Raw genomic sequence first — 55,883 nt, forward strand, 5'->3', positions numbered from 1 at the left:
TGGAACTGGCGACCCGCCTGGGTAAAAGCCTGGGCAAGCGCAAGCAGGCCGAAATCACCCTGGTCGACGCCAACCTCACGCACATCTGGAAGCCGCTGTTGCACGAAGTGGCCGCCGGCTCGCTGAACTCCTCGGAAGACGAGCTGAACTACGTGGCCCAGGCCAAGTGGAACCACTTCAACTTCCAGCTGGGGCGCATGAGCGGTCTGGACCGTGAAGGCAAGCAGATCCAACTGGCCGCAACCCTCGATGAAGAGGGTCGCGAGCTGCTGCCTGCGCGCACCCTGGGCTACGACACCCTGGTCATCGCCGTGGGCAGCAACACCAACGACTTCGGTACCTTGGGTGCGGCGCAGCACTGCCTGTTCCTGGACACCCGCAAGCAGGCCGAGCGCTTCCACCAGCAGTTGCTCAACCACTACCTGCGTGCCCACGCTGGTGATGTGGCGAGCGAGAAAATCAGCGTGGCCATCGTCGGTGCCGGTGCCACCGGCGTGGAACTGGCCGCCGAGCTGCACCACGCTGCCCACGAACTGGCGGCCTACGGCCTGGACCGCATCCAGCCCAAGGACATGCACATCACCCTGATCGAGGCCGGCCCACGGGTGCTGCCGGCACTGCCTGAGCGCATCAGCGTGCCGGTACACAAGACCCTGGAAAAACTCGGGGTGAAGGTGATGACCAATGCTGCGGTCAGCGAAGTGACCGCCGAGGGCCTGAAGACCAAAGACGGTGAAGTGATCCAGGCCAGCTTGAAGGTGTGGGCTGCAGGTATCCGTGCGCCGGGCTTCCTCAAGGACATCGATGGCCTGGAAACCAACCGTATCAACCAGCTGGTGGTGCGCCCCACCCTGCAGACTACCCGTGACGACAACATCTTCGCCTTCGGCGATTGCGCCGCCTGCCCGCAACCGGGCAGCGACCGCAACGTGCCGCCACGGGCCCAGGCCGCGCACCAGCAGGCTTCGACGCTTGCCAAGAGCCTGAAGGCGCGCCTGGAGAACAAGCCGCTGCTGACTTATGCGTACAAGGATTACGGCTCGCTGGTGTCGCTGTCGCGGTTCTCGGCGGTGGGCAACCTGATGGGTAACCTGATGGGCAGCGTGAAACTGGAAGGCTGGCTGGCGCGGATGTTCTATGTGTCGCTGTACCGGATGCACCAGATGGCGCTGTATGGAGTCTTCCGCACGGCGATGTTGATGCTGGGCAGCAAGATTGGTCGCGGTACCGAGCCGCGGTTGAAGCTGCACTGACCGAATGAAAGGGCCGCATCAGCGGCCCTTTTTTTGCCTGTATGAATCTGGATGAAAGGCAAGTCACCACGTGGGAGCTGGCGCAGCCTGCGATCTAGGGCGTAGCCCTAGCATATTTCCTGAATAGGGCTGCTTTGCAGCCCATCGCAGGCTGCGCCAGCTCCCACGGGGTGATCTGGAAAAATCGAGGCAAAAGAAAAAGGGCATCTCATTTGAGATGCCCTTTTTACATGGTGGGTCGTGTAGGATTCGAACCTACGACCAATTGGTTAAAAGCCAACTGCTCTACCAACTGAGCTAACGACCCGGAAAATGGTCGGGGTGAGGGGATTCGAACTCCTGACATCCTGCTCCCAAAGCAGGCGCGCTACCGGACTGCGCTACACCCCGAGATTGGCTCCGCGACCTGGACTCGAACCAGGGACCCAATGATTAACAGTCATTTGCTCTACCGACTGAGCTATCGCGGAACTGAACTTCGGTACTACTCACTTCTTTGCTACTTCGAAGTCTGTGTTAGCTTCGAACTCTTTAGCTTCTTCGCTTTCGCTTTGTCGCTGCTGAGGCCGGCTATTCTACATTCTTCGTTTTGCTTGTCAACCCCTTTTTTTCATTCAACTTACTGATTTGTAAGTTGTTTTGCGATCACCGGTGTTGCTAGTGATTCGCTTAGTGGCTGACAACGCGGCGTATATTAGGGGCACTCGATTTAGGATGCAAGCAAAAATTTCAAAATTTTCAAAAACTTATTTGCAGGATAAAAAAGCCCCGCCGTAGCGGGGCTTTCGGGTCAGGCGAAGACGATCTCGTCGCCCTCCACCTTGGCGGTGATCGCCGTGCCAGGCAGGAACTTGCCAGCCAGAATCAGCTGCGCCAGCGGGTTCTCGATCCAGCGCTGGATTGCCCGCTTCAACGGCCGGGCACCATACACCGGGTCGTAACCGACCGCGATCAGCTTGTCCAACGCCTCAGGGCTCAGGCTCAGCGACAGCTCGCGTTCGAGCAGGCGGCTGCGCAGGCGGCCCAGCTGGATCTCGGTAATACCCGCAATCTGCTCGCGGCCCAGTGGCTCGAACACCACCACTTCGTCGATCCGGTTGATGAACTCCGGCCGGAAGTGCGAACCCACCGCATCCATTACCGCTGCACGCTGCGCCTCGCGGTCACCCACCAGTTCCTGGATCTGCGCAGAGCCCAGGTTGGAGGTCATCACGATCACCGTGTTGCGGAAGTCCACGGTGCGGCCATGGCTGTCGGTCAGGCGGCCATCTTCCAGCACCTGCAGCAGCACGTTGAACACATCCGGGTGCGCCTTCTCCACTTCATCCAGCAGCACCACCGAGTAAGGCTTGCGCCGTACGGCTTCGGTCAGGTAACCGCCCTCTTCGTAACCCACGTAGCCTGGTGGGGCGCCGATCAGGCGAGCCACGGAGTGTTTCTCCATGAACTCGGACATGTCGATGCGCACCATGGCCTCTTCGGTGTCGAACAGGAATTCGGCCAGGGCCTTGCACAGCTCGGTCTTGCCCACGCCGGTCGGGCCGAGGAACAGGAACGAGCCACTTGGCCGGTTCGGGTCGGACAGCCCGGCACGCGAGCGGCGCACGGCGTTGGCCACAGCAGTTACTGCCTCGCTCTGGCCGATCACACGCTGGTGCAACAGCGCTTCCATCTTCAGCAGCTTCTCACGCTCGCCTTCGAGCATCTTGGCCACCGGAATGCCGGTCCACTTGGACACCACTTCGGCAATCTCTTCCTCGGTAACTTTGTTACGCAGCAGCTGGTTCTCGGTCTTGCCGTGCTGGTCGACCATCTGCAGGCTGCGCTCCAGGTCCGGGATCACCCCGTACTGCAGCTCGGCCATGCGGCTCAGGTCGCCTTTACGACGGGCGGACTCAAGCTCCTGGCGGGCTTGCTCGATCTTTTGCTGAATCTGCGCCGAACCCTGCACTTCAGCCTTCTCGGAAGCCCAGATCTCTTCGAGGTCGGAATATTCGCGCTCCAGACGCTCGATTTCCTCGGTCAGCTTCTCAAGACGCTTTTTCGCCGCTTCGTCTTCTTCTTTCTTAAGGGCCTGCGATTCCACCTTCAGCTGGATCAACCGACGGTCGAGTCGGTCGAGCACTTCCGGCTTGGAGTCGATCTCCATGCGGATGCGGCTGGCCGCTTCGTCGATCAGGTCGATGGCCTTGTCGGGCAACTGACGATCGGTGATGTAGCGGTGGCTGAGCTTGGCCGCGGCAATGATGGCGCCGTCGGTGATGGCCACCTTGTGGTGCACCTCATAGCGTTCCTTCAGGCCACGCAGGATGGCGATGGTGTCTTCCTCGCTCGGCTCTTCGACCAGCACCTTCTGGAAGCGTCGCTCCAGCGCTGCGTCCTTTTCGATGAACTGGCGGTATTCATTGAGCGTGGTAGCACCTACGCAGTGCAACTCGCCACGGGCCAGGGCCGGCTTGAGCATGTTGCCCGCATCCATGGCGCCCTCGCCTTTACCGGCGCCGACCATGGTGTGCAGTTCGTCGATGAACAGGATGATCTGGCCTTCCTGCTTGGACAGCTCGTTAAGCAGGCCTTTGAGGCGCTCTTCGAACTCGCCGCGGTACTTGGCACCGGCAATCAGCGCGCCCATGTCCAGCGCCAGCAGACGCTTACCTTTCAGGCCATCGGGCACTTCGCCGTTGATGATGCGCTGGGCCAGGCCCTCGGCGATGGCGGTTTTACCGACACCAGGCTCACCGATCAGCACCGGGTTGTTCTTGGTCCGACGCTGCAGCACCTGCACGGTACGGCGAATTTCGTCGTCACGGCCGATCACTGGGTCCAGCTTGCCTTCTTCGGCACGCTTGGTGAGGTCGACGGTGTACTTGTCCAGCGCCTGGCGCGACTCTTCGGCATTGGCGTCATTCACCGCCGCGCCGCCGCGCAGGTTGTTGATGGCATTTTCCAACGCCTTCTTGGTCACGCCCTGGCCGAGCAGCAACTTGCCGACCTTGCTGTTCTCGTCCATGGCGGCGAGCAGCACCAGTTCGCTGGAGATGAACTGGTCGCCCTTCTGCTGGGCCAGGCGATCAGCCTGGTTGAGCAGGCGCGCCAGGTCCTGGGACATGTTCACGTCGCCGGTGGGGTTCTGGATTTTCGGCAGTTGGTCGAGTTCTTTCACCAGCGCCTGGCGCAGGCTGTTGATGTCGAAACCAACCTGCATCAGCAGCGGCTTGATGGAACCGCCCTGCTGGTCGATCAGCGCCTGCAGCAGGTGCAGGGGCTCGATGGCCGGGTGGTCCATGCCAACGGCCAGGGATTGGGAATCGGATAAAGCTAATTGCAGCTTGCTGGTCAAACGGTCTATTCGCATGGGATACCTTCCTTTAAAGGGCAGGTCGGAGCGATGGACAGCGCCTGTTTATGAAGAAACCTGCCTGAGATGACCTTATAGATAAGGCTGATTCTGGAAGATTCAAGCGTAGCGGGGTTGACGTGGGTCAGGGTTGAGATTGCAAGGGGGCCGCTTTGCGCCCCATCGCAGGCTTGCGCCAGCTCCCACAGGGAGTGTGCTCTGGCATTGTACCGGTGGGAGCTGGCGCAAGCCTGCGATGGGGTGCGAAGCAGCCCCGGCTATCTCATTTTTGCAACCAGACCAACGAAGCAAACCGCCCACCCTGCGGGGTACGGCGATAAGAGAAGAAGCGCGGGTCGCTTACGGTGCAGAAACCGCCGCCATAAACAGCAGTAACACCACGCGCCGCCAAGCGAATACGCGCCAGCGCATAGATGTCGGCCATCAGTTTGCCAGGGCGCTCACCCTCAACGAAGGCCTGGGCAGCCTCCGGATGCACGGCGGTGAAGGCATCGCGCACCTCCATGCCCACTTCGAAGGCTTGCGGCCCGATGGCAGGCCCAAGCCATACCAGCACCTCTTCGGGCGGCAACGCCAGGCGATCAAGGGTGGCTTCGAGCACGCCACCCGCCAGCCCGCGCCAGCCGGCATGGGCAGCCGCCACACGGGTGCCCGCACGGTCGCAGAACAGCGCGGGCAGACAATCGGCAGTCATCACAGTGCAGGCAATGCCTGGCTGGTCAGTCCAACTGGCATCGGCCTCAGCCACCACGGCCGGGTTGGCGTCGGCCACCACCAGCCCATGCACCTGTTTCAGCCAGGCAGGCTGAATGGCGAACTCGTCGCTCAGGCGGCGGCGGTTCTCGGTGACCGCCGCGGGGTCGTCGCCCACATGGTCGCCAAGGTTGAAATCTTCATAAGGCGGCAGGCTCACGCCGCCCTGACGGGTGGTGACGCAGGCGCGAACCGAGGCCGGGGCTGGCCAGTCGGGAATCAACAGCGACTGCATCAATCCACTCATCCGATAAAGCTCTCGCGGTCCTGATTGAGCAACGATAGCAGCCAGACGAAATCATCCGGCAGCGGCGATGCCCATTCCATGCGTTCGCCGGTGGTGGGGTGATCAAGCGCCAGGAAGCGCGCATGCAGGGCCTGACGAGGGAAGGTCTTGACCGCCTCGACCATGGTCGGGTTCGCCGCTGGCGGAATACGGAAACGGCCACCGTACGTCTGGTCGCCGACCAGCGGGAAGCCGACGTGGGCCATGTGCACGCGGATCTGGTGGGTACGGCCGGTTTCCAGCTTGACCCGCACGTGGGTATGCGAGCGGAAGCGCTTGAGCACACGGTAGTGGCTGACCGCCGGCTTGCCACCGTCGGTGACCGCCATGCGCTGGCGCATGCCGCCGTGACGGCCGATCGGGGCGTCGATCTTGCCGCCCGCAGTGACCACGCCCACCACGATGCACTCGTAGATACGGCTGACGCTGCGGCTTTGCAGCTGCTCGACCAGCTTGGTCTGCGCCTGCAGGGTCTTGGCCACCACCATCAGACCCGTGGTGTCCTTGTCCAGGCGGTGGACGATGCCTGCACGCGGCACATTGATAATGTCCGGCACATGATGCAGCAGGGCATTGAGCAGGGTGCCGTCGGCATGACCGGCGGCTGGGTGGACCACCAGCCCGGCAGGCTTGTTGATCACCAGGATCTGGTCATCTTCATAGACGATGTCCAGCTCGATGTCCTGGGCCACCCACTCGCCCTGGGCTTCTTGCTCGGCATCAAGGGCCAGGAGCGAGCCGCCGTACACGGTGTCGCGTGGGCGCAGGACCGCGCCATCGACCGTCAGGCGGCCCTCTTTGATCCACGAAGTCAGCCGCGAGCGCGAGTACTCGGCGAACAATTGGGCTGCGACCTGGTCGAGGCGTTGGCCGCCCAGTTCGGACGGTACCTCTGCGCTAAGTTGAATGATCTCGGACATGCTCGATTCGGCGGGCGCACAGCCTTTGGTTTCGGCTGCGAGCTTGTGGTTAAATACGACTTCTTTTGTCCCGGGGTTGGCCGGGGCGCTCATCATAACAGGACGGCACCGCCCAAGACAGCGGCCGTCAAAGGACGCAAGCCGCCATGCAAGTGAAACACCTGCTGCTGATCGCTATCCTCGGGCTTACCGCGGCCTGTTCCTCTAACAAGGAAGTGATTGACGAGAACCTCAGCGAAGCCGAACTGTACCAGCAGGCTCAGTCTGACCTGGACAACCACAGCTACACCAGCGCCGTGAACAAGCTCAAGGCCCTGGAGTCGCGTTACCCGTTCGGCCGCTACGCCGACCAGGCGCAGCTCGAGCTGATCTACGCCAACTACAAGAACTCCGAGCCTGAAGCTGCCAAGTCCGCAGCCGAGCGCTTCATCCGCCTGCACCCGCAGCACCCGAACGTCGACTACGCCTACTACCTCAAGGGCCTGACTTCGTTCGACCAGGACCGCGGCCTGCTGGCGCGCTTCCTGCCGCTGGACATGACCAAGCGTGACCCGGGCGCTGCGCGCGACTCGTACAACGAGTTCGCCCAGCTGACCAGCCGCTTCCCGAACAGCCGCTACTCTCCGGATGCCAAGCAGCGCATGATCTACCTGCGCAACCTGCTGGCCTCCTATGAAATCCACGTGGCCGACTACTACCTGAGCCGCCAGGCTTATGTCGCCGCCGCCAACCGTGGCCGTTACGTGGTGGAAAACTTCCAGGAAACCCCGTCGGTCGGTGACGGCCTGGCGATCATGGTCGAGTCGTACCAGAAGATGCACCTGGACGATCTGGCCGCCACCAGCCTGGAAACCCTCAAGCTCAACTACCCTGAGCACCCGAGCCTGGTCGATGGCCAGTTCCAGCCCAAGCAGGACGAGGCCGACGGCCGCTCGTGGCTGTCCAAGGCCACTTTGGGCATGATCGAGACCGAAACCCCGCTGCCGCCGGGTGAAACCCGCGCCAACCAGGACGTGGTCAAGCAGTTCCAGGACGCCCGCTCGGAAATGCCGGAAGATCTGCTGCCTAAGGATGAAGAAGGCAACCCGATTCTGCCGGAAGGTCCGAAGGAAGCCGAGAAAGACCGCTCGTGGTTCAGCTACATGACCTTCGGTCTGTTCGACTGACCCAACGTGCGACAAGAAAGGGAGGCCCAAGGCCTCCCTTTTTTATGGATGGCGCCCTAGACTGGTGGCTTCTTCACTGAACAAGCTGGACACCATGGTTCGCCTACTTTTCTGGATCGCCCTGATCGCCGCCGCGTTCTGGCTGTGGCGCAAATTCAAAGCCAGCCAGCAGTCTCATCCCGAGCCTAAACTCGACGACCCGCTGAAGATGGTGCGCTGCGCCCATTGCGGCGTGCACCTGCCCAACGACCGGGCGTTGCAGCAGGGCAACAACTGGTATTGCAGCCAAGCGCACCTGCAGCAAGGCCCTGGCCGCCAAGGCTGACACACCCCAAGGTCTAATCGCCGGCAAGCCGGCTCCAGGTACTGCAGTGATCTTGAGAGCGGCGAGGCCCATGTGGGAGCCGGCTTGCCGGCGATGCAGGCAACGCGGTGCATGGCCAGCGATCACCCACAGGGACCGCGCAGGGCGGCCACCTGCACAATCAGCCCAAACGCCCTGCTGGCGCATACGGCGCCGGGTCGATAATCGGCTTGCCCCCGGTCAGCAGGTCGGTAAACAGCTGACACGAAGCCGGCGCCAGCACCAGCCCGTTGCGGTAATGCCCGCAGTTGAGCCAAAGCCCATCGTGCCCTGGCACGCGCCCGATATAAGGAATGCCTTCCGGTGAGCCAGGCCGCAAACCAGCCCAGTGCCCAACCACCTGCGCATTGGCCAGCTCTGGCAACAACTCCACCGCCGAGGCCTTGAGGCTTTCAAGCGCCTCATCGGTTGGCGTCTTGTCGTAACCGGCATGCTCCAGCGTACTGCCCACCAGAATGTGCCCGTCACGCCGAGGAATCGCATAGCGCCCCTTGGCCAGCACCATGCTCGGCAGGAAATCGGCTGCGCACTTGAACAGGATCATCTGCCCTTTCACCGGCTCAACCGGCAAGGCCAGGCCCAGCGTGCCCAGCAGGTCGCCACTCCAGGCGCCAGCGCTCAACACAACGTCGTCAGCTTCCAGCACACCGTCCGCCGTCTGTACGCCGGTCACGCGTCCATCTTCCCGGCGGAACCCGGTGATCTGGCAATGCTCGCGCAGGGTCACGTTGGGCAGCGCCAGCAGCGCCGCCTTCAACGACTTCACCAGCCGCGGGTTTCGCACGTTGGCCACACCGGCCATGTAGATAGCCCGCTTGAACCCTGGGCCCATCACCGGAACCGCATCATATGCCGCTGAAATGTCCACCGAGCTGAGCGGGCGCTGCTCGCGTTGTGCCCAGGCAAGCGCTTCTGCTTCGTCGTCCAGATCGAGCCAGTACAGGCCAGTGGTGTGAACTTCCGGGTCTACACCCGTGCTGGCGAACAGGCGCTCGCCCAGCTGTGGATAAAAATCCTGGGACCAGTGCGCCAAGGCGGTGACCGCCGGGCTGTAGCGCCAGGGGTACAGCGGCGAGACAATGCCGCCACCCGCCCAGGAAGACTCACGGCCAACCTCGCCCTGATCACAGACCACCACCTGCCCGACTTTCGCCGCCAGGTTGAACGCCGTCAGCAGGCCGATCACACCGCCGCCAACAACCACTACTTGCTTGCTCATCTGTCGATCCAAACACCTGAAGTAAACCCGCGATGCCAACGGCATCATCTAATCTTCAGCTTCCCCAACAGCGTTCAGCGTCTTCAAACGCCCTTGGATTGGCGCGCACACCGGCCTGGTCCAACTGGAAATCGCCGCAGCGGTCATCGGCCATCAGGCCACTCGGCAGCCGACGGGCAAGCAACGTGAACGTGTCGCTGCCACGTTGGGCGTGCAGGCTGTAGTAACGATTCCCGTCAGGCAACAGTGGTTCGCCCTCGGCATACTGACCGGTGAGCGTGCGATGACGCTCCAGGCGCAGGGCGGCATCGTGCAGCAGGCCAACCACTTCGCTGCGTGCGGCTCGCCTGAGCTGGTCGCTGTAACTGGGGTAGGCAATGGCTGCCAGAATGCCGGTCACGGCCAGGACAATCAACAACTCGATCAGGCTCATACCTTGCTGCATGTCAGTCTCGCCTCAGTCTCTGCCGCCAGAGGATGCGCTGTGGTGCCTGCCCTTGAGCGTCTGGTATGGCATACACGGCTTCCAGCACCTGCCTGGCAACTTGCTGCCGACTGACGGCCGTTACTCTGTACAAGGTAACCTCCTGATCCTCTGGCATGTGTGCGGCGCGAGAGGTTTCGCCGAGGTTCTGTAGATGGAAGTAGCCGTTCTCGCTGCTTTGCCAGTGACCTTGCAGGTCATGTGGCCGTGAAGGCGGCAGGCAGCCATGACACACAACAGGCGGCGTCCGCTGCAGTTCGTTCAAGCCAGCCGAAAGCGTGGCCTCTGCCTGTTCGAATGCTTGCAGGCTGTCGCGCATCAAGCCGGTGACTCGCGTTTGCACCAATGCTTCTCGCAAGGCCGAAGCCGCCAACAAGCCCAGCATCAGGCTCAACACCAGCGCCAGCAGCAAGACCACACCACGCTGACGGCTCATGACTCGATTACCGGGTTGCGCAGCATCACACTCAACTCATGGTATTGCTCGAGCCTCAAGTCAGGTTCATACAGCGTGAGTTTCAGATCGAACCGTTCCCCTTCCGGCGTATCTACTCTCTCGATACGCAGCTCGCGCACATGGTTGACCAGAGGCTGGACACGGCCACCTCGCTTGAGCTTCAGCTCACTGCCCACAAGCACGTAGTCGTGACGACTGATGGGTACTGCCAGAAACCGTCCAGTGCTTTGAGCTCGCCCACCGTGCACTTGTGCCTGGTCGATGCAGTCCGTGAGCAAGGTCCAATCCGGTATGCCGGTGTACCCAGGCAGTTCGGCGACGATCAGGCTCAAGCTGGATGGGCCGACCTGCAACGGCCGAGCGAAGGCCTGGCGCGCGCCCGGAGCCTGGAAGTCGTCTGCCTGCAGACGCAGGCAACCGAACATCCCGGCCATGCGAATGTCCTGGGCCATGCGCAGCAGCGCCAGGCGGGCGTCATCCTGCAGCTGCGCAGCTGAACCTTGCAGGCGCCAAGCCTGATGGGCGGAAACGAAGACTTGGCTGACTGCTGCCAGACACATCAGCCCAATGGCAAGCGCCAACATGACTTCCAGCAGACCGAAGCCGTTTTGTCTATCGCTCATGGCTGCTTGCCTTTGGCTCTGTCCCGTTCTTGCTCGCTATGCGCGGCCAATGCCGCCTGCCCATCGAGGCGAGCGCTTTCGGTGGCTTGCATCGCACGCAGCTGCACTGCAGCCGCCGCAAACGCTCCCAGCGAAACCACCAGCACGGCCAACAACACTTCCAGCAGCGTCACTCCCTGTTCCATCGTGCGCATCCTTGCACCTCCTGCGACTTTTCCCCCGACAAGCTCAAACTTGGCGACTGGACCTTGCGCCCAACGACCTTGAAGCTAAAGCGAAGCACTTCCAGAGAGGAATGCACTGTGCGGCAACAAGGGGCAACACTGATACAAATGATGTGTGCGCTGGCGATCGCTGCGGTTCTGACGCAACTGGGTATGCCTGCCTACGTCAACATGACCGATGACCTACACAGGGCGGCAGCAGCCCGAGACCTCATGCAGGGGTTGCGCAGTGCGCGCAGCCACGCGCTACTGCAGAGCCGTGTCGTGGCCATTCAGCCATTGGACAATGACTGGGGAGCAGGCTGGCGTATCGTTCTGGATGAGAACCAGCAAGTGCTACAGGAACATCGCCTGGCGCGACCACTGCGGATCGCGGCGAGTACGGGAAGAGAGGTGAAATTCAGCGAAGTTGGCATTCCGCAAGGGCGCAATGCCAGCCTGCTGGGCATAACACTGGAGGTGTGCAAACGGGTTGCCCAAAGCACACCTTACCAGGTCATCGTGGCGACAAGCGGAAGGGTCAGGCTGGATACCAATGAACCCACGCAGCCCTCTTGCTGAGTCACCTGATCAGATCAGCGAACGAACCCGCAGCTCCTTGGGCATCGAGAAGGTGATGTTCTCTTCGCGCCCATCCAGCTCTTCGGCACCGGTCGCACCCCACGACTTGAGCTGCTCGATCACGCCACGTACCAGCACCTCGGGTGCCGAAGCACCTGCGGTAATGCCGATATGGGCTTTGCCGTCGAACCAGCCTCGTTGCAGGTCTTCGGCACCATCGATCAGGTAGGCCGGCGTACCCATGCGCTCCGCCAGCTCGCGCAGGCGGTTGGAGTTGGAGCTGTTGGGGCTGCCGACCACCAGCACCACGTCACACTCATCGGCCAGTTGCTTGACCGCATCCTGGCGATTCTGGGTGGCGTAGCAGATGTCATCCTTGCGCGGGCCGCCAATGTTCGGGAAGCGCGCTCGCAGGGCGTCGATCACTCGGCTGGTATCGTCCATCGACAGGGTCGTCTGGGTAACGAAGGCCAGGTGATCGGGGTTGCGCACCTCTAGCTTGGCCACATCGTTCTCGTCTTCGACGAGGTAGATGGAGCCACCATTGCTGGCGTCATATTGCCCCATGGTGCCTTCGACTTCCGGGTGCCCGGCGTGGCCGATGAGAATGCACTCACGGCCATCGCGGCTGTACTTGGCCACCTCGATATGGACTTTGGTCACCAGCGGGCAGGTGGCGTCGAACACCTTCAGGCCCCGTCCGGCAGCTTCCTGGCGCACGGCCTGGGAGACACCATGGGCACTGAAGATGACAATGACGTCGTCCGGCACCTGGTCCAACTCTTCGACGAAGATGGCACCACGGTTGCGCAAGTCTTCAACCACGAACTTGTTGTGCACCACTTCGTGACGCACGTAGATCGGTGGGCCGAAGACTTCCAGCGCACGGTTGACGATCTCGATCGCCCGGTCGACCCCTGCGCAGAAGCCACGTGGGTTGGCGAGTTTGATTTGCATGCTCGGCTCCAGGCTTAAAGCGCCTTGACCTCGAGGATTTCCACCTCGAAGTTCAGGGTCTTGCCAGCCAGTGGGTGATTGAAGTCGATGGTCACCTGGTCGTCATCGAACGCTTTGACCACACCCGGAAGCTCGGTGTTGGCGGCGTCGTTGAAGATAACCAGCAGCCCTTCGGACAACTCCATGCCCTCGAACTGAGACCGCGGCATAACCTGCACGTTCTGCGGGTTGGGCTGGCCGAAGGCGTTCTCCGGGGCCACCACGACCGTACGCTTGTCACCGGCCTTGAAGCCGAACAGCGCACTTTCAAAACCTGGAAGCAGGTTGCCATCACCGACCTTGAAGGTCGCTGGGGCCTTGTCGAAGGTGCTGTCGACGGTGTCGCCGTTTTCCAGGTGCAGCGCGAAGTGCAGGGTCACTTCGGTGTTCTGGCCGATACGGGTTTCAGTCATGGACAGCTTCCTCGGACTTCTTGCTCTTGAACATATCCAGCGCCAGCATCACCGCACCGACGGTAATGGCGCTGTCGGCCAGGTTGAAGGCCGGGAAATAGTAACGGTTCTGCCAGTGCACCAGGATGAAGTCGACCACATGGCCCAGCACGATCCGGTCATACAGGTTGCCCAGCGCACCGCCAAGCACCAGCGACAGGGCCACGGCCAGCCAGGTCTCGCTGCGCCCCAGGCGCTTGAGCCAGACCACCAGCACGGCACTGACCGCCACGGCGATCAGGGCGAACAGCCAGCGCTGCCAGCCCGAGCTCTCGGCCAGGAAGCTGAACGCGGCACCGGTGTTGTAGGCCAGGGTCCAGCTGAAGTAGTCAGGAATGACCACGATCTGCTGGTACAGGCTCAACTTGCCTTCGAAGTACACCTTGGTGACCTGGTCAAGGACCAGGACCACCAGGCTGAGCCAGAGCCAGGCAAGGCGCCCGAAGCGCCCCGCTGCAGGGTTAGGCATAGTGGCGCACCTCACCGGAACCGCTCAGGTTGTCGACGCAACGTTCGCAGATTTCCGGGTGTTCCGGGTGGCTGCCGACGTCAGCGCGGAAGTGCCAGCAACGGCCGCACTTGGCGTGGCCGGACTTGACCACTTTCAGTTTGAGGCCTTCCACTTCGGTAGCAACGGCATCTGCAGGCGCCTGGACGAACGGCACCACGCTGGCGGCCGAGGTGATCAGCACGAAACGCAGTTCGTCGCCCAGCTTGGCCAGGTCGGCGCTGAGGGCGTCTTCGGCGAACAGGGTGACTTCCGCCTGCAAGTTGCCGCCAATGACCTTGGCCGAACGCTGGTTCTCCAGCTCCTTGTTGACCGCAGCCTTGACCGCCATGACGCGATCCCAGTAGGCGCGATCCAGCTCGGTGCCTTCCGGCAGTTCGCTCAGGCCTTCGTACCAGCCGTTGAGCATCACCGACTCGTTACGCTCGCCTGGCAGGTACTGCCAGATCTCGTCGGCGGTGAACGCCAGGATCGGCGCGATCCAGCGCACCAGTGCCTCGCTGATGTGGTACAGCGCGGTCTGGCAGGAGCGACGGGCGACACTGTTGGCGCCGGTGGTGTACTGGCGGTCCTTGATGATATCGAGGTAGAAGCCACCCAGCTCCTGCACGCAGAAGTTGTGGACTTTGGAGTAGACGTTCCAGAAACGGTACTCGCTGTAGTTCTCTTCCAGCTCGCGCTGCAGCAGCAGGGTGCGGTCCACCGCCCAACGGTCCAGGGCGATCATGTCTTCCGGGGCCAGCAGGTCGCGGGCCGGGTCGAAGCCGGACAGGTTGGAGAGCAGGAAGCGCGCGGTGTTGCGGATGCGGCGGTAGGCATCGGCGCTGCGCTGCAGGATCTGCTCGGACACGGCCATCTCACCGGAGTAGTCGGTGGCGGCAACCCACAGGCGCAGGATGTCGGCGCCCAGGGTGTTGTTGACCTTCTCTGGCTCGATGGTGTTGCCCAGCGACTTGGACATCTTGCGGCCGTTCTCGTCCACGGTGAAGCCGTGGGTCAGCAACTCGCGATACGGCGCGTGGTTGTCGATGGCGCAACCGGTCAGCAAGGACGAGTGGAACCAGCCACGGTGCTGGTCGGAGCCTTCCAGGTACAGGTCGGCGCGCGGGCCGGTGGCGTGGCCGATATCGTGGGAGCCACGCAGCACATGCCAGTGGGTGGTACCGGAGTCGAACCAGACGTCCAGGGTATCGGCGATCTTGTCGTACTGGCCAGCCTCATCACCCAGCAGCTCGGCGGCGTCCAGCTTGAACCAGGCCTCGATGCCTTGCTGCTCGACACGCTTGGCCACTTCTTCCATCAACTCGACGGTGCGCGGGTGCAACTCGCCGGTCTGCTTGTGCAGGAAGAACGGAATCGGCACGCCCCAGTTGCGCTGACGCGAGATGCACCAGTCCGGACGGTTGGCAATCATCGCGTGCAGACGAGCCTGGCCCCAGGCCGGGACGAACTTGGTCTCTTCGATGGCCTTGAGCGCGCGCTCACGCAGCGGCTCGCCGGTGGTTGGCTGCTTATCCATGCCGACGAACCACTGCGCGGTAGCGCGGTAGATCAGCGGAGTCTTGTGGCGCCAGCAGTGCATGTAGCTGTGGCTGATGGTTTCGGTGTGCATCAGCGCACCGACTTCGCTCAGCTTCTCGACGATGGCCGGGTTGGCCTTCCAGATGAACTGGCCGCCGAAGAAGTCCAGCGAATCGACATACACGCCGTTGCTCTGCACCGGGGTGAGGATGTCGTCGTTGACCATGCCGTAGCGCTTGCAGGTGACGAAGTCGTCTTCACCGTAGGCAGGTGCCGAGTGGACCACACCGGTACCAGCGCCCAGCTCAACGTAGTCAGCCAGGTAGATCGGCGACAGGCGGTCGTAGAACGGGTGACGGAAGTTGATCAGCTCCAGTGCCGAACCTAGGGCGGTGGCCAGCACCGAGCCTTCCAGGTTGTAGCGCTTGAGGCACGACTCGACCAGTTCTTCAGCCAGCACCAGCAGACGCTCGCCGGTATCGACCAGGGCGTACTTGAACTCCGGGTGGATGTTCAGCGCCTGGTTGGCGGGAATGGTCCACGGGGTGGTGGTCCAGATCACGATGGCGGCTGGCTTGGCCAGCGCTGGCAGGCCAAAGGCGGCGGCCAGCTTGTCGGCATCGGCGACCGGGAAGGCCACGTCGATGGTCTGGGATTTCTTGTCGGCGTATTCGACTTCGGCTTCGGCCAGTGCCGAACCGCAATCGAAGCACCAGTTCACGGGCTTGAGGCCCTTGAACACGAAGCCTTGCTTGACCATTTCAGCCAGGGCGCGGATTTCACCGGCCTCGTTGCTGAAGTTCATGGTCTTGTATGGGTTGTCCCAGTCACCCAGCACGCCCAGGCGAATGAACTCGGTCTTCTGCCCTTCGATCTGCTCGGCGGCATACTCGCGGCACAGCTCGCGGGTACGGTCGGCGGTCAGGTGCTTGCCGTGGGTAACCTCGACCTTGTGCTCGATCGGCAGGCCATGGCAGTCCCAGCCTGGCACGTAGGGCGCATCGAAGCCCGACAGGGTCTTGGAACGGACGATCATGTCCTTGAGGATCTTGTTCAGCGCATGACCGATGTGAATCTTGCCGTTGGCATAGGGCGGGCCGTCGTGCAGGACGAACTTCGGACGGTCCTTGCCAATTTCGCGCAGCTTCTGGTACAGGCCAATGCTGTCCCAGCGCTGCAGAATCTGCGGTTCGCGCTGAGGCAGGCCGGCCTTCATCGGGAAGGCGGTGTCCGGAAGGTTTAGCGTGGCTTTGTAGTCGGTCATTTCAGGCTCTTCGTTAGCGGTTGAGCGTGCCAATGTGCACGTGCGGCGGCGATGTCCGCGTCGATCGCCGACTTCAGCGCCTCCAGGGAGGCGAAACGCTGCTCTTCACGCAGCTTGTGGTGGAATTCCACCGTCAGGCGCCGGCCATACAGATCGCCGGCATAATCCAGAAGATGAATCTCGAGGTGCGGGCGCCCATCACCGGCTACGGTGGGACGCACGCCGATATTGCCAACACCCGGCCAGGCCTTGCCGTCGATCTCGATGCTGGCCAGGTAGACCCCTGACAGCGGCACGCGGCGGCGCTTGAGCTGGATATTGGCGGTTGGGGTGCCAAGCTGGCGCGCCAGTTTCTGGCCATGCAGCACCCGCCCGGTAATGCTATACGGGCGGCCCAGCAGGTGTTCGGCCAGCTCGAAGTTGGCCTCGGACAGCGCCTTGCGCACCTCGGTGCTGCTGACGCGCAGGCCGTCTTGAATAACGGTATTGGCCGCTTCGACGGTGAAGCCTTCCTGGCGTCCGGCGTCGACCAGGAAGGCGAAATCGCCAGCGCGGTCGCAGCCGAAGCGGAAGTCATCGCCCACTTCAAGGTGCTTCACGCCCAGGCCATCGACCAGGATCGCCTTGACGAACGCCTCGGCGCTGAGTTTGCTCAAGCGCTGGTTGAAGGCCAGGCACAGGACGCGGTCGATACCTTCGGCGGCCAGCAGCTCGACTTTGTCGCGCAAGCGTGCCAGGCGCGCAGGCGCGGTGTCGGGAGCGAAATATTCGCGCGGCTGTGGTTCGAAGACCACCACGCAAGTGGGCAGGCCCAGGGCCTGACCGCGCTCGCGCAGGCGCGCCAGGATAGCCTGGTGGCCGCGGTGAACCCCGTCGAAGTTGCCAATGGTGGCGACACAGCCCCGGTGCTCGGGGCGCAGGTTGTGAAGACCTCGAACCAGCTGCATAACGCGCTTCTTGCTCATAAAGTGGCCGATTATAACCACACCCGGGCGCTGGTGACAGGCAGCAGCGCCAAGGGGCGGCGTGGAATGCGAAAAACCGACGCCTGACCCGCCTTCAGCTTCAGTGCAGGGCCTTGCGGGCAAACTGCCGGGGCCGGAAACCGCACAGGTACAGGCAACCGAAATAGGTCACCACACCCGCCAGGATCAACGCTCCCAGGCGCACGAAACGTTCGAGCATGCCGCCTTGCTCCCAGGCCGGCAAATAATGCATGCCCACCAGCAACACCGCCGACATAAGCGTCACCGCCAATACCAGCTTGAGCAGGAACATGGCCCAGCCTGGCTGTGGCTGGAACAACTGCTGGCTGCGCAGCTTCCAGAACAGCAGCCCGGCATTGAGGCAAGCACCAAGGCTGATGGCCAGGGCCAGGCCGGCATGCTGGAGCGGGCCGATCAAGGCCAGGTTGAACAGCTGGGTGCAGACCAGGGTGAAGATGGCGATTTTCACCGGCGTACGAATATTCTGCTGCGCATAGAAGCCTGGTGCCAGTACCTTGACCAGAATGATTGCCAGCAGGCCCACGGAATACGCAATGAGCGCACGCTGGGTCATGGCCGCATCGAAGGCGCTGAACTTACCGTATTGGAACAGCGCCACTGTCAGCGGCTCGGCCAGGATCGCCAGGGCCAGGGTGCAGGGCAGTACCAGCAGGAAACACAGACGCAGGCCCCAGTCGAGAATCCGCGAATACTCCTCACGGTCCTTGTTGGCGTAGGTCTTGGCCAAGGTCGGCAGCAGGATGGTGCCCAACGCTACTCCCAATACGCCCGAGGGCAGTTCCATGAGGCGGTCGGCGTAGTACATCCACGACACCGAGCCCGCCACCAGGAAGGACGCGAAGATGGTGTTGATGATCAGCGAAATCTGACTGACCGACACCCCAAGGATGGCCGGCAGCATTTGCTTGAGCACGCGCCAGACGCCAGTGTCCCGCAGGTTCAGGCGCGGCAGCACGAGCATGCCGATCTTCTTCAGCGCCGGCAGCTGGTACACAAGCTGCGCCAGGCCACCTGCCAGTACCCCCCAGGCCAGCGCCATGATGGGCGGGTCGAAATAGGGCGTCAGCAACAACGCGAAGGCGATCATTGCCACGTTCAGCAGGGTCGGGGTGAACGCCGGGACAGAAAAACGGTTCCAGGTATTGAGGATCGCGCCCGCCAGGGACGACAGCGAGATCAGCAATATATAAGGAAAGGTCACCCGCAGCAGCGCGGTGGTCAGCTCATATTTCTCGGGGCTGTCAACGAACCCGGGTGCGGTTACCCACACCACCCAGGGCGCGGCGAGGATGCCCAAGGCGGTGACCAGGGCCAAGGCCAGGGTCAGCAGACCACTAACGTACGCGATGAACGTGCGGGTCGCTTCCTCGCCCTGCTGGGTCTTGTACTCAGCCAAAATCGGCACGAAGGCTTGCGAGAACGCGCCTTCGGCGAAAATGCGCCGCAGCAGGTTGGGCAGCTTGAAGGCGATGAAGAAGGCGTCGGTGGCGATACCAGCGCCAAATACACGCGCCAGGATGGTGTCACGTATGAAGCCCAGAACCCTGGAAATCATGGTGATGGAGCTGACAGCGGCGAGGGATTTGAGCAGGTTCATCGAAAAGTTTCACGCCAAGGGCAGAGGACGCTGCCAGACAGCGTCTTAATGTGCGATACTCCCGCGCCTTCGCATGGGAGCCAAAAATTCCCGAGTTTACAGGTCGCGCAGCAGAAAGGAATATTTCCCTCTTGTTGGCGCACCGCTCGGCGGAACCCTGCAGGTGGCCTTGACATCCGCTCGACTGATCGGCATGATTCGCGGCCTATTTTGTTTGCTATTTACCTAAAGTCTTTCGAGGAGCTCGACGGTGGCCAACACACCTTCCGCCAAGAAACGTGCAAAACAGGCTGAGAAGCGTCGCAGCCACAACGCCAGCCTGCGTTCCATGGTCCGCACCTACATCAAGAATGTAGTTAAAGCCATCGACGCAAAAGACGCCGAAAAAGCGCAAGCCGCCTACATTCTGGCTGTGCCTGTAATCGACCGTATGGCCGACAAGGGCATCATCCACAAGAACAAAGCTGCTCGCCACAAAGGCCGTCTGAATGGCCACATCAAGGCGCTGAAAGAAGCTGCAGCTGCCTAAGCGACGCGCTTGTCGAAAAACCGACCCTAGGGTCGGTTTTTTATTGCCTGCGATTTCGCTGCCTGTACCGGCCTCATCGCCGCGGTTCGTCGCCACGACGAGCCGGCTACAGGTAGTGCGTTGATCTCGAGGTCGGCGCGGTCCTTGTGGGAGCCGGCTTGCCGGCGATTGGGGCCGCAATGCGGCCCCTCCCCATTAATGCCACCTACTTGGCAATCTGGATCTTCGGCGCCCACTGCAGCCACTCATCCTCAGCCTTGTCGAACAAGGCAAAGGTCTGCTGAGGCCTGGCCGGGTTACCCATCTGCTCGCCATCAGGTGTTGCGAAGGCAATACCACCGTCAATCAGCGTCTCCACCGACTCGGTGCGCACCGTGGCGCCTTTGAACAGCCCCCAATCAAAGCCAAAGCCACTGCTGTTCCAGAAGCGGCTGCCGCTACGCACCAGGGCGGCGTAGCGAGGCTCGATCAGGATGTGGATCAACACCCGGTCGGCATTCTGCCCAAGCTCAAAGCCCGTGACCTTGCCTACCGCAACCTCACGGTAGGTGACGGGGACGCCCGGCTTTATAGAGCCACGGCGTGGCGCACTAAGCGTCAAAGGCAAGCCAACTTCCGCTTCGGTGAACGCCGGAGCATCTGCCAGCGCAATGAAATCGCGCTGCGGTCCCTTGTCCTTTGCCGCCGGCAACACTTCCAGATACTGCCCGCCCACCAGGGTGTCCAGGTTCTCGGTACGAACAAGACCAAGTGAAGGCTTCACCACCCAGAACTGGGTACCGACGCGCGCAATACGGTCAGCTGCCTCGGTAATGCGTGCACGCAGCAGTACTGCCTGCAGGTCAGCAGTCAGGTCGACGCTCTCGACACTGCCCACATCCAGCCCACGGAAACGAATCGCGGTACCAGGCTTCAAGCCATCGGCCCGGTCTACACGAATGGTGACCAAAGTACCGGAACGGTTCACAGCCTCCTGGCTGTCATGCAGACGGAAGCGAGGGATTCGGCGCTTGAGCGCCACGTTCGGGGTTGGCGTGTCGAATGCAATCCCGCCCGCCATCAGCGTCTGCAACGACTCACTCTTTATCTTGATGCCCGACAGTCCACCGGTCAGCGTAATGCCACTGACATTCCAAAACCGTGACGAGCCATTGACCAGGTTTTCGTATTCCTTCTCGATATGCACGCCAATCAGGATGCGCTTGCTGTTGCGCGCAAACTGGTAGCTCTGCACGCTGCCGACCTTCACTTGACGGTACATCACCGGGCTACCGATCTCGAGGGAGCCCAGCGTGTCGGCGAACAACACCATGTGCAGGCCCGGCGCTTTCAGGTCGAGCGGTGGCGCCTTGGGCCGGGCTTCGAACTCGCGCAGGGGCTTGGCGCCCTTCTCACCTGGGCGAATCGCGATGTAGTTACCCTTGACCAGGGCTTCCAGGCCGGTGATGCCTGCCAGCGAGATCGACGGCTTGACCACCCAGAACTGAGTACCTTCTACCAGATAGTCCTCGGCCAGCGGGTCCAGCGTCAGCTCGGCCGTGGCACTGCCCAGGTTGTCCTCCATCTTCAAGGCCTTGAGCGAACCGACCTGGATACCTTTGTACATCACCGGCGTACGACCGGCCTGCAGGCCTTCATAGTCGGTCAGTTTGACCTTGATCCGGATGCCCGCCTGGGCTGCATCGAAGTCTTCGTACAGACGGAACGGCAAGCTCGGGTCGGTGGGCGGGCTGTCTTTGCGGTACTCCGGTGTGGCGAAGGCGATACCCCCTGCCACGATGCTGGACAGCGACTCGCTGCGCACCTTCACCCCGGACAAGTCAGCGTCGATGCTGATGCCGCTGGCATTCCAGAAACGCGTGTGTTTTCGCACCAGGCTGGCGTAAGCCGGCTCGATGAACACTTTGATCTCGACGGTTTCCTGGTCCTCGGACAAGCGGTAGCTCTTTACCCGGCCAACCTTGATTTGCTTGTAGAACACGGGGCTGTCGCGGTTAAGCGAGCCTAACCGGTCAGCTTTCAGGGTAAGGTGCAGGCCCGGCTCGGTATCCGATAGCGGTGGCGCCACCTCCAACGCAGTGAAACGCTTGGTGCGCTCCCCCTCGCCCGGACTGACAGCAATGTAGTTACCCGACACCAGCGTTTCCAGGCCGGAAATGCCCGCCAGACTGACACTGGGCTTCACCAGCCAGAAGCGCGTCCCCTTGGTCAGGTGAGGCTCTGCAGCCTTGTTCATCTCGATGGTGGCGATCACCCCTTGGTTTTCGCCTTTGGCATCAAGTACAAGGCTCTTCACCTTGCCAACGGGCATGCCCTTGTAGATGACCTCGGTCTTGTTGGCGACGATTCCTTCACCACTCTCGAACCGAACCTCGATTTCCACACCAGCATCGCGATAGGCCTGCCAAGCCAACCACCCACCGATCAGCAAAGCGATCAGCGGCAAAATCCAGATAGCCGACCAATTTGAAGCTGGACGGGTTCTCGCCGTAGGCATATCACTCATGGTCGTCATCCGACTCCGTGTTATCCCAGATCAGTCGGGGATCAAAAGTTAAAGCTGCGAGCATCGTCAGGATCACCACAGTGGCGAATGCAACGGCACCCAAGTTGGCTTCGACACTGGCGATACGCCCGAAATTCACCACGGCCACCAAAATGGCGATGACGAAGATATCGAGCATGGACCAGCGCCCAATGAATTCGATGAAGCGGTACATCAGAATCCTTTGCCGCGCCGACAAAGGCTGGTGACGCTGCACCGAGTAGAGCAGCAGGGCGATACCCACCAACTTGAAGGTGGGCACCAGAATACTGGCAATGAAGACCACTGCGGCAATGGGCAGCATGCCGTGCTGTAGCAGGGTGATGACACCGGACATGATGGTGTCGGGGCTGCCTTGCCCGAGCGCGCTGACGGTCATGATCGGCAGCACGTTCGCCGGGATATAGAGAATCGATGCGGTAATCAGCAAAGCCCAGGTACGCACGATGCTGTTCGGACGACGCGCATGCACGATAGCGCCACAACGCGTGCAGGTCTGCGTAGCGTTGTCGGCCTCCTGGTGGTTCAACTCGTGGCATTCATTACAGACCAGAATGCCTGCATCAATCGCCCGCATGGAGATCCTCCCCCGAAAGTGCACTCCAGATCTGGTGCGGCGACATCACCACCTCAAGCCATACCTGAACCAGCAAAAGACTGATAAAGCAGAACAGGCCCAGCCCTATGGTGAGCTCGGCCAGGTCGACAAGCTTGACGATTGCCACCAGCACGCCCATGAAATACACCTCGAGCATGCCCCAGTCCCGCAAGTGGTGGTAAATGCGATAGAACAGCAGACCGTAGCTGCGCCCTACATTCAGACGAATGCTCAGGAGCACCAGCAGCTGGCACAGCAGCTTTATGACAGGAATGGCCATGCTACACAGGAAGACCACCACGGCCACACCGCGCATTTCTGAATTGTACAGACCCAGTACTCCCGTCCAGACGGTGTCGTCAGAGGTCTGGCCGAGCAGATGCAGCTGCATGATCGGCAGGAAATTGGCAGGCACGTAGAGCAACAAGGCTGTCAGCACCAGGGCCAGGCTACGGTTGACCACATTGTGCCGGTGAGCGTACAGCTCATAGCCGCAACGGGGACACTGGGCCTTCTCGTCATGCTGCAACACCGGCTTGCGCATCAACAGGTCGCATTCATGGCAGGCGACGAGTTCTTTGAGGGGAAGTTGGTCTAGCGCTTCAGGTTCTAAAGGGTTGGGCATACAGAGCTTCTGAATGGGTGCGTCGGCTCTATTCTAGTGATCTGGCTGGAAATGTGGGAGGCGACTATTGCCGGGGAAACAGAGGTTACGGCCGCTGCATGGCACCGGCTTCGCCGGTGATCGCCGGCAAGCCGGCTTCCACATGGACCGCGACGCTCTCAAGATCATTGCAGTACCTGTAGGAGCCAGCTTGTCGTGGCGACGAACCGCAGCGATGGGGCCGGTACAGGCAACTCAAGACAGTTGCTCCCACAGCCTGCGGTGGGAGCCTACCTGGATAAACCCGGAAAAGACAAAACCCCTACCTGCATGCGCAGATAGGGGTTTTGCGAAATGAATCTTGACGATGACCTACTCTCACATGGGGAAACCCCACACTACCATCGGCGATGCATCGTTTCACTACTGAGTTCGGGATGGGATCAGGTGGTTCCAATGCTCTATGGTCGTCAAGAAATTCTGTAGCCAGAATGTCTTAGGAACACTCTTGGCGAATTCGGATATGTGAATTTGTGATGTTACGAATTTTCGGTTATTTCGTCTTCACCACCGCAATCTGCGTCAGCAAATTGCTTGGGTGTTATATGGTCAAGCCTCACGGGCAATTAGTATTGGTTAGCTCAACGCCTCACAGCGCTTACACACCCAACCTATCAACGTCGTAGTCTTCGACGGCCCTTTAGGGGATTCAAGATCCCAGTGAGATCTCATCTTGAGGCAAGTTTCCCGCTTAGATGCTTTCAGCGGTTATCTCTTCCGAACATAGCTACCCGGCAATGCCACTGGCGTGACAACCGGAACACCAGAGGTTCGTCCACTCCGGTCCTCTCGTACTAGGAGCAGCCCCTCTCAAATCTCAAACGTCCACGGCAGATAGGGACCGAACTGTCTCACGACGTTCTAAACCCAGCTCGCGTACCACTTTAAATGGCGAACAGCCATACCCTTGGGACCGGCTTCAGCCCCAGGATGTGATGAGCCGACATCGAGGTGCCAAACACCGCCGTCGATATGAACTCTTGGGCGGTATCAGCCTGTTATCCCCGGAGTACCTTTTATCCGTTGAGCGATGGCCCTTCCATACAGAACCACCGGATCACTAAGACCTACTTTCGTACCTGCTCGACGTGTTTGTCTCGCAGTCAAGCGCGCTTTTGCCTTTATACTCTACGACCGATTTCCGACCGGTCTGAGCGCACCTTCGTACTCCTCCGTTACTCTTTGGGAGGAGACCGCCCCAGTCAAACTACCCACCATACACTGTCCTCGATCCGGATAACGGACCTGAGTTAGAACCTCAAAGTTGCCAGGGTGGTATTTCAAGAATGGCTCCATGAGAACTGGCGTCCCCACTTCAAAGCCTCCCACCTATCCTACACAAGCAAATTCAAAGTCCAGTGCAAAGCTATAGTAAAGGTTCACGGGGTCTTTCCGTCTAGCCGCGGATACACTGCATCTTCACAGCGATTTCAATTTCACTGAGTCTCGGGTGGAGACAGCGCCGCCATCGTTACGCCATTCGTGCAGGTCGGAACTTACCCGACAAGGAATTTCGCTACCTTAGGACCGTTATAGTTACGGCCGCCGTTTACCGGGGCTTCGATCAAGAGCTTCGCTTGCGCTAACCCCATCAATTAACCTTCCGGCACCGGGCAGGCGTCACACCCTATACGTCCACTTTCGTGTTTGCAGAGTGCTGTGTTTTTAATAAACAGTCGCAGCGGCCTGGTATCTTCGACCGGCATGGGCTTACGGAGCAAGTCCTTAACCCTCGCCGGCGCACCTTCTCCCGAAGTTACGGTGCCATTTTGCCTAGTTCCTTCACCCGAGTTCTCTCAAGCGCCTTGGTATTCTCTACCCGACCACCTGTGTCGGTTTGGGGTACGGTTCCCAGTTATCTGAAGCTTAGGAGCTTTTCTTGGAAGCATGGCATCAACCACTTCGTCGCCTAAAGGCAACTCGTCATCAGCTCTCGGCCTTGAGATCCCGGATTTGCCTAAGATCTCAGCCTACCACCTTAAACTTGGACAACCAACGCCAAGCTGGCCTAGCCTTCTCCGTCCCTCCATCGCAATAACTGGAAGTACAGGAATATTAACCTGTTTTCCATCGACTACGCTTTTCAGCCTCGCCTTAGGGACCGACTAACCCTGCGTCGATTAACGTTGCGCAGGAAACCTTGGTCTTTCGGCGTGGGAGTTTTTCACTCCCATTGTCGTTACTCATGTCAGCATTCGCACTTCTGATACCTCCAGCAAGCTTCTCAACTCACCTTCACAGGCTTACAGAACGCTCCTCTACCGCATCACCAGAGGTGATACCCGTAGCTTCGGTGCATGGTTTGAGCCCCGTTACATCTTCCGCGCAGGCCGACTCGACTAGTGAGCTATTACGCTTTCTTTAAAGGATGGCTGCTTCTAAGCCAACCTCCTAGCTGTCTAAGCCTTCCCACATCGTTTCCCACTTAACCATGACTTTGGGACCTTAGCTGACGGTCTGGGTTGTTTCCCTTTTCACGACGGACGTTAGCACCCGCCGTGTGTCTCCCATGCTCGGCACTTGTAGGTATTCGGAGTTTGCATCGGTTTGGTAAGTCGGGATGACCCCCTAGCCGAAACAGTGCTCTACCCCCTACAGTGATACATGAGGCGCTACCTAAATAGCTTTCGAGGAGAACCAGCTATCTCCGAGCTTGATTAGCCTTTCACTCCGATCCACAGGTCATCCGCTAACTTTTCAACGGTAGTCGGTTCGGTCCTCCAGTCAGTGTTACCTAACCTTCAACCTGCCCATGGATAGATCGCCCGGTTTCGGGTCTATACCCAGCGACTAAACGCCCTATTAAGACTCGCTTTCGCTACGCCTCCCCTATTCGGTTAAGCTCGCCACTGAATATAAGTCGCTGACCCATTATACAAAAGGTACGCAGTCACCTAACAAAGTAGGCTCCCACTGCTTGTACGCATACGGTTTCAGGTTCTATTTCACTCCCCTCTCCGGGGTTCTTTTCGCCTTTCCCTCACGGTACTGGTTCACTATCGGTCAGTCAGTAGTATTTAGCCTTGGAGGATGGTCCCCCCATGTTCAGACAAAGTTTCTCGTGCTCCGTCCTACTCGATTTCATTGATAAGAGATTTTCGTGTACGGGGCTATCACCCACTATGGCCACACTTTCCAGAGTGTTCCACTAATCTCAAACCAACTTAAGGGCTGGTCCCCGTTCGCTCGCCACTACTAAGGGAATCTCGGTTGATTTCTTTTCCTCAGGGTACTTAGATGTTTCAGTTCCCCTGGTTCGCCTCTTGTACCTATGTATTCAGTACAAGATAACCAGCTTATGCTGGCTGGGTTCCCCCATTCAGAGATCTCTGGATCACAGTCTGTTTGCCGACTCCCCAAAGCTTATCGCAGGCTACCACGTCTTTCATCGCCTCTGACTGCCAAGGCATCCACCGTATGCGCTTCTTCACTTGACCATATAACCCCAAGCAATCTGGTTATACTGTGAAGACGACATTCGCCGAAAATTCGCATGTTGCTCAATTAAGAGCAGAACTCACAAATTTTACCTTAGCCTGATCCACCAGCAGTGAAACTGGTGTTCAGTCTATATCTATCACATATCCGAATTTTTAAAGAACGATCTGACAAAAGTCAGAAATCAACATTCGAACTGAATGTTCATTTCTAAGTTCTGACAAGTTACTGCGTAAGTGGTGGAGCCAAGCGGGATCGAACCGCTGACCTCCTGCGTGCAAGGCAGGCGCTCTCCCAGCTGAGCTATGGCCCCGTATTCTACGGCTGAACCATGTAATGGTAGGTCTGGGCAGATTTGAACTGCCGACCTCACCCTTATCAGGGGTGCGCTCTAACCAACTGAGCTACAGACCTATAACAGGGTCGCGTTACAGCATCGTCTTTATACAAAGAATCAAGCAATTCGTGTGGGAGCTCATCAGCAGGCTGATGTCGTCGATTAAGGAGGTGATCCAGCCGCAGGTTCCCCTACGGCTACCTTGTTACGACTTCACCCCAGTCATGAATCACACCGTGGTAACCGTCCCCCCGAAGGTTAGACTAGCTACTTCTGGTGCAACCCACTCCCATGGTGTGACGGGCGGTGTGTACAAGGCCCGGGAACGTATTCACCGCGACATTCTGATTCGCGATTACTAGCGATTCCGACTTCACGCAGTCGAGTTGCAGACTGCGATCCGGACTACGATCGGTTTTGTGAGATTAGCTCCACCTCGCGGCTTGGCAACCCTCTGTACCGACCATTGTAGCACGTGTGTAGCCCAGGCCGTAAGGGCCATGATGACTTGACGTCATCCCCACCTTCCTCCGGTTTGTCACCGGCAGTCTCCTTAGAGTGCCCACCATAACGTGCTGGTAACTAAGGACAAGGGTTGCGCTCGTTACGGGACTTAACCCAACATCTCACGACACGAGCTGACGACAGCCATGCAGCACCTGTGTCAGAGTTCCCGAAGGCACCAATCCATCTCTGGAAAGTTCTCTGCATGTCAAGGCCTGGTAAGGTTCTTCGCGTTGCTTCGAATTAAACCACATGCTCCACCGCTTGTGCGGGCCCCCGTCAATTCATTTGAGTTTTAACCTTGCGGCCGTACTCCCCAGGCGGTCAACTTAATGCGTTAGCTGCGCCACTAAAATCTCAAGGATTCCAACGGCTAGTTGACATCGTTTACGGCGTGGACTACCAGGGTATCTAATCCTGTTTGCTCCCCACGCTTTCGCACCTCAGTGTCAGTATCAGTCCAGGTGGTCGCCTTCGCCACTGGTGTTCCTTCCTATATCTACGCATTTCACCGCTACACAGGAAATTCCACCACCCTCTACCGTACTCTAGCTCGCCAGTTTTGGATGCAGTTCCCAGGTTGAGCCCGGGGCTTTCACATCCAACTTAACGAACCACCTACGCGCGCTTTACGCCCAGTAATTCCGATTAACGCTTGCACCCTCTGTATTACCGCGGCTGCTGGCACAGAGTTAGCCGGTGCTTATTCTGTCGGTAACGTCAAAACAGCAAGGTATTAACTTACTGCCCTTCCTCCCAACTTAAAGTGCTTTACAATCCGAAGACCTTCTTCACACACGCGGCATGGCTGGATCAGGCTTTCGCCCATTGTCCAATATTCCCCACTGCTGCCTCCCGTAGGAGTCTGGACCGTGTCTCAGTTCCAGTGTGACTGATCATCCTCTCAGACCAGTTACGGATCGTCGCCTTGGTGAGCCATTACCTCACCAACTAGCTAATCCGACCTAGGCTCATCTGATAGCGCAAGGCCCGAAGGTCCCCTGCTTTCTCCCGTAGGACGTATGCGGTATTAGCGTTCCTTTCGAAACGTTGTCCCCCACTACCAGGCAGATTCCTAGGCATTACTCACCCGTCCGCCGCTGAATCAAGGAGCAAGCTCCCGTCATCCGCTCGACTTGCATGTGTTAGGCCTGCCGCCAGCGTTCAATCTGAGCCATGATCAAACTCTTCAGTTCAATACTGCTTGGGTTTTTAAGAAACCCTAAACTTGGCTCAGCAATCTCAAATGACTATGTGATTTCTCGCATGGCCACTTGTGATGCTGATAATCTTTGTGACTATCAGTCCGTACTCACAAGCACCCACACGAATTGCTTGATTCGATTTGTTAAAGAGCGTTTGGTTAAGAGTGTTTCGTCTCAACCGAGGCGCGCATTCTACGCTTTCCTCATTTGCTGTCAAGTGTTTATTTTGAAGTTTTTTGCGAGAAACTCGTTTAGCTTCAAACACTTGGCTCGCTGCGATCTCTCGTAGCGGGAGGCGAATAATACAGCGTTTAAAAACGTTGTCAACCACCTCTTTCAGCGCTTCTTTCCGCTTTCGAAACGCTCAACCTGTTGATTAACAAGGAGTTTTTCGTTTCGACTGCGTCGGAAGTGGGGCGCATTATAAGGGGATTCAGAAACCGGTCAACCCCTAAATCTCATTAATTTCAAATAATTGCAAAAACAAAACGAGGAGGCCTTCCGGCCTCCCCGCTTCTTATACAGCGATTACAGGCTTGGGAACGCGAACTGCGAAGCCTCATGGCTCGCACGCTGCGGCCAGCGCTGAGTGATCGCCTTGCGACGGGTATAGAAGCGCACACCATCCGGGCCGTAGGCGTGCAGGTCGCCGAACAGCGAACGCTTCCAGCCGCCGAAGCTGTGATAAGCCACAGGCACCGGCAGCGGTACGTTGACGCCGACCATGCCCACTTCGATCTCGTCGCAGAACAGGCGCGCCGCTTCACCGTCACGGGTAAAGATGCAGGTGCCGTTGCCGTACTCGTGATCGTTGATCAGCTGCATGGCCTGCTCCAGGCTGTTCACGCGTACCACGCACAGCACCGGGCCAAAGATCTCCTCTTTATAGATGCGCATCTCTGGGGTCACCTTGTCGAACAGCGTGCCACCCACGAAATAGCCATCTTCATTGCCAGCCACACGGAAACCACGGCCATCGACCACCAGCTTGGCGCCAGCGGCAACGCCGTCGTCGATGTAACCGACCACCTTGTCGCGGGCAGCAGCGGTTACCAGCGGGCCCATGTCCAGGCCACAAGAGGTGCCAGCACCAATTTTCAGCGCCTTGATCTGCGGCTCCAGCTTGGCGATCAGTGCGTCGGCCACCTGGTCACCCACACACACAGCAACCGAAATCGCCATGCAGCGCTCACCGCACGAACCGTACGCCGCGCCCATCAGTGCACTGACGGCGTTGTCCAGGTCGGCATCCGGCATCAGCACCGCATGGTTCTTGGCGCCGCCCAGTGCCTGGACGCGCTTGCCGCGCTTGGTGCCCTCGGCGTAGATGTACTCGGCGATGGGGGTCGAACCCACAAAGCTCAGCGCCTTGACTTCTGGCGCCTCGATCAGTGCATCCACGGCTTCCTTGTCACCGTGAACTACGTTCAGGATGCCTTTGGGCAGACCGGCTTCCAGCAGCAGTTGGGCAATGAACAGCGTGGAGCTCGGGTCGCGCTCGGACGGCTTGAGGATGAATGCGTTACCGCAAGCGATGGCCAGCGGGTACATCCACAGCGGAACCATGGCCGGGAAGTTGAACGGCGTGATACCGGCTACCACACCCAGCGGCTGGAAGTCGGACCAGGCATCGATGTTCGGGCCAACGTTGCGGCTGTATTCGCCTTTCAATACTTCAGGGGCAGCACAGGCAAACTCGACGTTCTCGATACCGCGCTTGAGTTCACCGGCAGCGTCTTCCAGAGTCTTGCCATGCTCTTCGCTGATCATTTGCGAAATCTTGGCTTCGTTCTGCTCCAGCAGTTGCTTGAAACGGAACATGACCTGGGCACGCTTGGCAGGCGGGGTGTTGCGCCAGGCCGGGAAGGCAGCCTTGGCCGAGTCGATGGCTTCCTGAACGGTCGCGCGGCTGGCCAGTTCGACCTTGCGAACTGCCTGGCCAGTGGACGGGTTGAAGACATCGGCAGTGCGCTCGCCTTTGGTAACCAGCTCGCCGTGGATCAGGTGCTGAACAATGCTCATGCATAACTCCAGATAAAGAAGGTTGAGCCAGGCGCGTGCACTGAGCACGCGCCTTACATCAAAGTCGGAAAGATCAGTCGATCTGGTTCAGGGTTTCGCCTACCGCGTCGAACAGGCGGTCCAGTTCCTGCGGCTGGGTGTTGAAGGTTGGGCCGAACTGCAGGGTGTCGCCACCGAAGCGCACATAGAAGCCGGCTTGCCACAGCTTCATCGCCGCCTCGTACGGGCGAACGATGGCGTCACCGTCACGGGCTGCGATCTGAATCGCGCCAGCCAGGCCATAGTTACGAATATCGACGATGTTCTTGGTGCCCTTGACGCCATGCAGCAGCTTCTCGAAGTGCGGCGCCAACTCGGCAGCCGATTGCACCAGGTTCTCTTTCTGCAGCAAGTCGAGTGCGGCGATACCGGCGGCACAGGCCACTGGGTGAGCCGAGTAGGTGTAGCCGTGCGGGAATTCCACGGCGTAATCCGGGGTCGGCTGGTTCATGAAGGTCTGGTAGATCTCGCTGCTGGCGATGACCGCGCCCATCGGGATTGCACCGTTGGTGACCTGCTTGGCGATGCACATCAGGTCAGGAGTCACGCCGAAAGCTTCGGAACCCGTCATGGCGCCCATACGGCCAAAGCCGGTGATCACTTCGTCGAAGATCAGCAGGATATTGTGCTGGGTGCAGATTTCACGCAGGCGCTTGAGGTAGCCCTTCGGCGGTGGCAGTACACCGGCCGAACCGGCCAACGGCTCAACGATGACAGCGGCGATGTTCGACGCATCGTGCAACTCGATCAGCTTGAGCATCTCATCGGCCAGCGCAATGCCGCCTTCCTCCGGCATCCCTTTGGAGAAGGCGTTCACCGGCAGCACGGTATGAGGCAGGTGATCGACATCCAGCAGTTGACCGAACAGCTTACGGTTACCGTTGACACCACCGAGGCTGGTACCGGCGATGTTCACACCGTGATAGCCACGCGCACGGCCAATGATCTTGGTCTTGGTCGCTTGCCCCTTCAGGCGCCAGTAGGCACGCACCATTTTCAGCGCGGTGTCGGCGCACTCGGAACCAGAGTTGGTATAGAAGACGTGGTTCAGGTCGCCGGGGGTCAGCTCGGTGATCTTCTCAGCCAGCTGGAACGACAGTGGGTGACCGAACTGGAACGCCGGGGAGTAATCCAGGGTGCCGAGCTGGCGTGCAACCGCTTCGGTGATTTCTTTTCGGGTGTGCCCGGCACCGCAGGTCCACAGGCCAGACAGGGCATCGAAAATCTTGCGGCCCTTGTCATCGAACAGATAGCTGCCTTCTGCGGCCACGATCAGGCGCGGGTCGCGCTGGAAGTTGCGGTTAGCGGTATAGGGCATCCAGTGCGCATCCAGCTTGAGCTGGCTGGCGATTCCTGCAGTAGCAGTTTCCGGCATGTTCATCGGCGGTTCCTCGAAAGACGATTAGGCAACGATGGATGTTGTTGCAGCTAAATTGGCACGCGGATAAAGTCTGAAAAAGCCCACATTTCTAATCTTCAGGTAGCGCGATACTAAACTTATGAGCCGACGCCCCGATCCACTCGCGCAAGTCAGTGATTTCGACATACGCCTACTGAAGATCTACCGCAGCGTAGTCGAGTGCGGTGGTTTCTCTGCCGCCGAGAATGTGCTGGGCATCGGTCGCTCGGCCATCAGCCAGCAGATGAACGACCTCGAACAACGCCTGGGGTTGCGCCTGTGCCAGCGGGGCCGGGCTGGTTTCTCGCTCACAGAAGAAGGCCGCGAGGTCTATCACTCGGCGCTGCAGTTGCTCAGCGCCCTGGAAACCTTCCGCACCGAGGTCAACGGGCTGCACCAGCACCTGCGCGGCGAGCTGAACATCGGCCTGACCGACAACCTGGTGACCCTGCCACACATGCGCATCACCCATGCCCTGGCCGAACTCAAGGACCGTGGCCCCGACGTGCGCATTCAGATCCGCATGATCGCTCCCAGTCAGGTCGAGCAAGGGGTGCTCGACGGCAGTCTGCATGTCGGCGTGGTGCCGCAGACCAGCCCGCTTTCAGGCCTCGAATACGAACCCTTGTACAGTGAACGCTCGCTGCTCTACTGCGCAGTGGGGCACCCACTGTTCTATGCCGACGACCAGCAGCTCGACGATGATCGGCTCAACAGCCAGGAGGCTATCGCCCCCACGTTCCGACTACCTGCCGACATCCAGGCCCACTATCAGGCCCTGCACTGCACGGCCAGCGCCTCTGACCGCGAAGGGATGGCGTTCCTGATTCTGACCGGACGCTACATCGGCTACCTGCCCGACCACTACGCCAGCTTCTGGGTTCAGCAGGGCCGGCTGCGCGCCCTGAAACCTGCCCAACGCTTCTACGACCTGAGCCTGAGCTGGGTGACCCGTAAAGGACGCCGGCCAAACCTGGTGCTGGAAAGCTTCCTCGAAAGCCTGGCAGCGACACGCTGATGCCTGTCTCTGACGCTAATGCTTGTCAGTTCAGCGCAGGAAGGTAATCTTGTCCGACATCCGTTGCCACTGACCCGTACGGAATCGTCCATGACCCTTGAAGTCCCTGCGCATCGCCTCTCCGCCTCGGGTAAGCCCGCTGGCCGCATCCGCCAGAAAAACGAACAGGCCATCATCCAGGCCGCCGAAGACGAATTCGCTCGCCATGGGTTCAAAGGCACCAGCATGAACACCATCGCGCTGAAGGCCGGGCTGCCCAAGGCCAACCTGCATTACTACTTCACCAACAAGCTCGGCCTGTACATCGCCGTGCTCAGCAACATCATCGAACTGTGGGACAGCACCTTCAACGCCCTCAGCGTCGACGACGACCCGGCGGTGGCGCTTAGCCAATACATCCGTACCAAGATGGAGTTCTCCCGGCGCAACCCGCAGGCGTCGAGAATCTTCGCCATGGAAGTGATCAGTGGTGGTACTTGCCTCACCGAGTACTTCAGCGCCGACTACCGCGAGTGGTTCCGTGGCCGGGCTGCCGTGTTCCAAGCCTGGATCGACGCAGGCAAGATGGACCCGGTCGACCCCGTGCACCTGATCTTCCTGCTCTGGGGCAGCACCCAGCACTATGCCGACTTCGCGACCCAGATCTGCCAGGTCACCGGCCGCAGCCGTCTGACCAAGCAAGACATGGAGGACGCGAGCAACAACCTTATCCACATCATTCTCAAAGGCTGCGGCATCACGCCGATCGCCTCATAGTCACTTATGCCTTCTACCCTGCTCGACCTCTGCGAATATCGCGAGGAAATCCGCAAGAGCCGCTTCATCACCCTCGCCGGCCCCATCTCCAGCCCCGCCGAGGCGATGAGTTTCATCGAGCGCCACAGCGACCTGGCCGCCACCCATAATTGCTGGGCCTGGAAGCTTGGAGCGCAGTACCGCAGCAGCGACGATGGCGAACCCGGCGGCACGGCTGGCCGGCCGATCCTGGCTGCCATCGAGGCGCAAGACTGCGATCAGGTGGTGGTGCTGGTCATCCGCTGGTACGGCGGCATCCAGCTAGGTACCGGCGGCCTGGCCCGCGCCTATGGCGGTGGGGCCAACAAATGTCTGCAACAAGCGCCGAAACGACTGTTGGTGCAGCGCAGTGAATACACCTGCAGTTGTACCTTCAGCGAACTGGCATTGCTGAAACTTCGCCTGGCCGAAGTGGATGGCGTGGTGCTGGATGAGCAGTTCACCGCCAATGGTGTCGACCTGCGTATTGCCGCAGGCCCAGCGCACATACCGGTGCTTCAAAAACAACTGGCAGACCTGAGCCGCGGCCGGATCATGCTGGAAGCATGCTGAAGTTTGCTCACAACAACTGTGGGTCGGCCTGTGGATAAGCTTGGGGCACTCCCCTGCAGCGCTTGGTATCAAAGGGCTCCAGCGTATTGAGCATATTTTGATCACTGTTTGATGACAGCTGCAAACAACTGAAAGATCAAGACTTATCCCCACCACTGTTCCACAGGCATGGGTTTGCACCCGGCGCGCTTGCACACATTTACTGTGGAGCAGCCTGTGGATAACCCGTTAGCCAATCAGTGAAGTGCCCGGCTGTACACGGTCTCACGCCGCTGTTCATTTTTTAGTCACTTGATAGTCAGGCGCGCGGAACCTGCCTGCAGTATTCTTATTTCCTTTTTCCTACACCGATAAAGGAATGTTCCTATGGCTAACTCAAGAACTGCCCTAATCATCGGCGCCTCCCGTGGGCTCGGCCTAGGCTTGGTGCAACGTCTTCATGAAGACGGCTGGAACATCATTGCCACAGTGCGAGACCCACAGAAGCCAGGTGCCCTCGGCGACATCCCCGGTGTGCGCATCGAACAGCTTGAAATGAACGACACTACCCAGCTCGATGGCCTGAAACAGCGCCTGACGGGTGAATTGTTCGACCTGGTATTCGTCAACGCCGGCGTGATGGGCCCCCTGCCACAGGATGTGGACAGCGTGCAGCCAAGCGATGTCGGCGACCTGTTCATGACCAATGCCGTTGCGCCCATCCGAGTCGCACGCCGCCTGGTTGGCCAAGTGCGCGAAGGCAGCGGTGTGCTGGCCTTCATGAGCTCGATTCTGGGTAGCGTGACCATCCCCGATGGCAGCGAGCTATGCTTGTACAAAGCCAGCAAGGCGGCCCTGAACTCGATGATCAACAGCTTCCTGGTCGAGCTGCAGCGCCCCGACCTTTGCGTGTTGGCCATGCACCCGGGCTGGGTGAAAACCGACATGGGTGGCGAGAACGCCGAGATCGACGTACTGACCAGCACCCGTGGCATGGTCGACCAGATCAACGCACAAAGTGGCAATGCCGGTCTGCGCTTCATCAACTACAAAGGCGAGAGCCTGATCTGGTGAATTGAAAGCCGCGAGGCGAGGCAGTAGACTCGGAACCTCGCCCACGCGGCGGACCTGGATCAGCAGACAGGGCAACACTGAGCTGGCTAACCTGAACCCACTTTCAGAGGAGCCGGCACCATGCCTGCGACCCGTATCTGGTTGAAATCTCCCCTTGCCATCTTCACCGCCAACAACACCGACGCCCGCGGCGGCCTGGTGATCGAAGATGGTCGCATCAGCGAACTCCTCGCCCTTGGCGAAAGCCCCAGCCAACCCTGCGATCAGGTTTTCGACGCCCGCGAGCACGTTGTGCTGCCGGGCCTGATCAACACCCATCACCACTTCTACCAAACCCTCACCCGGGCCTGGGCGCCGGTGGTGAACCAACCGTTGTTCCCCTGGCTGAAAACCCTGTACCCAGTCTGGGCGCGCCTGACCCCGGCCAAGCTCGAACTGGCAAGCCAGGTGGCCCTGGCGGAGTTGCTGCTGTCAGGCTGCACGACGGCTGCAGACCACCACTACCTGTTCCCCCAGGGCCTGGACAACGCCATCGATGTGCAGGTCGAGGCCGTGCGCAAGCTGGGTATGCGCGCCATGCTGACCCGCGGCTCAATGAGCTTGGGCGAGGACGATGGTGGCTTGCCGCCGCAGCAGACCGTACAACAGGGTGAAGTGATCCTGGCTGACAGCCAGCGGCTTATCCACAGCTACCACGAGCGCGGTGAGGGCGCGCAGATCCAGATCGCCCTGGCGCCCTGCTCGCCGTTCTCGGTCACCCCGGAAATCATGCGCGCCAGTGCGACGCTTGCCGAAGAACTGGATGTGCGCCTGCACACGCACCTGGCCGAGACCCTCGATGAAGAAGACTTCTGCCTGCAGCGCTTTGGCCTTCGCACCGTGGACTACCTGGACAGCGTCGGCTGGCTTGGTCCGCGTACCTGGCTGGCCCATGGCATTCATTTCAACGGCGATGAAATGGCCCGCCTGGGTGCCGCCGGTACCGGTATCTGCCACTGCCCAAGTTCGAACATGCGCCTGGCTTCGGGCATCTGCCCGACCGTGGAGCTGGAAGCAGCCGGAGCTCCCGTGGGCCTGGGCGTGGACGGCTCGGCATCCAACGATGCCTCGAACATGATCCTCGAAGCTCGCCAGGCGCTGTACCTGCAGCGCCTGCGCTACGGTGCCGAGCAGATCACCCCCGAACGCGCCCTGGGCTGGGCGACACGTGGTTCGGCAAACCTGCTGGGCCGCCAGGACATCGGTGAGCTGGCCGTTGGCAAGCAAGCCGACCTGGCACTGTTCAAGCTCGATGAACTGCGTTTCTCGGGTAGCCACGACCCACTGTCGGCGCTGCTGCTGTGCGGCGCGGACCGTGCTGACCGGGTCATGGTCGGCGGCCAGTGGCGCGTCATCGATGGCCAGATCGAGGGCTTGGACATCCAGGGCCTGATTGCCGACCACCGCCAGGCAGCCGCGCAACTGATCGCCGGTTGAAGCAACACAGGCCTGGCTTGGCGCATTGCCTGGCCAGGCCCTGTAGAATGGCGGCAACCGTACCTGATTCGAGATATCCCCTATGTATGAATGGTTGAACGCCCTGCCCAAGGCCGAACTGCACCTGCACCTTGAAGGCTCGTTGGAGCCCGAACTGCTGTTCGCACTGGCCGAGCGCAACAAGATCGCCCTGCCCTGGGGGGATGTGGAAGCGTTGCGCAGTGCCTACGCCTTCAACAACCTGCAGGAATTCCTCGACCTCTATTACCAGGGCGCGGACGTGCTGCGCACCGAGCAGGACTTCTACGACCTGACCTGGGCCTACCTGCAGCGCTGCAAAGCTCAGAACGTCATCCACACCGAGCCTTTCTTCGACCCGCAGACCCACACCGACCGTGGCATCCCATTCGAAGTGGTGCTCAATGGCATCAACCAGGCGCTGAAGGATGGCCGTGACCAGTTGGGCATCTCCAGCGGGCTGATTCTCAGTTTCCTGCGCCACCTCAGCGAAGAGGAAGCCCAGAAGACCCTCGACCAGGCTCTGCCTTTCCGTGACACCTTCATCGCCGTCGGCCTCGACAGCTCGGAGCAAGGTCACCCGCCCAGCAAGTTCCAGCGCGTCTTCGACCGTGCCCGCGCCGAGGGCTTCCTGACCGTGGCACACGCAGGCGAGGAAGGCCCACCCGAATACATCTGGGAAGCCATCGACCTGCTGAAGATCCAGCGCATTGACCATGGCGTGCGTGCCATCGAGGACGAACGCCTGATGCAACGCATCATCGACGAGCAGATTCCGCTGACCGTCTGCCCATTGTCGAACATCAAGCTCTGCGTGTTCGAACACATGGGCCAACACAACATCCTCGACATGCTCGAGCGCGGTGTGAAGGTCACAGTCAACTCCGATGACCCTGCCTACTTCGGCGGCTATGTCACCGAGAACTTCCATGCTCTGCACACTCACCTGGGCATGACCGAAGACCAAGCCCGTCGACTGGCACAAAACAGCCTCGACGCCCGCCTCGTTCGCTGATCGGCATCAGCCGACCTTGCAGAGGGCGCTCAGCCCACCTGCAAGGTCGTTACCCTGGCGATCTGGTTGATCTGCTGAATACCCACCGCGGATATGTGCAGCGCCCGGGTGTCTTCTGGCTCGCGAATCCACCCCGACTGCAAGAACAGCTTGAACATCGCCTGACCCAAGCTGCCGCCGATGTGCGGCCCTTGGTCGCTCCACTCGTTACAGTGGCAGAGCGTGCTTCCCCGCTGCTGGCAAGGCGCCAGGGCTTCGATGTAAACGCCGATGGTGGCCAATTCGGTGCGGCCCTGTTCGCTGACCACCAGTTGCCGTCCATTACCCTCCAGCCAGCCAGCGACCACCAGTCGGTGGTACAGCTCACTCGCCAGTTCTCCGCCCAGGTGATCGCCGCAGCGGCGAGCCCTGCGCATCGACAACGGCACCTGCAAAGGCGCCCCCCGAACACCGGAGCCTCTGGCGCTTTCCAGTTGCACGCTGGCCAATGCCTCAACCGCCGCGCCCACTTGCGGAGTGGCCAATCGGAAGTAACGCTTACGCCCCCGCGCTTCCAGCCTGAGCAGGCCTGCCGACGAGAGCAGGGAAAGGTGCGCACACGCCGAGGATGATGTCAGCCCGGTCATCACCGCCAGCTCATCGGCTGGCCGGGGTATGCCGTCTATCAACGCCCATAACATCGCGCTACGTTTTGGGTCGGCCATCAGGCCGGCGATCTGGCTGATGCTGCTGGCTGCTTTCATGTCCTGGTAACTCCCTGCAAGATCACTTTGGTTTCCAATGGCCAACCGTGGCAACGCGCATCACCAGCACTTTGTCTGCCGCCCCTGGCAGGGAAACATGACTCGCTGCCGCTGGCCCCACCGCCAGTATATGCCGGGCCAATGCCCATTCAGGAAAGCCGCAATCGAGCGCTATGCGTTGGGTGTACCGACCCAGGAAAGCCTTGGGTAATCCACGCCAAACCTGGCCTGCGCCGTGAAGACCAGACAAAGCCGCAAGCTAAAAGGACTACAGACACGCTGGAGGAAAGATCGCCCGCTGCATTCGCAGATACTGCCGACAACGGGCTTCCCAAAATAGCGCAAACAAAAGCGAAGGTTCGACATGCTTCCAAACGTTGCATCTGGAGCTGCAGACGCCCTGAAGGCGATGCAACCGAACCGTCAGTCAGGACACTGCTGTCGGTCATGGAATGCGTTCGCCACAGCGCTACACTGACTCGGCCCCCATCAGAGGTATGCCGCGATGAAGATCGTCGTCAGTGCATCAAGCCGAAACCCCAACTGCCCTTGGCAGGTTCAACTCGATCAGCACAGGGTGAGTTTCCGCAGTGAAGCCGAGGCGCGCGCCTTCGTCGCCACGCTGGAAACCAGACTCAAAGCACCTCACACACTCATGCCGGACGCCTGGCCTGCAAGTACCGGGTCAGCAGCGCGACACTGACCACCAACGCACCGCACAAGCTGATGACCATGGCCATCGGCACCGCGCTGCCATCATGCAACAGCCCGACCAGTGCCGCCGCGCCTGCGGCGACACTGAACTGAACGCAGCCCATCAGGGCCGAAGCACTACCTGCCCGCGCACCCTGGCCGCTCATGGCGCAGGCCGATGCATTGGGAATGATGCAGCCCAGGCTGGCAATGCAAACGAACAAGGGCACCAGCAACGGCCACAACTGCGTCGGCCGCGTGGCCGCCACCCCAAGCAACACCAACCCTGCGGCCAGGTACATCCACACTGCGCGCACGAGCAGGAAGGCCGGGCCGCGTTTGGACAGCAAGCGGGCATTGACCTGCGCCACAAGAATGAAGCCCGCTGCGTTGGCGCCGAAGAACCAGCCGTAATGTTCGGCAGGCACACCATAGAGCTTGATGAATACGAAAGGTGAACCGGCGATGTAGGCAAACATCCCGGCGATGGCGATACCCCCGGTCAGGGCATGGCCCAGGAACACCCGATCACTGAGTAAGCGGAAGTACTGGCGCAGTGCACCGGACAGCGGTTGCCGGGGCATGTGCTCAGGCAGGCTTTCCGGCAACCCCATGCCAACCGCCACCAGGCAGGCCGCGCTGAACAGGCTCAGGGTCAGGAAGATCGACTGCCAGCCCGCAAGGTTCACCAGTACCCCGCCAAGCATCGGCGCGAGGATTGGTGCCAGGCCCATGACGAGCATCAGTTGCGAGAACACTTTGGCCGACGCCACTGCATCACACTTGTCACTGACGATGGCCCGCGACAGGACCATGCCGGCGCAACCGCCCAGCGCTTGAACGAACCGCGCCAGGATCAAGGTGTCGAGGTTGGGCGCAAAGGCACAGGCCAAGGACGCCACGGTGAACAACGCCACACCGAACAGCAGCGGTTTGCGCCGGCCAAATCGATCGGCGACCGGGCCGTAGGCCAACTGGCCGATGGACAGCCCGAGGAAGTAGGCCGCCAGGGTGGTCTGGACATGTTGTTCATCGGTGGCGAAGGCCTGCGCCATGGCCGGGAAGGCGGGCAGGTAGAAGTCGATCGCCAAGGGCCCGAACGCACTCAATGCGCCCAGGATCAGCACCATTCTCAGGTTCATCAGGAATCCATAGCAGGCTAAGCAAGTGCGTAAGTCTACCTGCTGCGGACGCCTTCAGTACGAAAACATTTGCAACAAAACAGGGCCATTTCACGCTGCCTGCACTGCCCTCATCGCCGGCAAGCCAGCTCCCACATGGACCGCGCCGACCTTGAGGTCACCGCTGTACCTGTAGGAGCCGGCTTGCCGGCGATTGGGGTGCGAAGCGCCCCCCTGAACCTCAAGCCACCTCGGCCTGATACCCCTCTTCACGAATCGCATCCAGAATCCGCTCGCTCGTCAAATCGCTCTGCACTCGCACCTGCTTGCCAGCCAGATCAACCTCCACCCGAGCCTGCGCATCCTGCTCTTGCACCGCACGAGTCACCGCTTTCACGCAGTGGCCACAGGTCATGCCTTGTACGTTGAACACTTGCATGGGTAACGCCTCCTTCAGGGTTTTACCCAGTTTCAACCTTGCCATTGGGTCAAGGTCAAGTTATACGGCAAACGGCCGGGCTGGAAATCTGCCTTGACCTCGGCCAAGCTGCGCCTTTGACGATTTGGCAAGCAGGAGATTTCTCATGTTCAGGGCAGCATTGGGTGTTGTCGGGTTGCTGGGCGCACTGGCCGCCGTGCCCCCCGCCTACGCCGAGGGCAACTCGGACTACAGCGTGTTGATCATTTCCCGGGAGCGCCTGGAGGTGGCCACCAGCTGCGAAATCGGCATCTACCTCAACGACCAGCTTTCTGGGCGCGTCTTCCAGGAGCAGTCGACCTCCTTCAACCTGCCGCCCGGTCCGGTGGATGTGCGCTTGCGTCTGTTACCGGGGCAAGCGCCTGGCTGTGCTCCCGGCATCGAGGACCAGCGCAGCACCCGTTTGAACCTGCAGGCCGGCCAGATCAACAAATACCGCATCGCCATGGGGCACAATGGGCTTGAGTTGAAGCGAGCCGGCCTGGGCTATTGACCTTCCCCACGTGGCAAGGTTGATGCTGGAGGCCAGTCCAAGGAGTGAGCCATGCCCGCATCCACCACTTTCGACCTGCCGATTTCCGGCATGACCTGCGCCAGCTGTGCTGGCCGTGTCGAGCGCGCCCTGCGCAAGGTCGCCGGCGCTGAACAAGTCAGCGTCAACCTCGCCACCGAACAGGCCCGCGTCCAGGCGCCGGCCAACAGCCTGCCCGCCCTGGTCGACGCCGTGCGCGAAGCAGGCTACGCCGTCCCCACCCGCACCGTCGAACTGGAAATCGGCGGCATGACCTGCGCCAGCTGCGCAGGCCGGGTCGAACGCGCCCTGAGCAAAATGGCGGGAGTCGAGCAGGTCAGCGTCAACCTGGCCAGTGAACGTGCCCACCTGAACGTACTGCAAGCACTGGACGAACGCCTGCTGATCGAAGCAGTGGAAAAAGCCGGCTACAGCGCCAGCCTTCCGCAGGCCGGGCAGGATGAGCACAGCGACAACCGCCAGCGTCTGCGCAAAGAGCGCCTGGCCGTCGGCCTGGCCCTGCTGCTCGCACTGCCCTTGGTACTGCCCATGCTGGTACAGCCGTTCGGCCTGCATTGGATGCTGCCTGCCTGGGCCCAGTTCCTGCTCGCCACACCGGTGCAGTTCATCCTTGGTGCACGCTTCTACGTGGCCGCCTGGAAAGCCGTTCGCGCCGGGGCCGGCAACATGGACCTGCTGGTAGCCCTAGGTACCAGCGCCGGTTACGGGCTGAGCCTGTACCAGTGGGCGACCGCCCCGGTGGGGATGGCCCCACACCTGTACTTCGAAGCCTCGGCCGTGGTCATCGCCCTGGTACTGCTAGGCAAGTATCTGGAAAGCCGTGCCAAACGTCAGACCGCCAGTGCCATCCGTGCCCTCGAAGCATTGCGCCCAGAACGCGCCGTACGGCTGGTCGACGGCCTTGAGCAAGATGTGCCCATCGCCCAGTTGCGCCTCGGCGACCTGGTGCTGGTCAAGCCCGGTGAACGCTTCCCGGTCGACGGCCTGGTGGAAGAAGGCAGCAGCCACGCCGACGAGGCCCTGATCAGCGGCGAAAGCCTGCCCGTGCCCAAGCAACCGGGCGACACGGTCACAGGGGGTGCGATCAACGGCGAGGGCCGTCTGCTGGTGCGCACTCAGGCACTGGGTACGGAAACCGTGCTGGCCCGAATCATCCGCCTGGTCGAGGACGCCCAAGCCGCCAAGGCCCCCATCCAGAAACTGGTGGACCGCGTCAGCCAGGTGTTTGTCCCGGCGGTGCTAGTGATTGCGCTGATCACGCTGCTCGGTTGGTGGCTGGCCGGTGCACCGCTGGAAACCGCCCTGATCAATGCCGTCGCGGTACTGGTCATCGCCTGCCCTTGCGCCCTGGGCCTGGCCACGCCAGCGGCGATCATGGCCGGCACGGGTGTCGCCGCCCGTCACGGCATTCTGATCAAGGACGCTGAAGCTCTGGAACGCGCGCATGCGGTCAACCGCGTGGTGTTCGACAAAACCGGCACCCTGACCTCCGGTAGCCCGCGGGTGGTCCACAGCCAGGCGCTGGTCGGCGACAGTGCCGAACTGCATCGCCTGGCTGGCGCCCTGCAGCGCGGCAGCGAGCACCCATTGGCCAAGGCTGTGCTGCAGGCTTGTGCCGAGCAGAACCTGGATGTCCCGACCGTGAGCAACAGCCAGTCCCTGACCGGACGCGGTATCGCCGGGCACGTGCAAGGGCGCGAACTGGCCCTGGGCAACCGGCGTCTGCTCGACGAAAGCGGCCTGCAGCCCGGCGCACTCACTTCCCAAGCCCAGGCCTGGGAAACAGAAGGACGCACCCTGTCGTGGCTTATCGAGCGTGGTGAACAGCCCCGCGTGATCGGCCTGTTCGCCTTCGGTGACAGCCTCAAACCCGGTGCCGAGCAGGCCGTGACCGCCCTGCGGGCGCGCCACATCAGCAGCCATTTGTTGACCGGCGATAACCGCGGCAGCGCCAAGGTCGTGGCCGAGGCCCTTGGCATCGACGATGTTCACGCCGAAGTGCTGCCGGCCGACAAAGCCGCCACCGTGGCCGCTCTCAAGCAGGATGGTGTGGTAGCGATGGTGGGAGACGGCATCAACGACGCCCCGGCCCTGGCCGCCGCCGATATCGGCATTGCCATGGGCGGTGGTACCGATGTAGCCATGCAGGCTGCCGGCATCACCCTGATGCGTGGCGACCCGCGCCTGGTACCTGCTGCCCTGGAGATCAGCCGCAAGACCTACGCGAAGATTCGTCAGAACCTGTTCTGGGCCTTCATCTACAACCTCATCGGCATTCCGCTGGCAGCGTTGGGCTACCTCAATCCGGTGCTGGCAGGCGCCGCGATGGCGCTGTCGAGCGTCAGCGTGGTCAGCAATGCGCTGTGGCTGAAAACCTGGAAACCCTCGACTACCTCGCAGGAGGCCCCATGAACATCGGCCAGGCCGCCCGCCGCAGCGGGCTCAGCACCAAGATGATCCGCTATTACGAGTCCATCGGACTGCTCAAACCACCGACCCGAAGCGACAGCGGCTATCGCCTGTACCAACAGGAAGACCTGCACCGCCTGGCCTTCATCAAGCGCTCACGCGATCTGGGCTTCTCGCTGGACGAGGTGGCAAAACTGCTGACCCTTTGGCAGGACCGCCAACGCGCCAGCGCCGATGTGAAGGCCCTGGCCATGCAACACATAGAAGAACTGAACCGGCGCATCGAAGAGTTGGTCAGCCTGCGCGATACCCTCGACGAACTGGTTGCGCATTGCCAGGGCAACGACCGACCAGACTGTCCGATACTCAAGGATCTGGCCAATGGCAGTAAGTGCTGTCATTAAAGAAGCACGACACCTGGTATTTTGGTATGCCATATTAGCCTAAACCCGACCGAATAGTCACCAAACACGACTTTATCCAATAAATACGGGGGTTTCCCTCAAAAAGCCCCGCTCCCTGCCGATACAGTGGTTACTGCCTCGTGTGTCGATAATTAAAAAATTCCGGGAGCGTCGATGAACATCAAACAGAAACTGACCTGGGCATTCGCGGTTATCGCCGGGTTGCCCATCGTGCTTGTTGCCACGTTGGTGGTCCTGAACCTGCGAGGCGAAGCCCGCGAAGGTTTCCTCGACGGCAGCAGCCGGGAAATCCGCCAGGTCAGCAATGCGATGAATATCTTCTTCCAGGGCATCGACCAGAACGTGGAATTCCTGGCGTCCCAGCCCATGGTGGCCGCAACCGGCAGCAACCTGAACAAGTTCATGAGCGCCAACCCGTCCTACGCGCTGGGTGAACAGGACCAACAACTGCTCGACTTCTTCACCCGCCTGGCCAATTCCCACCCTGGGTACGCCTACATTTCCTACGGCGTCAGCGACGGCGGCTACGTCGGCTGGCCCGCCGGGCAAAAGTTCGTCAACTACGACCCTCGCCCACGCCCGTGGTACCAGCAGGCCATGGCCAACCCAGGCAAGACCGTCCGCACCGGGGCCTATTACTGGGCCCCTGATGATGCCGTGCTGGTCAGCACCGTACGCGCCGTCGCCAACCAGTTGGGCAACCCGGGTGGCGTGGTCAACATCGACGTGTCGCTCAAGGGCCTGACCGAGATCGTCAAACAGATCAAGCTGGGCGAAAGCGGTTACCTGATGCTGGTGGAAAGCAACGGCAACGTGATGGTCGACCCACGCGATGCCGGCCACAACTTCAAGCAACTGGCCAGCTTCGGTGACGGCTACGCCGAACTGGCCAAGGCCGGTAAAGGCTTGGTGGAAATCGAACTCAACGGCACCCGCTACATGGCCAACATCTACCCGGACGAAAAACTGGGCTGGACCTTCATCGGCCTGATCGAACAAAGCGAAGTGATGCAGACCACCACGCGCCTGACCTGGCTGATCGGCACCATCGCTCTGGTACTGGCGGCCCTGTTCGCTGTCGTCGGCGCAGCGTTCGCCAAACTCATCGTGCGCCCGATCAACAGCGTGACCAGCGGCCTGGAAGACATCGCCCAGGGTGAAGGCGACCTGACTCGCAGCCTGGAAATCCGTGGCCGCGACGAAACCGCGCAACTGGCCAGCTGGTTCAACCAGTTCCTCGGCGCCATCCGCAGCCTAATTCAGCACATCGGTGCCGCCGCCAACAAGATTCTCAGCACGTCCAGCAGCTCCACCCGGGTTTCCAGTGACATGGCCGAAGCCGCCGGGCGCCAGCGCGAAGCCGTGGACATGGTCTCCACCGCCTTCCACGAAATGGTTGCCACCGCCAACGAAGTGGCCCGTTCCTGCAGCCAGGCCGCGCAATCGGCCGACAGCGGCCAGGCGCAGGCCCGCGAAGGCCAGCAGCAGATCGATGCGGCGGTGAACAGCGTCGATCGCCTGAGCCAGGAAATCGAACAGTCGGCGCAGTCGATCCAGCAACTGGAACGTGACAGCAACGCCATCCAGTCGATCCTCGGCACCATCCGCTCGATTGCCGAACAGACCAACCTGCTGGCCCTTAACGCCGCCATCGAAGCCGCCCGTGCTGGCGAGCAGGGCCGTGGCTTCGCCGTGGTCGCCGACGAAGTACGCGCCTTGGCCAAGCGCACTGCCGATTCCACCGCCGAGATCGACGGCCTGCTGGGCAACCTGGCCAGCCGCACCGCCGAAGTCGCTGAACAGATGCATGCAAGCCTGGAAGTGTCGCAGCAGTCGGTCAGCCGCATCGGCCTGGCCCGTGACAGCTTCGGCCAGATTCGCGAGTCGGTGGATATCATCCGCGACATGAACACCCAGATCGCCACGGCCGCGGAAGAACAGCACCAGGTAGCGGAGGACATCAACCGTCACATCAGCCAGATCCATGGTGATGCGCAACTGGTGGCCGAGCTGGCCCAGGCGGCGCGTCAGGATTCCGAGAGCCTGGCCGGGCTTTCCAATGAACTGGATGCGTTGGTACGCCGCTTCCGGACCTGACCGCTAAAGACGCAGCTCGCCGGGTGTCGACCCGAACAGCTGCTTGAAGGCGGCGATGTAGGCTGAGGTGGAGTCATAGCCGCAGCCCAGCGCCGCCTCAGTCACACTTTCACCCGCCTCCAGCAGGGCCAGGGACGACAGCAGGCGCATACGCTGGCGCCAGTTACGAAAACTCAGGCCGGTTTCCCGCTGGAACAGGCGCATCAGGGTCTTTTCCGAACACTCCAGCTGCCTGGCCCACTCCTGCAGAGTCTGCGCCTGCTCGGGCGCCGCGATCAGGCCGTTGCACAGGGCCAGCAACCCCGGATGGCGCGGCAGCGGCAGCGAGAAGCCCACTTCAGGCAACGTGCGTAGCTGGTCGAGCAGTACAGATACCAATCGTGCTTCGGCACTGTCGCCTTCCGGGTAGTCCACGGGAAACAGGCAGAACTGCTTGATCAGCTCCCGCGCCAGCGGCGTCACTTCCAGTACCCGGCATTGCGTCGGCGCCCATGGGCAAGCATCGCGGCGCACATAGAGGCTGCGCATTTCAGCCTGCATCGAGGTCACCACTTCATGTTCGGCATCGGCCGGAATCCACACGCCCCATTGTGGCGGTGCGAAGTAACTGCCATCGGCGGTGTACACGCCCAATACACCGCTGATGGCATAGGAAAACTGCACCCAATCGTGGCGATGGCGGGTGGTCCAGGAACCGGCGCCAAGGCTTTCGGCCCGGGCATATAGCGGCCTGGGCAGGTGGTCCAGCACAGGGATGGGGCGTGGGTGTCCGATAGTCGGCATGTTGGTTTCTTGTAGTTCTGACCAGACAAGCCTAACAGCTGGGCCGTTTTACAGTGCTATCGGCGTCACGCTCATGGGGAATTTGGGCAACTGCCTTGTGCTGCCTGTACTGGCCTCATCGCCGGCAAGCCGGCTCCCACAGGTACAGTGGTGACCCTGTAGGAGCCGGCTTGCCGGCGATGAGGCCAGTACAGGCAGCACACACCAGTTGCCAAACGCTGATGGCCGCACTTGTAACCGTATTCAACGCTCGACGATGGCCGTAACCCCCTGCCCACCCGCCGCGCAAATCGAGATCAGGCCCCTGCCCTTACCCGCCGTCGCCAGCAGCTTGGCCATGTGGGCCAGAATCCGCCCTCCGGTGGCCGCGAACGGGTGCCCAGCCGCCAGCGAGCTGCCTTTGACGTTGAGCTTGCTGCGGTCGATTGCCCCCAGCGGCCCATCGAGCCCCAGGCGATCGCGGCAATAGTCCGCATCCTCCCAGGCCTTGAGCGTGCACAGGACCTGGGCAGCGAACGCTTCGTGAATTTCGTAGTAGTCAAAGTCCTGCAGGGTCAGGCCATTACGTGCCAGCAGGCGTGGTACTGCGTACACCGGGGCCATCAGCAGGCCCTCCTTGCCGGTGACGAAGTCCACTGCGGCCGTCTCGCCATCGACCAGATACGCCAGCACCGACAAGCCGTGAGCCTGGGCCCACTCTTCGCTGCCCAGCAGCACCAGCGAGGCGCCATCAGTCAGGGGAGTGGCATTGCCGGCGGTCAATGTGCCCTGCCCGCTGCGGTCGAACACAGGTTTCAAGCCAGCGAGCTGCTCCAGGGTCAGATCCGGGCGCAGGTTGTTGTCACGGGTCAGCCCCATGAACGGTGTCTGCAAATCATCCTGCCAGCCATCTGTATAGGAAGCAGCCAAACGCTGGTGGCTCAGCAACGCCAGTTCGTCCTGCTCGGCACGGCCAATCTGCCAGGCCTGGGCCATGCGCTCGCAGTGCTCGCCCATGGAAAGGCCAGTACGCGCCTCTTCATTACGTGGCAGCTCTGGCTTCAAGTGGCCAGGGCGCAGCTTGAGGAACGGCTTGAGCCGCTCCCCCAGCGTCCTGCCACCATGGGCCTGCAGCAGAATGCGGCGCAAGCCTTCATTGACTGCGATGGGCGCATCGGAGGTAGTGTCCACCCCGCCTGCGATCGCGCTGTCGATCTGCCCCAAGGCAATCTTGTTGGCCACCAGCAACGCCGCCTCCAGGCCCGTGGCGCAGGCCTGCTGGATGTCATAGGCCGGCGTCTGCGGCGACAACCGGGAGCCAAGCACACACTCGCGGGTCAGAGCCATGTCGCGGGAGTGCTTGAGCACCGCCCCCGCCACTACCTCCCCCAACCGCAACCCATGCAGCCGGTAGCGCTCGATCAGGCCTTCAAGCGTGATGGTGAGCATCGCGTGATTACTGGCATTGGCATAGGCGCCGTTGGAGCGGGCGAAGGGAATTCGGTTACCGCCCAGGATCGCGACCCGGCGAGTTGAACGCATGCGCATGTTCCTCCTGAAACAATTTGATCCGTACAGCCTAGGTGTTTTTACCGCATTCGAACGACCTTGCCACAAAGTTGGTCCACACTTGCAAGCTTGCATTCAGGGAGACCGCACATGAGTGATCGCTACCTCGGCTTCGCCAACTCCAACCTCGGCCGTCGCCTCGTGGATGCCCTTGGCCTGCCGCGCCCAGCGCCTCTGGAGCGCTGGCAACCCGGCCGACTGCGCCCGGTCGAGGGCGCTCTGGTACTGGGTGGCGGGGCTTTGGCAAACAAGGTCGAAGCTATCGCCCCGCGCCTGACCGACGACATCTACAGCTTCAATGGCGAAGGTTTGCAGGCGCCCGCCTGGGTCGCCGGCCTTGGGCCGAAACTCAAGGCTGTGGTGTTCGATGCCAGTCACTTGTCCGACGGCGACGAGTTGAAGCAGTTGCGCGAATTCTTCCAGCCATTGCTGCGCAGCCTGGCCTACTGCGCCCATGTCGTGATCCTCGGACGCGCACCGGAAAGCCTCGACGACCCGCTGGCCCGCGTTGCGCAACGTGCCCTGGAGGGCTTCAGCCGCTCGTTGGCCAAGGAGCTGCGCAACGGCGCGACCGCGCAGTTGCTGTATGTGGCACCCGAGGCAGAAGACCAGCTCGAAGGCGCCCTGCGCTTTTTCCTTTCGCCCAAGAGTGCATTCATTTCTGGCCAGGTGCTGCGCCTTGAAGCCTGCGCCAGTCAGGTGCAGGACTGGACCCGCCCGCTGGGTGGGCGCCGCGCTCTGGTCACCGGAGCAGCACGCGGCATTGGTGCCGCCATCGCCGAAACCCTCACGCGTGATGGTGCCGAAGTCGTGCTGCTGGACGTGCCACAAGCCCAGCAAGACCTTGACGCCCTTGCTGCCCGCCTTGGCGGCAAGGCACTGGGCCTGAATATATGCGCCAACGATGCCGCCGCCCAGTTGCTCGAAGCATTGCCCGGCGGTATCGATATCGTCGTGCACAACGCCGGCATCACCCGCGATAAAACCCTCGCCAACATGACGCCGGAGTACTGGGACGCCGTGCTGGCGGTCAATCTCAAGGCGCCGCAGATACTGACCCAGGCGTTGTACGACGCCGGCGCCCTGGGCGACGCTGCACGCATCACGCTACTGGCTTCGGTCAGCGGCATCGCCGGCAACCGTGGCCAGTCCAACTACGCGGCGAGCAAGGCCGGGTTGATCGGGCTTGCCCAGGCCTGGGCACCGAAGCTCGCCGAACGGGGCGCCAGCATCAATGCCGTGGCCCCGGGCTTCATCGAAACGCACATGACCGCCGCCATACCCATGGGGCTACGTGAGGCCGGGCGTCGCCTGAGTTCACTGAGCCAGGGCGGGCGCCCTCAGGACGTCGCAGAAGCCATCGCATGGCTCAGCCAGCCTGGCTCCGGCGCGGTCAATGGCCAGGTGCTGCGAGTATGCGGCCAGGCATTGATAGGGGCGTGAACATGGACCGACATTGGCACGACCTGCATAGCCCGGACGCTCGCGCCAGCCTGTACCTGCGCGCGGCGAGCAAGCGCAAGATCAGCGGCGACACGCTGCCGGGGGCTGGCCTGCGTTGCTTCCTTCGCGTCCAGCACGGCAACCTCGCGGCCTATCGCCGTCTCTGTCACTTCACCGATGACGGCCGCCTGCCGGGCACTTACCCGCACATCATGGCCTTTACCCTGCAACTGCAACTGCTGACTGCCCATGACTTTCCGTTTCCGCTACTGGGGCTGGTGCATGTGCACAACCGCATCGAAGTGCTGCGGCCACTGGGCGGCATCGACGGACTGCGGTTTGCCGTTTACGCCGACAATCTTCAGCCGCACGCCAAGGGCGGCACCTTCGACCTGATCACCGAGGCCGAAGATGGCCTCGGCCTGCTGTGGCGTGAAACCAGCCGGATGCTGGTGCGCGGCTTGCGCCTCGAAGGGCAACCCGATGAAACCCCAAACCTTGAGGCCGAACAGTTGCCAGAAGCCACTCGCTGGTACGCCGATAGCGATATCGGCCGGCGTTATGCCAAGGTTTGCGGTGATTACAACCCGATCCACCTCAGTGCTGCCAGCGCTCGTCTGTTCGGCTTCCCGAAGGCCATCGCCCATGGCATGTGGAGCAAGGCCATGGCCCTGGCGGCGCTACGCACGCACTTGCCGAACAGCGGCTACAGCTTCGAGGTGGACTTCCTGAAGCCGGTGCGGTTGCCGTCGGAAGTGGTGCTAAGTGCCAGCGAAGCGGGAGCGAGCGGTGAACTGCGGCTCGATGGGCATGGCGAGTTGCTGCATATGGTCGGGCGCTGGGGGCAACTCTAGCCCCCGAATCCACTTGCTTTGCTCCAGGCCTCCACCGAAGCTATGCAGCATTAGGAGAGCCCCGATGAACTTGCAAGAACTCACCGAACGCCTGCACCAGATTCGCGACAACAACGACTGGCGCGGCTTCCACAGCCCGAAGAACCTGGCCATGGCCGCCAGCGTGGAAATGGCCGAGCTAGTGGAAATCTTCCAATGGCTGAGCGAGGACGAGTCGCGCCAACTGCCTGCGGACAAACTCGCCCACGCCGGCCAGGAAGTCGGCGACGTGGTCCTGTATCTGTTGCTGCTGTGCAGCGAGCTGGGCCTGGACATGGAACAAGTTGTGCGCGCCAAGCTGGCCGACAGCGAGAGGCGCTTCGCCCGATGAACGACCGTCACTTCGATGAGCTGGCCACCCGCTTCGCGGAAAAAATCTACGGTGGCGCCAAGGGCGCGATCCGCCTGGCCGTGCTCCAGGCCGACCTGGCCGATGCCCTGCCCGACCGCCCTCTGCGGGTGCTCGACATCGGCGCGGGTCTTGGCCACATGGCGCTTTGGCTGGCCCAGCGCGGCCACCAGGTGACCCTGGCAGAACCCGCCGCACCGATGCTCGAAGGCGCACAGGCGCGCTTCGCCGAAGCTGGGCAGCAGGCCACCTTCATCCAGGCCCCTTGGCAAGACCTGCTGGGCCAATTGACCGAACCTTACGACCTGGTGCTGTGCCACGCCGTGCTCGAATGGCTGGCCGAACCCGAAAGCATCCTGCCTGTGCTGCACCAGCTCACCGCGCCGGGCGGCTGGCTGTCGCTGGCCTTCTACAACCGTGATGCTCTGGTCTACCGCAACCTGCTCAAAGGCCACTTCCGCAAATTGCGCAGCAATAAATTGCAGGGTGAAAAGCAGAGCCTGACCCCGCAGAAACCACTTGATCCGCGTGAACTCAAGGCGCACCTTGATCCTATGTGGCAAGTCGACAGTGAAAGTGGTGTCAGGGTGTTCCACGACTACATGCCCAAGGAGTTCCAGGACAAGGCCGAGTTGCTCGACCTGCTGGAAATGGAACTGGCCCACCGCCGTCATCCAAGCTTCGCCGGCTTGGGACGCTACCTGCACTGGATCTGCCGACCCCGCTGACCCCGCCCGCCGGGAGGACTACATGCCGTACCGTTTGCTGTGCCTGGCCTTGCTGCCGCTTGCCCTGGCTGCCTGCCAAGGCACCAACCCTTATGTCGCTAGCAGCCGCCCGCTACCACCAGCACCGGCCCAGGCCGCCACCACTTTCGATGCCAGTGCCTACCCGGCACCGGCCCGTGATTATGGGCATTACCGCAGCTGGAGCTGGCGCAACGGCCAATTGCCCAGCGCCAGTGCCAACGCCGACCCCGGCCAACTGGCCGATGCCGTCAGCGGTGCTCTCGACCAGCATGGACTACGACCGGCCAGAGCCGGTACCGGCGACCTGCTGGTCAGCGCCGACATGCGCCTGGAACGGCGTCTGCGCCAGGTTCGCGATTACGACTATGACCCCTACTACGGCCCTTACCCCTATGGCGGCGTTGGCTTCGGCGGCTACCGCAATGGCTACGGCGCCTACGGCAGCGTGCCCGTCGTACGCACCTACGAGGTCGAGGTGATGGTGGTGCGCATCGACCTGTTCGACGCCCGCAACGGCCAACCGGTATGGAGCGCCAGCGCCGAAAGCGGTAGCGACAAGGACTCACCACGTGATCGCGAACAGGCCCTGCGCGAATCGGTGCACAAGGCGCTCAGCGGCTATCCTCCCAGTTAACGTCTAACGGAGAACCATCATGTTGCGCCGTCTCGTTCTACTGTCATTCGCGCTGCTGCTCACCGCTTGCGCGGGCAACAACGTCCAACAGGATTTCGACGCGAGCCGCGATTTCGCCGCTTATCGCAGCTGGGCGTGGCAGGAGCCTGGGTTGCAGTACCAGCCAGACGACCCGCGCATCAAGAGCGACCTGACCGAGCAGCGCATCCGCCAGGCGGTTGCCAGCGAGCTGGATCAACGTGGCCTGCGCCCGGCACAGGGCAGTGCCCGGCCTGACCTGATGGTTCGCGCCTACCTGATCGTCGAGCAGCGCCAACAACAGATCACCACCAACTATGGCGGCGGCTGGGGGGGATACTGGGGAGGTTACTGGGGTGGCCCGATGTACAACGAAACCCGCAGTGTCGATTACAAGGTTGCCACCATCCAGGTCGACATGTTCGATAGCCGCGATGGCAAGCTGGTGTGGCGCGCCAGTGCCGAACAGATCATGAACAACTACCCCCCAAGCCCTGAAGAACGCAACACCGCCATTCAGAAAACCGTCACCCAGGTGCTGAGCAAGTACCCACCGGGAAGCGCGAAATAGTGCACCGTCGCCATGCCCGTTCGTCGGATTCCGTCTACCCTGACTATTGAAACCTGACTGACCGGGTAGATCAGTTCAACGAATAGGGATGGCGACCCGCCCATGCAAAGCATTGTTCTCCTGATGTGGCTTGCCTTGTGCGCCGAACAAGATGTCCGCGAACGCCAGATATCAAACCTGCTGACCCTGGGTGTGGCCGCCTGTGCGCTGGTGTGGCTGTTCAGCACCGGGCACAGCTGGATCGGCGCCGATGCCAGCGATGCGGGCTGGGCGTTGGCCATCGTCATGCTGCTGACCCTGCCCGGCTACATGCTTGGCCACTTCGGCGCCGATGACGTCAAGTTGATGGGCGCGCTGGCCTTGGCCACCAGCTACCAATACGTGCTCGGCACCTTCATTGGCGCCGGTATCAGCCTCTTGCTGTGGCTGCTCACCCGACGACGCCTATGGACCCTGCTGAACCCCAAGGTAAAGAAGCGATTGCAGACCCTGACCGAGCAGATGGGCGACAAACAAGCCTTCGTCCCGTACGTGCTGGCCGGATTTCTTCTCACTGCCGTATGGATCCAATAGCGGCTTCTACTGTCCGATCTGTTGTACAAACCTTGTACATAATCGAGAAGTACGACTACTTTTCTAACTGCCAGAGCGTCTGGCCCGGGAGCAGGGCCGATTACGAACAGGGAGTTGATCGTGAGCAAGCCATCGAGTGAGGTGAAGGTACTGGTTGTCGATGACCAGCCTGTGATTGTCGAACAGTTGTGCGAGTTTCTCGAAGCCCACGGCCATCGCTGTGTGCCGGCCTATTCCACCGACCAGGCCATCGAATGCTACGTAGCGGATGAAACCATTGGCCTTGTGCTGTGCGACCTGCACATGCCCGAGCGCGATGGCATCGAACTGGTGCGCGCACTCAAGGAAATCGCCGGGCGCGAGCGCCTGTTCGAGGCGATCATGCTCACCGGACGAGCCGAGAAACAGGACGTCATCCGCGCGCTGCGCGAGGGTTTTGCCGACTACTACCAAAAACCGATGGACCTCGATGAACTGCTCGAAGGCGTTCGTCGCCAGGAACAGTCATTGCTCGAACGCCAGAGCAACTTCCGCGACCTGGGTGGCCTGAACCGGCGTCTGCAGGAGCTGGCCGAGTCGATCGACGAACTCTACCAGGACCTGGAAAAAGCCCGTGGCCAAGGCGTACACCGTCGCGCCAGCGATGCCGAGGAAGGCGAAACCGAGCTACCACCTGACTTCGAGAAGCTCTCGCCACGCCAGCTGGAAGTAGCCAAGCTGGTAAGCAAAGGCAAGACCAACTACCAGATTGCCTGCGAGCTTGGCATCACCGAGAACACCGTCAAGCTGTATGTGTCCCAGGTGCTGCGCCTGACCCACATGCACAACCGCACCCAGCTGGCGTTGGCGCTGACGCCGAGTTCGTCACCGGTGCACCAGCGTTTCACCACCCATTGAGGGCTCCGTTGACGGCCATGCTCAGGGCTGGAAGCTGAAGGTCAGGGTCCAGCGTGGCCCGCGATCCAGGCTGTCGAGCGCCACATCCGCCAAGGGCTTGGCCACTTCCACGGCGACACTGCCGCGGCGCCCGTCACCCAGGCGCACGCCCAGTGCCGCCGAGGTCAGCCTGGCATCCTCGAAATGCCCTGCGTTGTACCAGGCGCGTGCGCTATCGATCACCGCGTAGGGCTGCACATGCTTGAGCCATGGGCCGTCTGGGTGAAAGCTGTAGTTCAGCTCGTAGGCCACGCCCCAACCCTTGTCGCCCGCCGCCTGCTCCCGAGGGTAACCACGGCCGAAGTTCTGCCCGCCAAACCCTGCCCTCTCGCTGTCGGGCAACTTGTCATCGCTCCAGTACAACGCCCCCGAAACCACGCCCTGCCAGTTATCGAACAGCTGGTCGCTTTGCAGGCCCGACAGGCGCAGGCGCAAAAAGTCGAGGTCGTAGTCGGCATCGCTGTGGCCACCCAGGTAATCCAGGCCTTGATGGACCCCGGCGCTGACGATCCGCAGTCGACGAGGGTCTGCCTGGCGCCAGTCGCCCCCGAACGACAGCGCGCGTAGCGAGGTGGCGTTGTTGCGTGCTGGCGTCCCCTGCTCCGGCCGACCCTCGATGTGCTCACTCACGGCGTAGAAATGTCCAGCCACCACCAGCCATTCATCCG

Annotated in this window: 49 protein-coding genes, 5 tRNA genes, 3 rRNA genes and 1 pseudogene (2 of these 58 only partly in view); 25 read left to right on the top strand and 33 right to left on the bottom strand. The window is 61.0% G+C overall.

What is annotated here, in order from left to right; genetic code table 11:
* Window positions 1-1,253, top strand: partial view of an NAD(P)/FAD-dependent oxidoreductase gene (locus tag PspTeo4_RS17685; RefSeq protein ID WP_322365215.1) — the 3' portion only. It extends 43 nt beyond the left edge of the window; the window shows 1,253 of its 1,296 coding nt (coding positions 44-1,296); its start codon lies off the left edge, out of view; the stop codon is at window positions 1,251-1,253.
* 231 nt (window positions 1,254-1,484) lie between these two features.
* Here PspTeo4_RS17685 and PspTeo4_RS17690 read toward each other — a convergent pair.
* The 6 genes from PspTeo4_RS17690 to rluD form a co-directional block, all read right to left on the bottom strand.
* Window positions 1,485-1,560: transfer RNA gene (locus PspTeo4_RS17690), tRNA-Lys, on the bottom strand.
* Window positions 1,561-1,566: 6 nt separating this feature from the next.
* A tRNA-Pro gene (locus tag PspTeo4_RS17695) sits at window positions 1,567-1,643 on the bottom strand.
* A 4-nt stretch (window positions 1,644-1,647) separates the two neighbouring features.
* Window positions 1,648-1,723, bottom strand: a tRNA-Asn gene (locus PspTeo4_RS17700).
* 320 nt (window positions 1,724-2,043) lie between these two features.
* Window positions 2,044-4,608 (bottom strand): ATP-dependent chaperone ClpB, encoded by a 2,565-nt coding sequence (gene clpB / locus PspTeo4_RS17705; RefSeq protein WP_322365216.1) that lies wholly within the window; start codon window positions 4,606-4,608, stop codon window positions 2,044-2,046.
* Window positions 4,609-4,873: 265 nt separating this feature from the next.
* Window positions 4,874-5,611, bottom strand: a complete 738-nt coding sequence (gene pgeF, locus PspTeo4_RS17710) for a peptidoglycan editing factor PgeF (protein ID WP_322365217.1) — start codon at window positions 5,609-5,611, stop codon at window positions 4,874-4,876.
* Window positions 5,608-6,570 (bottom strand): 23S rRNA pseudouridine(1911/1915/1917) synthase RluD, encoded by a 963-nt coding sequence (gene rluD, locus PspTeo4_RS17715; protein ID WP_322365218.1) that lies wholly within the window; start codon window positions 6,568-6,570, stop codon window positions 5,608-5,610. Before rluD ends, pgeF begins: the two co-directional genes overlap by 4 nt.
* A gap of 146 nt (window positions 6,571-6,716) precedes the next feature.
* Between rluD and PspTeo4_RS17720 the strand changes: the two genes are divergently transcribed.
* The gene (locus PspTeo4_RS17720; RefSeq protein WP_322365219.1) at window positions 6,717-7,736 is read left to right on the top strand and encodes an outer membrane protein assembly factor BamD; all 1,020 of its coding nucleotides are present in this window, start codon (window positions 6,717-6,719) and stop codon (window positions 7,734-7,736) included.
* Between the two features lie 94 nt (window positions 7,737-7,830).
* The gene (locus PspTeo4_RS17725) at window positions 7,831-8,061 is read left to right on the top strand and encodes a PP0621 family protein (RefSeq protein WP_322365220.1); all 231 of its coding nucleotides are present in this window, start codon (window positions 7,831-7,833) and stop codon (window positions 8,059-8,061) included.
* A gap of 160 nt (window positions 8,062-8,221) precedes the next feature.
* On the opposite strand, the gene thiO is transcribed toward PspTeo4_RS17725, so the two are convergent.
* Genes thiO through PspTeo4_RS17750 form a run of 5 tightly spaced genes read right to left on the bottom strand, consistent with a single transcriptional unit; the run spans window position 8,222 to window position 11,077 of the window.
* Window positions 8,222-9,319 (bottom strand): glycine oxidase ThiO, encoded by a 1,098-nt coding sequence (gene thiO, locus PspTeo4_RS17730; RefSeq protein WP_322365221.1) that lies wholly within the window; start codon window positions 9,317-9,319, stop codon window positions 8,222-8,224.
* Between the two features lie 55 nt (window positions 9,320-9,374).
* A complete protein-coding gene (locus PspTeo4_RS17735) occupies window positions 9,375-9,764 on the bottom strand; it encodes a type IV pilin protein (protein ID WP_322365223.1) in 390 nt (129 codons plus the stop codon).
* 1 nt (window position 9,765) lies between these two features.
* A complete protein-coding gene (locus PspTeo4_RS17740; RefSeq protein ID WP_322365224.1) occupies window positions 9,766-10,239 on the bottom strand; it encodes a hypothetical protein in 474 nt (157 codons plus the stop codon).
* A complete protein-coding gene (locus tag PspTeo4_RS17745; RefSeq protein WP_322365226.1) occupies window positions 10,236-10,883 on the bottom strand; it encodes a PilW family protein in 648 nt (215 codons plus the stop codon). Before PspTeo4_RS17745 ends, PspTeo4_RS17740 begins: the two co-directional genes overlap by 4 nt.
* The gene (locus PspTeo4_RS17750; RefSeq protein WP_322365227.1) at window positions 10,880-11,077 is read right to left on the bottom strand and encodes a prepilin-type N-terminal cleavage/methylation domain-containing protein; all 198 of its coding nucleotides are present in this window, start codon (window positions 11,075-11,077) and stop codon (window positions 10,880-10,882) included. The genes PspTeo4_RS17745 and PspTeo4_RS17750 overlap by 4 nt, the downstream gene beginning before the upstream one ends.
* A 108-nt stretch (window positions 11,078-11,185) precedes the next feature.
* Between PspTeo4_RS17750 and PspTeo4_RS17755 the strand changes: the two genes are divergently transcribed.
* Entirely contained in the window at window positions 11,186-11,668 is a 483-nt protein-coding gene (locus PspTeo4_RS17755) for a GspH/FimT family pseudopilin (protein WP_322366885.1), read from the top strand.
* Window positions 11,669-11,677: 9 nt separating this feature from the next.
* Here PspTeo4_RS17755 and ispH read toward each other — a convergent pair whose 3' ends face one another.
* The 6 genes from ispH to murJ all read right to left on the bottom strand — a co-directional run bounded on the left by ispH (window position 11,678) and on the right by murJ (window position 19,013).
* Window positions 11,678-12,625 (bottom strand): 4-hydroxy-3-methylbut-2-enyl diphosphate reductase, encoded by a 948-nt coding sequence (gene ispH / locus PspTeo4_RS17760; RefSeq protein WP_322365228.1) that lies wholly within the window; start codon window positions 12,623-12,625, stop codon window positions 11,678-11,680.
* 14 nt (window positions 12,626-12,639) lie between these two features.
* Complete coding sequence (gene fkpB, locus PspTeo4_RS17765) at window positions 12,640-13,077, bottom strand: FKBP-type peptidyl-prolyl cis-trans isomerase (RefSeq protein ID WP_322365229.1); 438 nt, start codon at window positions 13,075-13,077, stop codon at window positions 12,640-12,642.
* The gene (lspA, locus tag PspTeo4_RS17770; protein ID WP_322365230.1) at window positions 13,070-13,585 is read right to left on the bottom strand and encodes a signal peptidase II; all 516 of its coding nucleotides are present in this window, start codon (window positions 13,583-13,585) and stop codon (window positions 13,070-13,072) included. Before lspA ends, fkpB begins: the two co-directional genes overlap by 8 nt.
* The gene (gene ileS / locus PspTeo4_RS17775; RefSeq protein ID WP_322365231.1) at window positions 13,578-16,409 is read right to left on the bottom strand and encodes an isoleucine--tRNA ligase; all 2,832 of its coding nucleotides are present in this window, start codon (window positions 16,407-16,409) and stop codon (window positions 13,578-13,580) included. The genes lspA and ileS overlap by 8 nt, the downstream gene beginning before the upstream one ends.
* On the bottom strand, window positions 16,406-17,356 hold the full coding sequence (gene ribF, locus PspTeo4_RS17780) for a bifunctional riboflavin kinase/FAD synthetase (protein ID WP_322365232.1): 951 nt from the start codon (window positions 17,354-17,356) through the stop codon (window positions 16,406-16,408). The genes ileS and ribF overlap by 4 nt, the downstream gene beginning before the upstream one ends.
* Window positions 17,357-17,474: 118 nt before the next feature.
* Window positions 17,475-19,013, bottom strand: a complete 1,539-nt coding sequence (murJ, locus tag PspTeo4_RS17785; protein WP_322365233.1) for a murein biosynthesis integral membrane protein MurJ — start codon at window positions 19,011-19,013, stop codon at window positions 17,475-17,477.
* 250 nt (window positions 19,014-19,263) lie between these two features.
* On the opposite strand from murJ, the gene rpsT reads away from it, so the two are divergent.
* Complete coding sequence (gene rpsT, locus PspTeo4_RS17790) at window positions 19,264-19,542, top strand: 30S ribosomal protein S20 (RefSeq protein ID WP_023382471.1); 279 nt, start codon at window positions 19,264-19,266, stop codon at window positions 19,540-19,542.
* A 205-nt stretch (window positions 19,543-19,747) separates the two neighbouring features.
* On the opposite strand, the gene PspTeo4_RS17795 is transcribed toward rpsT, so the two are convergent.
* The 10 genes from PspTeo4_RS17795 to PspTeo4_RS17840 all read right to left on the bottom strand — a co-directional run bounded on the left by PspTeo4_RS17795 (window position 19,748) and on the right by PspTeo4_RS17840 (window position 32,275).
* Window positions 19,748-22,048, bottom strand: coding sequence for a PqiB family protein (locus PspTeo4_RS17795; protein WP_322365234.1), 2,301 nt, complete (start codon window positions 22,046-22,048; stop codon window positions 19,748-19,750).
* On the bottom strand, window positions 22,041-22,664 hold the full coding sequence (locus tag PspTeo4_RS17800; RefSeq protein WP_322365235.1) for a paraquat-inducible protein A: 624 nt from the start codon (window positions 22,662-22,664) through the stop codon (window positions 22,041-22,043). The genes PspTeo4_RS17795 and PspTeo4_RS17800 overlap by 8 nt, the downstream gene beginning before the upstream one ends.
* A complete protein-coding gene (locus PspTeo4_RS17805; RefSeq protein WP_322365236.1) occupies window positions 22,651-23,310 on the bottom strand; it encodes a paraquat-inducible protein A in 660 nt (219 codons plus the stop codon). Before PspTeo4_RS17805 ends, PspTeo4_RS17800 begins: the two co-directional genes overlap by 14 nt.
* Before the next feature lie 338 nt (window positions 23,311-23,648).
* Window positions 23,649-23,764 (bottom strand): 5S ribosomal RNA (gene rrf, locus PspTeo4_RS17810).
* Window positions 23,765-23,894: 130 nt separating this feature from the next.
* Window positions 23,895-26,786 (bottom strand): 23S ribosomal RNA (locus PspTeo4_RS17815).
* Between the two features lie 238 nt (window positions 26,787-27,024).
* Window positions 27,025-27,100: transfer RNA gene (locus tag PspTeo4_RS17820), tRNA-Ala, on the bottom strand.
* Between the two features lie 24 nt (window positions 27,101-27,124).
* Window positions 27,125-27,201 (bottom strand) — tRNA-Ile (locus PspTeo4_RS17825).
* A gap of 86 nt (window positions 27,202-27,287) precedes the next feature.
* Window positions 27,288-28,824: ribosomal RNA gene (locus tag PspTeo4_RS17830) — 16S ribosomal RNA — on the bottom strand.
* The 16S, 23S and 5S rRNA genes sit together here with 2 tRNA genes alongside, the layout of an rRNA operon.
* A gap of 537 nt (window positions 28,825-29,361) precedes the next feature.
* Entirely contained in the window at window positions 29,362-30,855 is a 1,494-nt protein-coding gene (locus PspTeo4_RS17835) for a CoA-acylating methylmalonate-semialdehyde dehydrogenase (RefSeq protein ID WP_014861053.1), read from the bottom strand.
* A gap of 73 nt (window positions 30,856-30,928) precedes the next feature.
* Window positions 30,929-32,275 (bottom strand): aspartate aminotransferase family protein, encoded by a 1,347-nt coding sequence (locus tag PspTeo4_RS17840; RefSeq protein WP_322365237.1) that lies wholly within the window; start codon window positions 32,273-32,275, stop codon window positions 30,929-30,931.
* A gap of 118 nt (window positions 32,276-32,393) precedes the next feature.
* On the opposite strand from PspTeo4_RS17840, the gene PspTeo4_RS17845 reads away from it, so the two are divergent.
* From PspTeo4_RS17845 to PspTeo4_RS17870, 6 genes are all read left to right on the top strand, one after another.
* Complete coding sequence (locus tag PspTeo4_RS17845; protein ID WP_322365238.1) at window positions 32,394-33,311, top strand: LysR family transcriptional regulator; 918 nt, start codon at window positions 32,394-32,396, stop codon at window positions 33,309-33,311.
* A 90-nt stretch (window positions 33,312-33,401) separates the two neighbouring features.
* Entirely contained in the window at window positions 33,402-34,067 is a 666-nt protein-coding gene (locus PspTeo4_RS17850; RefSeq protein WP_322365239.1) for a TetR/AcrR family transcriptional regulator, read from the top strand.
* Window positions 34,068-34,073: 6 nt separating this feature from the next.
* Window positions 34,074-34,658, top strand: coding sequence for a YigZ family protein (locus PspTeo4_RS17855; RefSeq protein WP_322365240.1), 585 nt, complete (start codon window positions 34,074-34,076; stop codon window positions 34,656-34,658).
* Between the two features lie 366 nt (window positions 34,659-35,024).
* Complete coding sequence (locus PspTeo4_RS17860; protein ID WP_322365241.1) at window positions 35,025-35,711, top strand: SDR family oxidoreductase; 687 nt, start codon at window positions 35,025-35,027, stop codon at window positions 35,709-35,711.
* Between the two features lie 120 nt (window positions 35,712-35,831).
* Window positions 35,832-37,187 carry an 8-oxoguanine deaminase gene (locus PspTeo4_RS17865; RefSeq protein WP_322365242.1) on the top strand — a complete coding sequence of 452 codons (1,356 nt, stop codon included), beginning with the start codon at window positions 35,832-35,834 and terminating at the stop codon, window positions 37,185-37,187.
* An 82-nt stretch (window positions 37,188-37,269) separates the two neighbouring features.
* Entirely contained in the window at window positions 37,270-38,220 is a 951-nt protein-coding gene (locus PspTeo4_RS17870) for an adenosine deaminase (protein WP_322365244.1), read from the top strand.
* A gap of 29 nt (window positions 38,221-38,249) precedes the next feature.
* On the opposite strand, the gene PspTeo4_RS17875 is transcribed toward PspTeo4_RS17870, so the two are convergent.
* The gene (locus PspTeo4_RS17875) at window positions 38,250-38,963 is read right to left on the bottom strand and encodes a helix-turn-helix transcriptional regulator (RefSeq protein WP_322365246.1); all 714 of its coding nucleotides are present in this window, start codon (window positions 38,961-38,963) and stop codon (window positions 38,250-38,252) included.
* A 505-nt stretch (window positions 38,964-39,468) separates the two neighbouring features.
* On the opposite strand from PspTeo4_RS17875, the gene PspTeo4_RS17880 reads away from it, so the two are divergent.
* Window positions 39,469-39,666, top strand: coding sequence for a hypothetical protein (locus PspTeo4_RS17880; protein ID WP_322365247.1), 198 nt, complete (start codon window positions 39,469-39,471; stop codon window positions 39,664-39,666).
* Here PspTeo4_RS17880 and PspTeo4_RS17885 read toward each other — a convergent pair.
* Both PspTeo4_RS17885 and PspTeo4_RS17890 read right to left on the bottom strand, forming a co-directional pair.
* Window positions 39,617-40,798 (bottom strand): multidrug effflux MFS transporter, encoded by a 1,182-nt coding sequence (locus tag PspTeo4_RS17885; protein WP_322365248.1) that lies wholly within the window; start codon window positions 40,796-40,798, stop codon window positions 39,617-39,619. The two genes, PspTeo4_RS17880 and PspTeo4_RS17885, sit on opposite strands and share 50 nt — an antisense overlap.
* A gap of 220 nt (window positions 40,799-41,018) precedes the next feature.
* Window positions 41,019-41,216, bottom strand: a complete 198-nt coding sequence (locus tag PspTeo4_RS17890; RefSeq protein ID WP_322365249.1) for a heavy-metal-associated domain-containing protein — start codon at window positions 41,214-41,216, stop codon at window positions 41,019-41,021.
* A gap of 145 nt (window positions 41,217-41,361) precedes the next feature.
* Between PspTeo4_RS17890 and PspTeo4_RS17895 the strand changes: the two genes are divergently transcribed.
* From PspTeo4_RS17895 to PspTeo4_RS30000, 5 genes and pseudogenes are all read left to right on the top strand, one after another.
* Window positions 41,362-41,748: a hypothetical protein gene (locus tag PspTeo4_RS17895; protein WP_322365250.1), complete on the top strand. Its 387-nt coding sequence runs from the start codon at window positions 41,362-41,364 to the stop codon at window positions 41,746-41,748.
* Between the two features lie 51 nt (window positions 41,749-41,799).
* Window positions 41,800-44,199: a heavy metal translocating P-type ATPase gene (locus tag PspTeo4_RS17900; protein WP_322365252.1), complete on the top strand. Its 2,400-nt coding sequence runs from the start codon at window positions 41,800-41,802 to the stop codon at window positions 44,197-44,199.
* Entirely contained in the window at window positions 44,196-44,600 is a 405-nt protein-coding gene (gene cueR, locus PspTeo4_RS17905; RefSeq protein WP_322365253.1) for a Cu(I)-responsive transcriptional regulator, read from the top strand. Before PspTeo4_RS17900 ends, cueR begins: the two co-directional genes overlap by 4 nt.
* Before the next feature lie 330 nt (window positions 44,601-44,930).
* Window positions 44,931-45,860, top strand: a pseudogene (locus PspTeo4_RS29995) (cache domain-containing protein); the annotation flags it as partial.
* Between the two features lie 129 nt (window positions 45,861-45,989).
* Window positions 45,990-46,718 carry a methyl-accepting chemotaxis protein gene (locus PspTeo4_RS30000; RefSeq protein WP_416196982.1) on the top strand — a complete coding sequence of 243 codons (729 nt, stop codon included), beginning with the start codon at window positions 45,990-45,992 and terminating at the stop codon, window positions 46,716-46,718.
* 3 nt (window positions 46,719-46,721) lie between these two features.
* Here the strand turns inward: PspTeo4_RS30000 and PspTeo4_RS17915 are convergent, their stop codons facing one another.
* Window positions 46,722-47,501: a helix-turn-helix transcriptional regulator gene (locus tag PspTeo4_RS17915; RefSeq protein WP_322365255.1), complete on the bottom strand. Its 780-nt coding sequence runs from the start codon at window positions 47,499-47,501 to the stop codon at window positions 46,722-46,724.
* A 243-nt stretch (window positions 47,502-47,744) separates the two neighbouring features.
* Window positions 47,745-49,022, bottom strand: coding sequence for an acetyl-CoA C-acetyltransferase (locus PspTeo4_RS17920; RefSeq protein ID WP_322365256.1), 1,278 nt, complete (start codon window positions 49,020-49,022; stop codon window positions 47,745-47,747).
* 117 nt (window positions 49,023-49,139) lie between these two features.
* Here PspTeo4_RS17920 and PspTeo4_RS17925 point away from each other — a divergent pair, with 117 nt between their 5' ends.
* The 8 genes from PspTeo4_RS17925 (at window position 49,140) to PspTeo4_RS17960 (ending at window position 55,176) form a co-directional block, all read left to right on the top strand.
* Complete coding sequence (locus PspTeo4_RS17925) at window positions 49,140-50,492, top strand: 3-oxoacyl-ACP reductase (protein ID WP_322365257.1); 1,353 nt, start codon at window positions 49,140-49,142, stop codon at window positions 50,490-50,492.
* 2 nt (window positions 50,493-50,494) lie between these two features.
* On the top strand, window positions 50,495-51,346 hold the full coding sequence (locus tag PspTeo4_RS17930) for a MaoC family dehydratase (RefSeq protein WP_322365258.1): 852 nt from the start codon (window positions 50,495-50,497) through the stop codon (window positions 51,344-51,346).
* A 64-nt stretch (window positions 51,347-51,410) separates the two neighbouring features.
* Entirely contained in the window at window positions 51,411-51,716 is a 306-nt protein-coding gene (locus PspTeo4_RS17935) for a MazG-like family protein (protein WP_322365259.1), read from the top strand.
* Window positions 51,713-52,462, top strand: a complete 750-nt coding sequence (locus PspTeo4_RS17940) for a methyltransferase domain-containing protein (protein WP_322365260.1) — start codon at window positions 51,713-51,715, stop codon at window positions 52,460-52,462. Before PspTeo4_RS17935 ends, PspTeo4_RS17940 begins: the two co-directional genes overlap by 4 nt.
* A 22-nt stretch (window positions 52,463-52,484) precedes the next feature.
* Window positions 52,485-53,117 (top strand): DUF4136 domain-containing protein, encoded by a 633-nt coding sequence (locus tag PspTeo4_RS17945; RefSeq protein WP_322365261.1) that lies wholly within the window; start codon window positions 52,485-52,487, stop codon window positions 53,115-53,117.
* 19 nt (window positions 53,118-53,136) lie between these two features.
* On the top strand, window positions 53,137-53,706 hold the full coding sequence (locus tag PspTeo4_RS17950; RefSeq protein ID WP_322365262.1) for a DUF4136 domain-containing protein: 570 nt from the start codon (window positions 53,137-53,139) through the stop codon (window positions 53,704-53,706).
* Between the two features lie 102 nt (window positions 53,707-53,808).
* The gene (locus PspTeo4_RS17955; protein ID WP_322365263.1) at window positions 53,809-54,279 is read left to right on the top strand and encodes an A24 family peptidase; all 471 of its coding nucleotides are present in this window, start codon (window positions 53,809-53,811) and stop codon (window positions 54,277-54,279) included.
* Window positions 54,280-54,393: 114 nt separating this feature from the next.
* Entirely contained in the window at window positions 54,394-55,176 is a 783-nt protein-coding gene (locus PspTeo4_RS17960) for a response regulator (protein ID WP_416196963.1), read from the top strand.
* A 21-nt stretch (window positions 55,177-55,197) separates the two neighbouring features.
* Here the strand turns inward: PspTeo4_RS17960 and PspTeo4_RS17965 are convergent, their stop codons facing one another.
* Window positions 55,198-55,883: the end of a ShlB/FhaC/HecB family hemolysin secretion/activation protein gene (locus tag PspTeo4_RS17965; RefSeq protein ID WP_322365265.1), read on the bottom strand. The gene runs 985 nt beyond the window's last position; 686 of the gene's 1,671 nt are visible here — the last part of the coding sequence; its start codon lies off the right edge, out of view; it ends in the stop codon at window positions 55,198-55,200.

It is taken from the genome of Pseudomonas sp. Teo4 (genome assembly GCF_034387475.1).
GTDB lineage: Bacteria > Pseudomonadota > Gammaproteobacteria > Pseudomonadales > Pseudomonadaceae > Aquipseudomonas.

What these genes read in the sequence shown, in the direction of transcription:
- clpB (WP_322365216.1), bottom strand. Translation starts at nt 4,608, where the DNA reads ATGCGAATAGACCGTTTGACCAGCAAGCTGCAATTAGCTTTATCCGAT.
- pgeF (WP_322365217.1), bottom strand. Translation starts at nt 5,611, where the DNA reads ATGAGTGGATTGATGCAGTCGCTGTTGATTCCCGACTGGCCAGCCCCG.
- rluD (WP_322365218.1), bottom strand. Translation starts at nt 6,570, where the DNA reads ATGTCCGAGATCATTCAACTTAGCGCAGAGGTACCGTCCGAACTGGGC.
- PspTeo4_RS17720 (WP_322365219.1), top strand. Translation starts at nt 6,717, where the DNA reads ATGCAAGTGAAACACCTGCTGCTGATCGCTATCCTCGGGCTTACCGCG.
- PspTeo4_RS17725 (WP_322365220.1), top strand. Translation starts at nt 7,831, where the DNA reads ATGGTTCGCCTACTTTTCTGGATCGCCCTGATCGCCGCCGCGTTCTGG.
- thiO (WP_322365221.1), bottom strand. Translation starts at nt 9,319, where the DNA reads ATGAGCAAGCAAGTAGTGGTTGTTGGCGGCGGTGTGATCGGCCTGCTG.
- PspTeo4_RS17735 (WP_322365223.1), bottom strand. Translation starts at nt 9,764, where the DNA reads ATGCAGCAAGGTATGAGCCTGATCGAGTTGTTGATTGTCCTGGCCGTG.
- PspTeo4_RS17740 (WP_322365224.1), bottom strand. Translation starts at nt 10,239, where the DNA reads ATGAGCCGTCAGCGTGGTGTGGTCTTGCTGCTGGCGCTGGTGTTGAGC.
- PspTeo4_RS17745 (WP_322365226.1), bottom strand. Translation starts at nt 10,883, where the DNA reads ATGAGCGATAGACAAAACGGCTTCGGTCTGCTGGAAGTCATGTTGGCG.
- PspTeo4_RS17750 (WP_322365227.1), bottom strand. Translation starts at nt 11,077, where the DNA reads ATGCGCACGATGGAACAGGGAGTGACGCTGCTGGAAGTGTTGTTGGCC.
- ispH (WP_322365228.1), bottom strand. Translation starts at nt 12,625, where the DNA reads ATGCAAATCAAACTCGCCAACCCACGTGGCTTCTGCGCAGGGGTCGAC.
- fkpB (WP_322365229.1), bottom strand. Translation starts at nt 13,077, where the DNA reads ATGACTGAAACCCGTATCGGCCAGAACACCGAAGTGACCCTGCACTTC.
- lspA (WP_322365230.1), bottom strand. Translation starts at nt 13,585, where the DNA reads ATGCCTAACCCTGCAGCGGGGCGCTTCGGGCGCCTTGCCTGGCTCTGG.
- ileS (WP_322365231.1), bottom strand. Translation starts at nt 16,409, where the DNA reads ATGACCGACTACAAAGCCACGCTAAACCTTCCGGACACCGCCTTCCCG.
- ribF (WP_322365232.1), bottom strand. Translation starts at nt 17,356, where the DNA reads ATGCAGCTGGTTCGAGGTCTTCACAACCTGCGCCCCGAGCACCGGGGC.
- murJ (WP_322365233.1), bottom strand. Translation starts at nt 19,013, where the DNA reads ATGAACCTGCTCAAATCCCTCGCCGCTGTCAGCTCCATCACCATGATT.
- PspTeo4_RS17795 (WP_322365234.1), bottom strand. Translation starts at nt 22,048, where the DNA reads ATGAGTGATATGCCTACGGCGAGAACCCGTCCAGCTTCAAATTGGTCG.
- PspTeo4_RS17800 (WP_322365235.1), bottom strand. Translation starts at nt 22,664, where the DNA reads ATGCGGGCGATTGATGCAGGCATTCTGGTCTGTAATGAATGCCACGAG.
- PspTeo4_RS17805 (WP_322365236.1), bottom strand. Translation starts at nt 23,310, where the DNA reads ATGCCCAACCCTTTAGAACCTGAAGCGCTAGACCAACTTCCCCTCAAA.
- PspTeo4_RS17835 (WP_014861053.1), bottom strand. Translation starts at nt 30,855, where the DNA reads ATGAGCATTGTTCAGCACCTGATCCACGGCGAGCTGGTTACCAAAGGC.
- PspTeo4_RS17840 (WP_322365237.1), bottom strand. Translation starts at nt 32,275, where the DNA reads ATGAACATGCCGGAAACTGCTACTGCAGGAATCGCCAGCCAGCTCAAG.
- PspTeo4_RS17845 (WP_322365238.1), top strand. Translation starts at nt 32,394, where the DNA reads ATGAGCCGACGCCCCGATCCACTCGCGCAAGTCAGTGATTTCGACATA.
- PspTeo4_RS17850 (WP_322365239.1), top strand. Translation starts at nt 33,402, where the DNA reads ATGACCCTTGAAGTCCCTGCGCATCGCCTCTCCGCCTCGGGTAAGCCC.
- PspTeo4_RS17855 (WP_322365240.1), top strand. Translation starts at nt 34,074, where the DNA reads ATGCCTTCTACCCTGCTCGACCTCTGCGAATATCGCGAGGAAATCCGC.
- PspTeo4_RS17860 (WP_322365241.1), top strand. Translation starts at nt 35,025, where the DNA reads ATGGCTAACTCAAGAACTGCCCTAATCATCGGCGCCTCCCGTGGGCTC.
- PspTeo4_RS17865 (WP_322365242.1), top strand. Translation starts at nt 35,832, where the DNA reads ATGCCTGCGACCCGTATCTGGTTGAAATCTCCCCTTGCCATCTTCACC.
- PspTeo4_RS17870 (WP_322365244.1), top strand. Translation starts at nt 37,270, where the DNA reads ATGTATGAATGGTTGAACGCCCTGCCCAAGGCCGAACTGCACCTGCAC.
- PspTeo4_RS17875 (WP_322365246.1), bottom strand. Translation starts at nt 38,963, where the DNA reads ATGAAAGCAGCCAGCAGCATCAGCCAGATCGCCGGCCTGATGGCCGAC.
- PspTeo4_RS17880 (WP_322365247.1), top strand. Translation starts at nt 39,469, where the DNA reads ATGAAGATCGTCGTCAGTGCATCAAGCCGAAACCCCAACTGCCCTTGG.
- PspTeo4_RS17885 (WP_322365248.1), bottom strand. Translation starts at nt 40,798, where the DNA reads ATGAACCTGAGAATGGTGCTGATCCTGGGCGCATTGAGTGCGTTCGGG.
- PspTeo4_RS17890 (WP_322365249.1), bottom strand. Translation starts at nt 41,216, where the DNA reads ATGCAAGTGTTCAACGTACAAGGCATGACCTGTGGCCACTGCGTGAAA.
- PspTeo4_RS17895 (WP_322365250.1), top strand. Translation starts at nt 41,362, where the DNA reads ATGTTCAGGGCAGCATTGGGTGTTGTCGGGTTGCTGGGCGCACTGGCC.
- PspTeo4_RS17900 (WP_322365252.1), top strand. Translation starts at nt 41,800, where the DNA reads ATGCCCGCATCCACCACTTTCGACCTGCCGATTTCCGGCATGACCTGC.
- cueR (WP_322365253.1), top strand. Translation starts at nt 44,196, where the DNA reads ATGAACATCGGCCAGGCCGCCCGCCGCAGCGGGCTCAGCACCAAGATG.
- PspTeo4_RS30000 (WP_416196982.1), top strand. Translation starts at nt 45,990, where the DNA reads ATGGTCTCCACCGCCTTCCACGAAATGGTTGCCACCGCCAACGAAGTG.
- PspTeo4_RS17915 (WP_322365255.1), bottom strand. Translation starts at nt 47,501, where the DNA reads ATGCCGACTATCGGACACCCACGCCCCATCCCTGTGCTGGACCACCTG.
- PspTeo4_RS17920 (WP_322365256.1), bottom strand. Translation starts at nt 49,022, where the DNA reads ATGCGTTCAACTCGCCGGGTCGCGATCCTGGGCGGTAACCGAATTCCC.
- PspTeo4_RS17925 (WP_322365257.1), top strand. Translation starts at nt 49,140, where the DNA reads ATGAGTGATCGCTACCTCGGCTTCGCCAACTCCAACCTCGGCCGTCGC.
- PspTeo4_RS17930 (WP_322365258.1), top strand. Translation starts at nt 50,495, where the DNA reads ATGGACCGACATTGGCACGACCTGCATAGCCCGGACGCTCGCGCCAGC.
- PspTeo4_RS17935 (WP_322365259.1), top strand. Translation starts at nt 51,411, where the DNA reads ATGAACTTGCAAGAACTCACCGAACGCCTGCACCAGATTCGCGACAAC.
- PspTeo4_RS17940 (WP_322365260.1), top strand. Translation starts at nt 51,713, where the DNA reads ATGAACGACCGTCACTTCGATGAGCTGGCCACCCGCTTCGCGGAAAAA.
- PspTeo4_RS17945 (WP_322365261.1), top strand. Translation starts at nt 52,485, where the DNA reads ATGCCGTACCGTTTGCTGTGCCTGGCCTTGCTGCCGCTTGCCCTGGCT.
- PspTeo4_RS17950 (WP_322365262.1), top strand. Translation starts at nt 53,137, where the DNA reads ATGTTGCGCCGTCTCGTTCTACTGTCATTCGCGCTGCTGCTCACCGCT.
- PspTeo4_RS17955 (WP_322365263.1), top strand. Translation starts at nt 53,809, where the DNA reads ATGCAAAGCATTGTTCTCCTGATGTGGCTTGCCTTGTGCGCCGAACAA.